Raw genomic sequence first — 56,288 nt, 5'->3', positions numbered from 1 at the left:
CCAGCTCCAAGGACCTGGACATCGGCGAGTTCTTCGAAGGCGGCATCGACCTGACCTCGGCGGGCATCTCCGGGTGCTTCAACCGTTACCTGGCCGATACCCGTTCCTCGACGTCGCTCGGCGCGACCATCTTCGACTTTACACTGGGCAACTTCTCGAACTGCAGCATCGCCGCGTCGAAGACTTGCTCTGCCGCTACGGTGAATAGCGACTTCACCACCTTTACCAGCGGGTTCACAGTGACCATCGCCAACGACAGTGCTTCCGGCACGGTCTATGACGCCAGCTTCAAAGAGACCTACAACTTTGGGCAGACCGGCGAGACTTGCAAGATCAGCAGTGTCACTGGCACGGGTACGGCAGTGGTGGATACGTCTGTCGTCAATACCCAGCTCGAATCGGGTAACCTGGTCAAAGTGGCCAGTTCTCTGGGCCCGAACGACAGCGTGATTGTCGGGGTTTCGTGCACGGGTGCGCTGAACAGCTTCCAGGATTCGATCCATGCCGTGGCCGGTTCGTCGGCAGGCTTGAGCGATATCCAGAAAGATGCCGTCGTGAGCAGCGCCAGCGCCACCGCCTGCCAAGCCACAGTCCAGGCCGACCTGCAAATCACCAAGGTTTGCAAAGGCATGCAACTGGTTGCCGGCACCAACTCGCTGATAGCACTGAAGGCTAACGTTGAGGTAACCGTTACCAACCCGAGCACCTCCAATGAACTGGTCACCATCTCCACGCCGACGGATACCAAGGTCAGCAGCTTTACCCAGGTCGACTGCTCGACACTGGCCGCGCTGCAGACCCCAGACCTGGTGCTGTCGCCGAACGAGACGGCCTGCTTCACCGGTAGCTACAACCCGACCAACACCGATCTGGCGAACCCGCCGTCCACTGCCGCCTTCTCCGATGGAGCAAGCGTCACCGGTACGGGCAGCATCAAAGGGACGTTCACCGCCGGCCCGGCAACCGCCACCTGCTACCTCTGCGACGCAGATGTTGACGGCATCCCGGATGTCATCGACTGCCTGACCGACTCGCAGTGTGGCAAGACACCACAGTAAGCGCCTCCTCCTGAGAACCAGGAAAAACGAGGGCGATGAGTCGCAAGACTCATCGCCCTTTTTCATACCTACGACAAATCGACCTGCCGTGCCGCAAAGAGGCGGCAGCCCGAATCTTCTATCTTACTTAGTACGACCCTTGCCTTTGGTCGTGGTCGTGGTGGTCGACGAGGTGCCGATGACGTAGCTGGCCGAGCCGCTACCGCTGTAGGCCGTCGCCGCCGTGTTGGTTGCTGTCCCGGCAATGCTGTAGGTGCCCGCGACCGCCGAGGAGGACGAGGTGACGGTATAAGTGGTCGAAGACACACTGCCCGGGCCGATGTTCAGACTGGCGGCGGCCCAGGTGCCACTCCAGCCGCTGGGCACGGTCCCCTGCAGGTTGAAGGTGGAGGCGCTACAACCGCTGCTGTCGTTGTTGGTGACCGCCACGGTGTAGGTCACCGCCGTCCCCGCGAGGACGGAGGAACTCTGAGCGGGGGATATCGTCACCGAGGGATTGGCTCGAGTACATGCCGTTTTGGCAAACGTCACATCGACGCCGATGCCGGTGCCATTGGCCCAAGTGGGGGTAATTGTCACCCCGGCAGAGGCATCCGTATAGCTTTGTCCCACCACCAATGCAGGATCCGCCAGATCGGCTCCAGTAGGGGAGGAAAGGCTGCCGGGAGTCATGTCGAGGGCGAAACTGCTCGAGGCATCGCCATCCGTTCCGGTACGCACCAGAACACCACCGAAAATATTGGCCGGCTGGTAAATGCTGTTGGTGCTGAAGTAATAATCGACCCCGATCGGCTGGCGGTATTCCAGGTAATACCAGGTCTTGGCACCGCTAGTGGGATCGGTGCTCTTGAGAATCTTCAGCCCCTTGGGGTTGCCCCCACCCGCACTCTCCATAGGCTCGATCACGTAACTGCCGCTGCTTTGCACCGTGGCAATAGGTGGCGACACGTTGTAGTTCAGCCAGCCCAGTCTTTCTTTTTGGAAGGCGTTGAAGTGCCCGGTTTGCCATCCCATGAGATCGACATGGTCGCCATACTCGATGTAGCTGCAACTGTTTCCCGTGGGGCTTACATCGCAATCGAGCCCGTGCGAGTGCCACAAGCCGAGCGCATGACCGAGTTCGTGGCCAACCACATCCAGCTTCATGAAGCCATTGATGAAGGATTGGGACGGAACAGTGCCGACCGACGACAAGCCCCCCAGGAACAACTACTGGTATTGGGAAAGACATAGACCAAGTGAGCGTAGCCGGAAAGGTCGACCCCGGCGGCGCTGGCCGCCGTTTTGGCCGCTGCCGCGATGTTGTCGGTGTTGCAGGCATCCGTGCTGTTGATCGGCAGCGTGTACCAGCCGTATACGTTGCCGGCAAACCAGGTCTGCTGGTAGGAGTTTTCCAGATAGAAGTTGTTGACCGTGCCACTGGCGGTACCGAAGACAAAGCTGTTCCAGTCGGCGAGCGTCCAAGGCTTATTGGTGGGCTGGTCCTGGAAATTGACCAGAAGTACCGCGGTCTTTTGTTCGCCCAGCGCGTTCAAACCGGATGCGGGGGCAGCGAGCACCTGGTAGCTGGTCGTGCCCGTCGACTCCAGCATAATGGTGTTGCCGCTCTGTGTGCCCGTGACCCGAACCTTGCTGCCCGGGGCATTTCGAGGATGGCCCTTCTTGAACTGAATCTCGTAGCGTACGCCCGCATCTGTTTTCAGGAAGTAGCGGTTATGGCTCTTCTTGTTCTTGAGATCATCTGAGTGCAGAACCTCCAGGGTACCCTGGAGTTGGACTGACTGCGCGGAGGAGGAGGCCTGAGGGCTGTTTTTCAAGCCAGCCGTAGATTGGGCAAAGCTGGGGGAGGCAAAAAAAGCAGCGTCAGCCAGCAACACATCAGGATGTAGTGCAGGCCGACGCGCTGGCCGGATAATCCCCCTGAATGGCGAAGCATGAGATTCCTTTCTTCATTAAAGGAAACCCCACCGCAACCTGACCGGTCATTTCGCCAAGGCTATCAGGATAAAAAAATGCCCCTATCGCAATAACAATAAACCCTTTTTTGTTTTGCCATTTTTATTATCGTGATAACCATTTATTGTTTTTGGTACCCAATAACCTTCCACGACAAGGCGCTCTTTTTTTCGGCGCCGTCAGCGGTGAATGTTTCCTATGTTTGCTTAACATTGGCAGGCTCACTATACACCGTCAGCCACAAATGGCAATCGACTATCATGGAGCCGGCAAAAACAAGACATTTGAATGGAACAAACCACAAAAAGAACAAAAAATCATATTTTTATCACGTAAGCTCGTCACTCCCACAAAAACCAGTGATCCAATTGCTGTATTTACATATCAATTAATATGTTATTAACATAACAATTTAGTAAAAAAACACTCCTGGTAAAAACCATTGAGCATTAAATAAAAATACCCCTTGGCGAACCAAGGGGTTTTCACGTGAAAAATCTGAGCAGGATTATTGCTTGGCGACGTTCTCACCCAGCAATTGCTCAATCCTTCCGGCAGGAACAGCACCGGCGACACGGGTGCCGTTTTCAAAAATCATCGTCGGTGTACCGGTAATGCGACGGGAGCGGCCGAATTCGGCCAGTTTAGCGACGGGATTTTCACACTCCCCTTTTCCTTCAGGGACAGTCCCATCCTGCATGGCGCCCAGCCAGGCTTTGGCCCGATCCGGCGCGCACCATATCTTCATGGATTTGGTGGTGGAGCCCGGGTGCAGCTGTTCCAGCGGGTAGAGGAAAACGTAGAGCGTCACGTCGTCGACCTTGCGCAGCTCGGTCTCGAGTTGTTTGCAGAATGGGCAATCCGGGTCTTCGAAGACAGCCAGCTTGCGTGTCCCGTTGCCTTTCACGATCTTGATGGCTTGATCGAAAGGCAGTTTGTCGAAGGGCATTTCGGTGAGTTTCTTCAGCCGCTCTGCGGTCAGGTTCTGGCGGGTCTTGGCGTTGACCAGGCTGCCCTGGATGACGTAATTGACCCCTTCATCGGCATAGAGCACCTGCCCGCCCATAAATATCTCGTACAACCCCGAGAGCGGTTCTTTCGTTACCGACTCGGCCTTGGCTCCGGGAAAGCGCTGCTCGAATAAAGACCTGACCGATTTCTCATCGGCCCAGGCTCCATTTGCTATCCCTACCATCGCAATGACCGCGCTCAGCAATAAGTGCTTCTTCATGACCCTCTTCCCTTTTTTTCCCAAAAATACGGAACAAGTAAAACTAGATATAGTTCAAGGGGGGAAATGATGTCCAGAATTCATCGTACAAATAACCCGGCGCATCGAAAAACCCGGGGCACAAACGGGTGAGGGTTGCCGAGCGACATTGCTTTTGGCATAACGGGCGATCCAGCTGCCGTCTTTTCGCCGGTCACCACGCTCGCAATTTTCTATCACCTGCGAACAAAAAACCTCCCATCAGCAGCGTGGCTATTCACCTATATGGATGTTTATTTCCGATAGTTGCCAACATTATATTTTAAACATGACGTTGAATCTTTCGAAACCACCTCCTAATATTTACTGTGTGTCTTTCTCTTACGCTGGAGGCAAGCCTATCGGTATGTACCGCTGCACCCGCCAATAAGCCTATGCCCCATCGGTCCATTGCGCAGGACAACTTGTTCAGTGCCGAATGAGGGAATAACCCGATAAGAAGTAACATCAATAAAACATCCTGGCGATATTGTCGCTGGTCATAGGGGAATCAAGCGTGCGATTCCTTGGCAGGAACCGCCTTTGAGCAATCAGAGGAGGTAGAAAAATGGACTCCAATTGTTTCGGGAGACGCCGGAAAGCTCCCAGAACGCACTCATCCGCCACGGCGATGACGCCGGGTGGCGACAAACGACCTTTTCTAACGTTTTTCAGACTGCTACTCACTACCTTGCTTCTGGTGCTCGGTGCGAGCCCTGCGTTCGCGGCTGATCCGAGCCATGTCAATTTCACACTGGAAGGCTGCCGCAACGACGGCTCCATCACCTTCCCACCTGGAGGCCCCTTTGTTTGCCCTGATGCGGCCTATACCACGGGCAACCTTGGCAAGGGCTGGAATGAGCTGGACCTGGTTCCGCACCGCGTGACAGCGGCTGCTGGCAATTCGGCACCATCAAACCAGAGCTATACCATTGCCGTAGTGGCCGACAACCTGAGCGGAACCGCCTTGGGCTATGACGTCATTTCAGTCCCCGTGCTGAATACCGCGTTGTCTAGCGCCTCGTGTACCGCCCCCACCGTCGGTCCTCAAACGCAAATGTCCCCGGGACTGGGTGGACTTACCGCGTCGATCTATCGCCTGCTCACCATCAATCAGGCCCAGAACACGACCTGCGTGTATGACTATCATGAGCGCCTGGCACTGGGTTCCCATTTGTTCCCGGGATCGTCGCTTCACTCGAACCTCGCACTCCAGACCGGAGCATCCACTGTTGATTGCTCTGGGCTTGGTTGCCGCGATGTTTCCATCCCGGTGAAGGAAATCCTGCCGCAGAAGCTGGACAAGAACATGAGTGCGGCACAGGGTGGCGACCAGGCGTGGAGCCTGAAAAAAGAAGCCAACCCGGCGGAAGTCTCGTTCGGCGATGTTTGCGTGAAAGATGCGCCGCTTGAAAAACCGGTCACGATTACCGTGACCTGGACAAAAGTCAGCATCATTCCGGGAACGATCTCGGTGACGGCCAACATTACGGCCACCAACCCCGCATCGCGCACCATTACCGTGGCAGTAAGCGACACGATCTACCAGGGTACGACACAGTCGGTAGCACTGGACACCGCCAACCTCGGATCGTTTGACGTGCCCGCGAACTCCTCGCATGTGTTCACCCACACAGTCACGCTGCCATCCTCGGACGGCAATATCGGTGACTTCCTCAACGATGTAGCCACGGCCACGTATACCGACAAGGATACGGGTATTACCGTACCGGGAAACACCAGTGCGACGGCCAAGGCACAGATCACAGCAGGGACCATCAACAACTCGACGGTCAGCATTACCGATACCGAGTCCATTACGGGCACCGGTCTGACGTTCTCGGTAGCGACACCATCGGTTGGCAGCTTCACGGGTGGATATATTGCCGGCACTCACACGGTCGGTCCGGTAGGGTGGAGTTCGGGTGCCCAGACGGATAGCGGTTCGGTGAGCTTCAACAAGACGATCTACCTGGCAAGCCTGCAGGTCACCAGTGGCGTATTGAGTGACTCGGCCACTCTGACGGGTGACAATAATGTCACCTTGGCGACCGCCGGTCCGCTCAATGTCAATATTTCCTCGTCGGCTTCTGTTGCGCTGACAATTGACAAGGTGATCGATAACTCCAATCCAACGTTCCTGTTTGCGGGTGACAAACTTGACATTCTGTTCCATGTCTCGCGAGCCAATGACAGCACGTATGGAGAAGACGTAACCATCTCGTTCACTGGAGGAGGTGCCACCGAACTGACGTCGACCCTGACAGGTCTGGTGCCGGATAACTACACGGTGGTGGAACAATCGGCGACGTTCACGCCGGCTGGCTCCAATACCGGCCAAGTCATCGGCCTATCGGATCCATCGGGTACAACGAAGACCCAGGACCTCACATTGCCCAACTGCTCGGGTACAGTTAAGTACAATGATCAGCTACTGGCTGGCCCGGCATCCGCACAGGTTCAGAAAATAACCGATCCGCTATTGCAGTCTGGCGATCCGGATTTCACCTGGACCTTCACCCTGCAAGGGCCGGGACTTCCGCCAGCCGGAATCCAAGCTACGGCCAATGCCGGCGCGGGCTATGTGGACATTGGTGGTGCCCTGCAAGAAGGCACGTTCACCATGACGGAAACGCTGAAGAGCGGTTGGCAGTTGGATAGTGCGACACCGAATGACGGTGCCACCACCACCATCTGCAGCTTCGCGGTGAATTACCCAGCTGACGCAGGCAAGCTGTTCCAGTGCTCGTTCCACAACACCAAGCTTGGCAAAGCAACCGTTGTCAAGACGCAGAGTGGCGCGGCGCTGACAGGCACGGAGTCGTTTGACTTCCAGTTGAGACAGGGAGCCAGCACGACGCAAGCCGGGACTACGCTGGAAACGGCCACCGCCAATGCCGCCAATAATGGCACGTTCACCTTCAGCACCCTGCTGGTTCCGGGTACGCACTACCAGCTTTGCGAAGCGGTACTGCCGGGATGGCAGACCTCGCTGAGCAGCGCCTATACGGTGTTCAACCCGGATGGTGATAACAGCGTGCTGTGCACCGACTTTACGGTAGCGGCAGGTGAAACCAAGTCGTTCGCGGTAGACAACACGCCGCCTCCGGGAGGTAACGCTCGGACCATCGGCTTCTGGAAAAACTGGACAGCCTCCTCTTGCAAGCAAAGCAACGGGAAACAAGCTCCGGTACTTGACCAGACCCTGGCCTTGGCAACGCCTCCGGGCGAACAGGTTGGTACCCTGTACCTGGATGGTTCCAGCACTGATGTTTGCTATGCAGTCTTGCTGCTCAACAAGTCCGACATCTTGACGGGCAAGAAGATGGCAAGCAATCCGCTGTACGGTTTGGCAGCCCAGCTTCTGGCCGCTGAACTGAACGTCACGGCAGGTGCGGCGATTTGCCCGGCAGTGAGCTCTGCCATTACTCAGGCGAACGCCCTGCTAGTGAAGTACGGCTTTAATGGCACCGGCTCGTACAGCAACCTGACCAAGGCGGATGCAACCACCGCCAACAATCTGGCCTCCAAGCTGGACGCTTACAACAACAACCTGCCAAGTGCTTGCCAATAAGGGATGGCAGCTTTGGCACCTTACGAAAGCCCGGCTTCGGCCGGGCTTTTTCACGACTAGCCGTTTTCTTGCCCCCATCACCCGACATCACATCCGGCTTGCCGAGCATGAGCGGCACGCTGGGGACAGCGACCGAAAGAAAAAAGCCCGGCTTGCGCCGGGCCTTCTAATCAACCTTGCTATGCCCATGATCGGCTTGGCAGGTTGCCCCCTTGTTCGTCTAGCGGCTGATCTGGATCGATACCATGGCAGAGGCGGTGCTGCTGCTGTCGCTGATGGTATAGCTGAAACTGTCGCTGCCCTTGTATTTGCCGTTGGGCGAGTACGTCACGGTGCCGTCGGCATTGATGACTGCTTTCCCATGTGCGGCAGCACCGACGGCGGTGACCGTCAGTTTCTTGCCGGCCGGATCTGAATCATTGGCCAGCACGGGAATATTCACCGGCAAGGCTACTTTGGTTGTCGCACTGTCATTCACCGCCACCGGCGGCTGGGTGGTAGTAGTCGAGCTTGTCGCGAGTGCGTAGGTTGCTGAAGCCGATGCCTTATAGCTGGTGGCGGAGCCATTGGTGGCCGTCGAGCTCACCCCGTAGTAACCGGTCGTGGCGGTCGAGGGCGACGTCACCACGACCGAGGTGCTGCCGCTGCCCCCGGGAGCCAAGCTCAATACCGAGCTAGTGGAACTTGCCGACCAGCCGGACGGAACCACCGAGCTCAAGTTGAACTGAGAGCTGGGGCAAGCACTTGAGTCCGTATTGGTGACGCTCAAGGTATACGTTACCGCCGTGCCCGGAGTTACCGTGGGACTTTGCCCGGGAGACAGGCTGACAGTCGGGTTGGCGTGGGTACAGGTCGGCGTCGATACCGTTTGGCCTGCCAGGCTCACACTCACACTGGCGCCAGTGGAACTCACCGACTGGACGGTGACGGTGATGCCGGCCGTGCTGTCGGTAAAGCTTTGGCCCGCCGTCAAGGCCGGGTCAATCCAGTCGTTGGTCGAACTGTTCGGCGTCATGTCGAGCAGGTAACTGCTGTTGCCATCGCCATCGGCCCCCGTATGGACCAGCACACCGCTGACCACATTGGGATAGCTGGAGAGATAGGTATCTTGCCCCAGCGCCTGCCTGAGTTCGACGTAATACCATGTCTTGTATCCCGTAGTCGGATCGGTGCTCTTCAGAATCTTCAGCGCCTTGGCGCCGGTGGTACTGGTTTCATATGGTTCAATCGCATAGGTGCCGGAGCTGCTCACCGTCGTGATTGTCGGCGAGGTGCCGTAGTTCAACCAGCCAAGCCGTTCCTTCTGAAAGGCATTGTAGTGGGCGGTCCCGGCCGGAGCCCCCATCACATCGAAAGGGTCTCCATATTCACTGCTAGTGCAACTGCTGCCGATACTGGTCGCGCCACACTCCATAGAGTGGGAATGATACAGGCCAAGATTGTGGCCCATTTCGTGGGTTACCGCCGTTGTGGCCAAACGGCCATTCAACCACGCATCGGAAGGAGAGCCACCGACCGTCCCCATGCCGCTCCAGCCGCAGGTACTGTTGTAGGGGAAGATGTAAACGAAGCGGGTGTACGGGGAGAGATCGATCCCCGCATTGGCCGCAGCGGTATTAGCCGCAGTGGCAATATTGTAGTAACTGCAGGTTTGCGTCATCGGGAGGGTGAGCCACCCGTACACGCTCCCCGTCAGCCAGGTCTGTTGGCTGGAGTTTTCTTTGAAATAGTTGTTGGCCGAGCCGAATACCGTGCTGTTGACCTGGGTCGTGGTAAATGGCTGAGTGGTATTGTCAGTGAAATTGACCAGCAGCACTGCCGTGTTCTGTGCACCAACCGCGTTGGGCGCGGGCATCGCAAGGACCTGATAGGAACTGGTGCTGGAATCAAGCGCCAGTACGTTACCACTTTGCATCCCTCTCACCTTGATTCTGGTGCCGGTCAGATGGGACGGGGCATGCTTCTTGAATTTCAGCTCAAAACGCTTGCCGTCGTTGGTGCGCAGGTAACGTTTGAAGGAGCTGGTTTTGTCGAGGTTATCCCAGTGGATCACTTCGAGCACACCTTCGCGTTCGACGGCCGAACCGGTTGTTGCAGCAACCTGATTTTGAGAGGTGGTGTTGGTTGATTGGGCAAGGCTTGGGCCAGAAGCCAGCAGCGCCAGGCCCAACAGCAGTCCCGGCATGACGCGGGTAAACAAGCCCCTTTGGCCGCAGTTCGCGGCGGCAGTTCCAAACATGAGGTTCCTTTCTCATTGTCTGGGAAACTCACCTGCCAACCCGACCCGAATGCGAACAAGACGAACCCGCCCTTTCCTGTACAGGAACGTGACCCCCTTTGGCCCCCCTGAGGAAATGACTGAGCAGCGATCGCTTCTTGCTGCGGCCACACCTTATTTATTGCCTTGGCTCCTGTTTTTATAAAGAGAGCCTGGTGTGCGCCAAAACGCTATCAGTCAAGTCATTGCGAATGCCCTGGAACCGGACATCGCCAGTGATTTTTCCCTGATTTCTAATAGATCAGGCCCTCACTATACACACCAAAACCGGGTTGCCGAGGCCGTTTCCCGGCCTCGCCGCCAGATAAAACAGACTCACTATGCCTTTGTTTTAATTAAGAATATGTCATTAACAAAATAAGATAAAACACGGCCAGTTACGGCAAAACTATGGGGTATTTACAACGCTCGCCAAATGGTTCGAAACCGGAGGGAAGATGATGATGAGCTAGGCCGATGAACAGCTGGCGCGAGGGCGGCGGTGCGCGGCGATACGGTCTGGAAGCCTTGAATTCACTGCCCGGCGGGCGCCTGGGTCTGATCGTCCGACGCGTCCTCGCTGTCCTGCGCGTCGGATGTCGACGGGGTATTTTGGCTGCCGTTGGCACTACCCGGCTGCACCAGCTGATAGCTGAATTGCCAGCGGGAATAGCGCTGCGCGCCCTTGAAGGCGGCATCCGGCGCCGTGAAGTTGTCCACCTTGATCGGAGTGCCGCGCGCCGGGCTATAGACCCCGGCGATGCCTTCGTCCGGCGCCTTGAGCAGCCCCCATTCCTGCTTGCCGGTCACCGGGTCGAAGTAAATCTTGCGCAGATAGCGCTGGGTGGTGGGATAGCGCTTGTCCAGCAGCAGGTCGTCGAGGGTGCGCGGGTAGCGCTTCACCCCGCCGGGAGAGCGCTCGTAATACTGGCGGATGGCGTCGCGGAACTGGTGGCCGACGAACAGCAACTGCTGCTCTTTCTGGCGCCGGATCACGGTGGACCAGACCTCGCCGGTGGCGGCCAGCAAGGCCCCCATGATGGCGACCAGCATCAGTACGCCCAGGTAGGTGAAACCCGCCCGGTGCCGGCCTGCCGTCCCCCTCCCCTGGCCCGGGAACCGTTCTTCGGCCAACCTTGCGCCATGCTGTTGCGCCTCGCCATGACTACCACTCGCTATACGCCGTGCCGTCCTGCCCCTTGCCGGGGGCACCGCTCTTCACGTCGTACACCGCGCCCTTGGACGGATCGTCCGGGGGCACCACGACCCAGGTCGTCTGGCTGTCGGTGAACGGGTCTTTGGGCAGGTTGCGCAGGTATTTGCTGGACACCAGCTCGTCGAGGGTATCGGGGTACTTGGCGCGGTCGCCGTAGTACTTGTCGATGGCTTCGCGCAGGGTGGTCAGGTCGCTGTGCAGCACCGCTTCCTTGGAGCGCTCCAGGCTGCTCAGGTAGCGCGGCACGGCAATGGTCAGCAGCAGGGCGATGATGCTCATCACCACCATCAATTCGATCAGAGTGAAGCCGCGTCGATAACGCCGGCGCCCACCGCATCGCTTGTCCTGTTTCATCCCATGCACCCAGCTTGTCGATGGCGTGGCGTCAGCCAGGGCTGGCGCCGCACCGCAGAGTTTGTCGTCCACCCGGTCGCTCCCCGCGCACCGGCCCGACGCCCTTGCCCGAGCGGCGGCAACGCCGAGGGGTCGCGTCACCATTGCCGGTAGGGAATGCCGTTCAGCCCGCGCGCCTCCGTCTTCGAGTAGACATCGTAGACATCGTCGCCCTCTTCCGGCGCGTCGGCGGGGCTGGCGTAACTGCGCTTGCCCCAGGTATCGGCGGCGGCGACCAGGGCATCGTCGCGGGCCATCGGGTCGCGCGGAATGCGGCGCAGGAAGTAGAACATTTTCTTCTTGTCGGGGTCCTTGGGGTCGGGCACCCCCTCCACCAGGATCTCCAGCGTCTTCGGGTAGCCGGACTCGTCGGCCGCCTTGGGGATACGCCCCTCGTCCACCGCCTTCTTGTAGGCGTCGATGGCCTCCCGAATCTGGGTCAGGGCCAGACGCAGTTCCTGCTCTTTCTCGCGCTGTACCGCGAGTTCGGCCATCGGCACGGCGACGCTGGCCAGCAGGGCGACGATGGCGACCGTCACCATCATCTCGATCAGCGTGAACCCGCCGCTGCCGAGACGAGTGCGGCGCGATGGCTGGATCGGTGTCACCTCATCGCCCTCCTCCGCCCGCCACGCTTACTTGGCCGGTGCGGCCGGGGCCGCTGGCTGGCTGGGCGGCGCCGATTGATACGGCACGATGCCGGGTATCGGCACCATGGCCGGCGCGCTCGGCGCGCTCGGCGCCGTCGGAGCCGGAGCGGCCGGCGCAGCCGGGGCTTCAGCCGGTACGCCCGGAACCACGGGAGATGGTGCGCTCGTGGGTGCTCCCCCCCACTACCGCCCCCATGCCGCCGATGCTGCTTTCGGTACCGGCGCGGAATTCCGAAATCTGCCGGTCGGGCAGGTCCAGGTTATGCACGATATGCGGGGTGATCAGCAGCACGATTTCGGACTTGGAACGGGTGTCGTTGTTGCTGGAGAACAGGCGCCCCACGATGGGGAGATCGCCCAGCCCCGGAATCTTGGTGATGGAGCGGCGGTCCTCGTCCTGGATCAGCCCGGCCAGCACCTGGGTTTCGCCATCGCGCAGGCGCAGCGTGGTATCGGCGGCGCGCGAGCCGATCTGATAGGCGGTGCTGGTGCCAAAGTCCACCTGCTTGACGATGCTGCTGACTTCCAGCCCGACGTCGATGGTCACGTCGTCGTCCAGGCCGATGCTCGGTTTCACCTCCAGTTTGACCCCGACATCGAGATAGGACACCGACTGCGCGATACCGGCGTTGACCACGGCGGTACTGGTGAACACCGGCACCTTGTCGCCGATGTGGATCTTGGCCTTTTCATGGTTCTTGACGCGGATGCGCGGGTTGGCCAGCACGTTGGCGTCGGTATCCTGGGCCTGCAAGTGGAGCACCAGGGCCGGGTTGGCGATGAACGTGGTCAGGCCGAGCGGATTGTTGCGCAGGTTGATCACCCCGCTGGCCACCGTCGCCGCCACCCCCGGCGTGACGATCGGCGTGACGGCACCGGTCGTCGGGTTGGTCACGGTGCCGGTCTGCGTGCTGGTGCCGCCGTTCAACAGGCCATACCCCACCTGGCTCGGCCAATCGATCCCCAGGCTCTGCAGACGCGCCCGGTTGACCTCGACCACCTCGACATCCAGGATCGCCTCCGGCTCGGCCAGGTCCTGCGAGGCGATCAGCCGTTCGGCCACCTTGACCGCCTCCGGCGTGTCGCGCATCACCACCAGGTTGCGCTTGTCGTCGACGAACACGTCGCGCGTCTTGAGCAGGGCGCGAATCAGGTTGGCGGTGTCCTTGGCCTCGGCGTTGGCGAGATAGAAATTCTTGATCACCAGCTCCTGGTAATCCTTCTGCTTCGCCGGATTGTTGGGGTACACCATGATGGTGTTGTCGTTGAGGACGCGCCGGTCGAGCTGATTGGTCACCAAGAGCAGCTGGATGGCGTCCTCGATGGTGCTGTTGCGCACGAAGATGGTGGCCTTGAGATCGGGCCGCACGTCCTTGTCGAACACGAAGTTGATGCCGGAGGTGCGCGAAATCACCTCGAACACCGCCTTCAGCGCCGCATCGCGGAACTCCAGCGTGATCGGCCGCGACAGCGCCGACTTGAGCTGCGGGCTGGCCAGCGTGTCGCGCGGCTTCGCCTCGTTGAGCTTGCGCTGCAGAATCCTGGCCTCGCGGTGGCGCGGATTGTCGGCCAGCACCTGCCCCACCAGCGCCATGGCCTGATCCACCGCCCCCTTCTGCTGCAGGGCCCGGGCGTCGTCCAGCAGCTTGCTGTGGCGACGGTCCATGGCCGAGGCTGTCCAGCCCGGAGTTGGCGCGCTGGTTATATGGGTCGATCTTGAGGATGCGGCGATAGCCGGCCTCGGCCTCGTCGAAGTTGCCGTTCAGCTGCGCCGTCACCGCCTGCGCCAGCCACTGGTTGACGGTACGCTCGCGCTGGCTGAACAGGTAGGCCTTGTATTCGGCATTGGTGGGGGATTCCTTGACCGCCTGCTCCAGCTGGGCGAAACCTTCTTCCACCTTGCCTTCGGCCAACATCCGCTTGCCTTCGACGAAGGACTTGTTGCTGGCGCACCCGGCCAGGACAGACAGGGCGACCAGCATGAGAAAGAGTAAGCGTTTCAATTTGCTCCCCCTATTTCCAGGGATTGCTGCATGCTCAGCGGCAGGAAAGTGAACGTCATCGTCGGTGGCGCGATGTTGTCCACCCGGTAAACCCCGTCGACGACGTCCCCCGTTTTCAGTGCCAGGTTACGATCCCCCTGCGTCACGAACACCGTGACCTGATTGCCGTCGATCACCTTGCCCAGATAGCTGAACGGCAAGGGCGGTGGCGCGGGCGGCGCCGGCTTGGGCGGCGGCGGCGGCACGAACCAGGTCTGGCGGGCAAAGATATTCTTCACCTCCTTGTCCTCGCCCTCCGCGCCCGCGCTGCGCTGCAGCGTGTCGATGCTCATGGCCAGCAGCACCGGCGCCTGATCCTGCGGCTTGGCGCCGGCATGGCTGCGCGGCTCGACCCCGACCACCGCGCGGGAGCCCTCGTCGCCGCCATCCGGCCACACGGCCAGCAGCAGGGTGAGCGCCAGCGCCCCGCCCAGCAATGCCCAGCGTTGTCGTTGCGACAGCATGCTCATGCCCCCCGTAGCAGCACCACCAGGCGGACCGTGGCGTCCAGCTGCTCCTGGCCGATGTTCTCGCGCCTCAGGCGCAGGTCGGCCAGCACCGCCGCCGGATTGTCCTCTAGCACCTGGGCCAGGAACGCCCGCAAGCGGGTATACGAACCGCTCACCGGCAGGCTGATCTCGTAGCGCCACAAGCGGCCGCTCTTGTCCGGGGAGATCTTGTACTCGCCCTTGGGCAACACCAGCGACTGCGCCTCGGCGGCGGCATAGATCTTCTCCAGCCAGACCGGCGCGCTCTCGCGCGGCGGGAACGACTGGTAGAAACGGGCCAGGCGCAGCTCCGGGCCGAGCTCGGGCTTGCGCGCCGCCTGGCGCAACCGGGCGATGTCGCGCTCCTGCTCCTGGCCTTGCTGCAGCAAGGCGGCCTCGCGCTGCTGCAGCGGCAGCGTCACGGTGAGGTGAAACAGCCCCGCCCCCAGCACGGTGACCAGCAATAGCGCACCCGGCCAGCCCAGCTGCCGCAAGGTGTAACGCAGGCGTGGCAGCAGGGTGTTCATGGCTCGGGCTTCCACGCCGCCAGCACCGAGAAGCGGAACGGCTTCTCGTTATCCTGCTGATTGATGTGATGCTCCAGCAGCACCACGCTGCCCAGCCCCGGCTGCTGTTCCAGCCGTTCGATGTAGCTCAGCATCGCCTCGCGCTTCTTCACCTCGGCGGTGATGCGCACGCTGTGCTTGAGCGGATCGGGCTCGACCGCCAGCAGCGCCACGTCGTCGGTCTTGCTCTGCTCCAGCGCGGAAAACAACGCCGGCCAGGGCTGGTTCAGGCTCTGCCAGACCGCGTTGGCCTGGTTGATCGCCTGATCGAGGCCCTTGTCGCGCGGGCGCTCGCGCGCCGGCTGCAGCCGCTGCAGGGTGTGCCGGTTGTCGGCCACCCGCTGTGCCCGGCGCTCCACCTCGTGCGAGACGGAGAGGTAATACCAGGCGCTCAGCAGCAGCACCAACAGCGCCGCCAGCACCATCAGCAGGGCCTTGCCGGCGAGCTTTTCATGCTTGCGCACATAGTCCAGCTCGATCGTGTGCATGTTCACTCTCCCATCAGCGCCATGGCGTACTCGGCGCCGGCCTCCGGCGGCAGTCCGGGCAGGGGTTCCAGTGGCAGCAAGCGGATGGTCGTCCCGTCCGTCTGCGGCCACGCCGCCTCGGGCACCTCGGCCGCGAAGGCGAAGATGTCGTGTGGTGCCCCCCCGTCTCGAGGCGCAGCAACATGCGCTGCAGCAACTCGGGAAGCACGGTGGCGGCGTCGGTGGGCGGCAGGGGCTCGAACACCAGCCCGCCCCACTGGCCATCGTGGAAACAGGCCAGCCCGATGCGCCCCGGCTCGGTCAGCAGGAAGCAGCCGCTGTCGCTGACCATGCGGCGGCGCCAGTGATTGAAGGCGGCCATCAGGTAGGGCTGTACCGAGTCCAGCTTCACCCCGCTCTCCTGCGCCACCTGATGCAGGGCCAGCAGCAGCTCCGGGTCGATGGCGCTGGCGATCAGCGGCGTGCCGAAGCCGCCGCCGCTCCAGCGGCACTCCCAGCGCTCCGCCTCGTCGCCGTAGACCTGGCGGAAACAATGGTGCACCATCGCCCGCCACTCTTCGTCCGAGCTCAGCTGGTCGTTCCAGGGAATCAGCAGATAACGCACAAAGTGGTTGGAGATCACCAGCGTCGCCGTCGCCTTCTGCCACTCCGGCGCCTTCAGCGCCTCGCGCAACACCGCGACCGCCGCTTGCCAGCCCGACGCGGCCTCCGCCTCCGGACAAGGCACGATGCACTTGTCGAGCAGGTGCGGACGCAGTCCATGGGAAAACCGCATCAGGATCACCCGGTCCGGACACAGCGCCATCTTGACCCGGTCATTCAACGAAAGTAACACGGTTGATTTCCTGTAAAGTGGTTTCCCCGCGCTTCACCAGCTCGACCGCGGCCTGACGCAGAAAGCGCGTGCCGTTGCGGCGCGCCACCTCCTTGATGTGCCGTATCGGCTCGCGTGCCACGATCAGCTCGCGGATCTCGTCGGTCAGGCGCAGCATCTCGCCGATCGCCTTGCGGCCCTTGTAGCCGGAGCCGCGGCAGTGGCCGCAACCGCGGCCGCGGCGGAACTCGATCGTCGCCGCCAGCTCGGGCGACAGGCCGGAAGCCGCCACCAGCTGGGCGTCGGGTTGATCCGCCTGGGAACAGTACGGGCAGTTCAGCCGCACCAGGCGCTGGGCGAAGATGCAGTTCAGCGCCGAAACGAAGCTGTAGGGATCGACCCCCATATGAACGAAGCGCCCGATCACGTCGAACACGTTGTTGGCGTGCACCGTGGTGAACACCAGGTGGCCGGTCAGCGCCGCCTGCACCGCGATCTGCGCGGTCTCGGTATCGCGGATTTCGCCCACCAGGATCTTGTCCGGATCGTGCCGCAGGATGGAACGCAGGCCACGGGCAAATGTCAGCCCCTTCTTCTCGTTGACCTGGATCTGCAGCACCCCGGACAGCTGGTACTCGACCGGGTCCTCGATGGTGACGATCTTGTCGTGCCCGGTGTTGATTTCGGTCACCGCCGCGTACAGCGTGGTGGTCTTGCCGCTCCCGGTCGGTCCGGTCACCAGCACCATGCCGTAGGGGTCCTGGATGTAGCGGCGGACTTCCTCGATGGACGCGGCGTCGAAGCCCAGGTTGTCGAGCCGCAGCCCTTGCAGCTGGGTGGTCAGAGCGCGCCGGTCCAGGATGCGCAGCACGGCGTCCTCGCCGAAGATGCTGGGCATGATCGAGACGCGGAAATCCACTTCGCGTCCCTGGATGGCGATCTTGAAGCGGCCGTCTTGCGGCACGCGCCGCTCGGCGATATCGAGATCGGACATCACCTTGACGCGCGACACCACCTGCTCGGCCAGATCGATGCCGTTCAGGCTGCCGACGGCGTCCAGCACGCCGTCGATGCGGTACTTCATCACCAGCCCCGCGCCGTCGCTCTCGAGGTGGATATCGCTGGCCCCCACCTTCAGGGCGTCGTAGATGATGGAGTGCACCAGCTTGACCACCTGGCTGGTGTCTTCACTGATCGACTTGTAGGAAATGTCCTCCACCAGGGAGGTCGCGGCGGCCTGGTCGGCTCCGCCGGCCAGCAACACGTCCACCGCCCGCCACGACGCCTCCTGGCGCGTCAGGAAGGCGCTCAGGTCGGTCCGATGCACCAGACACCAGCGCGCCGGACGAGCGACGACGTGGTCGGCCCAGGCCTGCAGATCGGCGTTGAGCGGGTCGGCGAACAGCACCAGCAGATCGCCCTCGCCGTCGCGACACGCCAGGCACTCGTGACGCACCGCCTCGGCGTAGGGAATGACGTCGAACGCCGGCTGCAGGGCATCGAGATCGGCCATGGTCAGGGCCGGATAACGGAAGGTCTCGGCCAGACTCAGCACGAAGTGTTCATGGGTCAGGCCGGAGTGCTCTTCCAGCACGTCCAGCGCGGAACGCTCGCGACGGCGCGCCTCCTCGCGGGCCTGCTGCAGCTGTTCGGGCGTGAAGCGGGCCGGCGCCTCCGGCATGGGGGACAGATCGCTGCTCATTGGATACTCCCGGCCAGCTCGAATATCGGCAGGTACATCAGGATGACGACTCCGCCGATCACCAGCCCGATAAAGGCCATCAGCGCCGGCTCGAACAGGCGCGTGAAGCGTTCCACCGCCTGCGCCATTTCCTCTTCGTAGAAACTGGCGATGCGCTCCATCATGCCGCCCATCTGACCGGTGCGTTCGCCCACCCGCAGCATGCGCAGCGCCACCGAGGTGGTCAGGCCGTTGCTGCTCATGGCGAGGGAAATCGAGCGTCCCTCGCGGATGTCGCGGGCGGCCTGCAGCAACTGTTCGCGCAGCGAGGCCTGCAGCAGACCGGACACCATCCCCAGCGCCTGCACCACCGGCGTCCCGCCGGTCAGCAGCATGCCCAACATGCGGTAGAAGCGGGCCAACTGGTAAATCCGCATGCGCTGGCCGACGGCGGGAATCTTCCACAGCGTCGTGCCGATCCAGCGCTTCACCCCCGCCAGCGAGAACAGGTACACGCTCCCCCCCAGCACGGCGAGCAGCGCCAGCAACAGGGTGATGGCATGGGCTTCGATCAGTTGCCCCCAAGCCAGCAGCAAGCGGGAGAACAGCGGCAGTTCGGTACCCATCGCCTCGTAGACGTGAGCGAAGCGCGGCACTACATAGGACAGCAGGAATACCAGCACCAGGCAGCCGACGGTGATCAGCAAGCCGGGGTAGATGGACGCGTTGATCATTTTCTTGCGCACCAGGTCGGCCTGCGTCTGGTACGCCACGTAACGACCCAGCGCGTCTTCCAGATCGCCGGTCTTTTCACTGGCTCGTACCGTGGCCAGATAGAGCGGCGGAAAGATGTCGGGGAACTGCTGCAACGCCACCGACAAGGTCTGGCCTTCGTACAGGCGCTGGATCAGACGCTCCAGCACCCGGCGCGATTCCGGCCGCGGCTCCTTCTCGTTGAGCGCTTCGATCGCCTCGACCAGCGCCAGCCCGGCCTCCAGCAGCGACAGCAGTTCCTGGGTAAACAGCAATAGCTGGAAGCGGCTATGTTTCAGCGTCGGCAGGGCGAGAGACGACGACTTCTGCTTGATCGCCAGCACCGTGTAGCCCTGGCTCTTGACCTGGTTGACGGCCTCGCCGTCGTTGAGGGCTTCCAGCGCCAGTAAGGTCACCTCGCCACTGTTCTTGACCGCTTTTATCTCGAAGCGCATGAGCTGTCGTCCTACCAGTTGCCGATGTCAGCATCCTCGCCGCTGCCACCGGCTTGCCCATCCTTGCCGTAGCTGAACAGATCGTATTCACCGTGCTCACCCGGCTTGCGGTACTGATAGGCAGTGCCCCACGGATCCAGCGGAACCCCTTCTTCAAGTACGGCCCCTCCCATTTGGGCTCGTCGCTGGGCCGGGTATAGAGCGCATTCAGGCCCTGTTCAGAAGAGGGATAATGGCCCGTGTCGAGGCGGTATTGGTCCAGGGCCTTCTCCAGCGCATCGATCTGCGCACGCGCCGTCTTGACCTCCGCCTTGCCCACCTGGGCGAAGTAACGCGGGGCGACATAGCCCGCCAGCAGGCCGATGATCACCATCACCACCAGCAGCTCCAGCAAGGTAAAGCCTCGCTCCAGGCGGTGTTTCATAACACAGGACACCCGCTCTGCCTCCACGCCCTCGCTCCTTCCAGCCGTCTTGGAGCCTGGGGCATCTTTCAGCGCCCCTCGCTGCTGACACTCCAAGTTTTCACAATTTATTACTACACTAACGACAGAAACCACATTGATCTCGTTATAGGTGCCCCCCTCACTTTTTTCTATAGATGAATTGTGATTTAAATCATTTTTAAAGAAATGACGTTGGATAGCCCTTACTCATTTGACAGAAAGTGCCGTGCCCCTGCCGCCACCCGATTCAGCCGTGCGCCGCCTCCGCCAGGGGCGACAATAACCGGCCCGGGAACGCAACCGGGGACGAATGCCGGCCAGGAAGGCGACACGAGGGCAAAAAAAACGGACCCCGTGGGGTCCGTTTAAGCGGCTGACAAAGTACCTTGTTCAGATTCTGCCGGACCCGGCAAAGCCGGGCCGCTCCTGATCAGTTATTCAATCCGCCGCCTTCCTGTTACACGACAAACCCTTTCCGTTTCGCAGAAGGGGTTTGTCGAAAATACAAGAACGGACCCCGTGGGGTCCGTTCTTCGGCCAACCTCGCAACAGTCTTACAGACCGAACGGGTGACGCATCACGATGGTCTCTTCGCGGTCCGGGCCGGTGGAGATGATGTCGACCGGCGCCTCGCAGATTTCGGCGATGCGGGTCAGGTAGGCGCGCGCGTTTTCCGGCAGGTCTTCCCACTTCTTCACACCGAAGGTGGAGTCGCTCCAGCCCGGCATGGTTTCGTAGATCGGCTCGCACTTGGCCACGGCTTCCGAGCCGAACGGCAGGATGTCCACTTCCTTGCCGTCGATCTTGTAACCGACGCACAGCAGGATCTCTTCCAGGCCGTCCATCACGTCGAGCTTGGTCACGCACAGGCCGGACACGCCGTTGATCTGGATCGAGCGCTTCAGCGCGGCGGCGTCGAACCAGCCGCAACGACGCGGACGGCCGGTCACCGAGCCGAACTCGTTACCGCGCTTGGCAAGGAAGGCGCCGATGTCGTTTTCCTGCTCGGTCGGGAACGGGCCGGAACCGACACGGGTGGTGTAGCCCTTGACGATGCCCAGCACGTAGTTGAGCATCTGCGGCGCCACGCCGGCACCCGGAGCGGCCGCACCGGCCACACAGTTGGACGAGGTCACGAACGGGTAGGTGCCATGGTCGATGTCGAGCAGCGTGCCCTGGGCGCCCTCGAACAGCAGCGGCACGTCGGCCTTGTTCAGCTCGTACAGCGTGCGCGACACGTCGGCCACCATCGGCTTGATGCGCTCGGCCAGCTGCATGGTGGTTTCCAGCGTGGACGTGAAGTCCACCGGCTCGGACTTGAAGTACTGGGTCAGCTGGAAGTTGTAGTAGTCGAGGTTTTCCTTCAGCTTGGCGGCGAAGAGCTCGGCATCGAACAGGTCGATCACGCGCAGCGCGCGGCGCGCCACCTTGTCTTCGTAGGCCGGGCCGATGCCGCGACCGGTGGTGCCGATCTTGCCGGCGCCCTTGGCCGCTTCACGCGCCTGGTCCAGTGCCACGTGGTACGGCATGATCAGCGTGCAGTTCTCGGCGATCTTCAGGCGCGAAGCCACGTCGATGCCGGCGCTTTCCAGCTCGTCGATCTCCTTCAGCAGCGCCTCCGGCGACAGCACCACGCCGTTGCCGATGAAGCAGTCCACGCCTTCGCGCAGGATGCCGGACGGGATCAGGCGCAGCACGGTCTTCTTGCCACCCACCACCAGGGTGTGGCCGGCGTTGTGACCACCTTGGAAACGCACCACGCCACGGGCGTGATCGGTCAACCAGTCAACGATCTTGCCCTTGCCTTCGTCACCCCACTGGGTACCGATCACGACAACGTTCTTGGACATTGGAAAGAACCTCTTCTCTGTCAAACACTAAAACTCAGTTAAACGGAACCACCTGCCAGCCATCGGCGGCCAAGACCAGCTCGCGGTCGCAATCCAGCGCCACGGCCGATTCCCCCAGGTAATCGATGATGACCCGCTCGCCGCCGGCACGCAGCGCGGCCACGGCGTCACGCGCGGCGGCCAGGTCGCGCGCCTGCACGCGGATGCCCTGCGCGGCGTCGCGCTCGGGCAGGATGCGCACCAGATCGCGCAGGTCGAGACTGAAGCCGGTCGCCGGGCGAGCCCGGCCGAACTTGCGGCCGACGTTGTCGTAACGTCCACCGCGCGCCAGCGCCTCGGACCAGCCGGGGGCGTAGGCGGCAAACATCAGGCCGGTGTGGTAGAAATCGCCACGCAACTCGGCCAGATCGAAGCTCAGCTCCACCTGCCCGTCCAGCGCGTTGGCGATCGCGGTGAGCTGCATCAGCCCCAGCTCCACTTCCGGCAGCGACGGCAGCCGGGTGCGGGCCTTGTCGAGCACCTGGCGCGGGCCATACAGCTCCGGCAAGGCGAGGAAGGCGCTCTTGTACGGCTCGGCGACCTCGGCCACCAATTCGCGCACCGTGGCGATGTCCTTGGACTGCAAGGCACCGAACAGCTCGCGCGTGTCTTCGGCCGCGAGGCCTGCCGCCGCGGCCGGGCCGCGGAAGATGGCGATGTGACCGACGTCCAGGCGCAGCTTGTCGACCCCGACCTGACGCAGCGTGGCCAGCATCAGCTCGATGATCTCGAGGTCGGCCTCGATGCCGGCGTAGCCGTACAGCTCGGCCCCGACCTGCAAGGGCTCGCGCGAACTCATCAGGCCGCTCGGGCGGGCGTGCACCACGCTGCCGGCATAGCACAGCCGGGTGACGCCGGTGCGGTTGGACAGCAGATGGGCATCGATACGCGCCACCTGCGGGGTAATGTCGGCGCGCAGGCCGAGCTGGCGGCCGGACAGATGATCGTCCAGCTTGAAGGTCTTGATATCCAGCGCGCTGTCGCCTTCCGACACCAGGGCATCGGCGTATTCGATCAGCGGTGGCAACACCAGCTCGTAGCCGGCCGTGCGGAACAGCTCCAGCATGGCAGCCTTGGCCGATTCGACCTGGCGCGCGGTGGCGGGCAGGATATCTGCAATATGTTCGGGGAGCAGCCAGTTACGCATAAGTACTCAGTACAGAATAAAAGGCGGGGGTGGTTGCCCCGCCTTGCCGTCAGCAAACCGGCCGAAAACATCTCGGCCGGTCACGATTATCGTCAGATTGTTATTTGGCCTTGCCGGCCACCTGCGGGCTCTTCAGATAACGGAAGAACTCGCTGGACGGATCCAGCACCAGCACGTCGCTCTTGTTCTTGAACGACTCCTTGTAGGCATCCATGCTGCGCCAGAAGGCGTAGAACTCGGGGTTCTTGCCGTAGGCTTCGGCGTAGATCGCCGCCGCCTTGGCATCACCCTCGCCCTTGGCCTGCTGCGCCTTGTTATAGGCTTCCGCCAGGGTCACCTCCCGCTTGCGGTCGGCTTCGGCGCGGATGCGCTCGGCATCGGCGGCACCCTCGCTGCGCAGCTGACTGGCCACGGTGCGGCGCTCGGACTGCATGCGGTCGTAGACCGAACTGCTGATTTTATCCGGAAAATCGACGCGCTTTAAGCGCACATCGAGAATTTCTACGCCGATTTTACGCGCATCCGCGTCTGCACGCTTGCGAACAACCTCCATGACTTGGTCACGCTGCCCGGAAATGACGTCCGCAACGGTCTTCTGGCCGAATTCGGCGCGCAGGCCGTCGTTGATGGTCTGTCGCAGACGCGCCACGGCCGCCGCCTCGTTGCCGCCGACGCTCTTGTAGAACTGCTCGACGTTGATCACGCGCCACTTCACGAAACTGTCGACCAGCACGTTCTTCTTCTCGCGCGTATTGAACAGTTCCGGCGTCTCGGCGTCGATGGTCTGCACCCGACGGTCGAAATAGCGCACATCCTGCATCAGCGGCACCTTGAAGTGGATTCCCGGCTGCGTAACGATCTTCACCACTTCGCCAAACTGGAACAGCAGGGCGAACTGGCGCTGGTCAACGGTAAACAGCGACAGGCTGGCCAGCAACAGCAGGCCGCCGATCGCCACGACTACAGATACCATTTTTTCCATCGCTTAGCGCTCCGCTCCGAACATGTCACGTCCCCGGGTCACATCCCGTCCTTCCCGCGGCGGAGTGGCCGCAGCAGGCGGTGCGCTCGGTTCGGCACGGGAAGGCGCCGGCGCCGCGGGGGCCGGGCTGGCCGGAGCGGCCGCGGCACCGTTGCCCGGTCCGGTCGACTGGATCAGCTTGTCGAGCGGCAGGTAAAGCAGGTTGCTGCCCCCCTTCTGGTCCACCAGCACCTTGCTGCTGCTGGTCATGATCTGCTGCATCATGTCGAAGTAGAGCCGGTCGCGCATGACCTTGGGCGCCTTGTTGTACTCGGACAACACCTGCTTGAAGCGGGCGGCATCGCCCTCGGCGCGCGCCACGACGCGCTGCTTGTAGGCTTCGGCCTCCTCGGTCAGGCGAGCGGCCAGGCCCTCGGCCTTGGGCACCACGTCGTTGGCGTAGGCCAGCCCCTCGTTGCGCAGCTTGTCCTTGTCCTGGCCCGCCTTGACCGCGTCCTCGAACGCCGCTTGCACCTCTCCCGGCGGCTGCACGTCGTTGATGTTCACCTTGGCGATGTGCACGCCCAGGGCGTAGCGGTCGACCACGCTCTGGATCAGTCGCTGCGTTTCCGCCGCGATCTGGGCGCGCCCCTCGTTGAGCACGAAGTCGACCTTGTTGCGGCCGACAATCTCGCGGATCGCGGTCTCGGCGGCCTGCTTGACGATGTCCTTGGCGTCGCGATCGCCGGTGGCATTGTTGAACAGGAACGCCCTGGCGTCGCGCACGTCGTACTGTACCGAGAGCTGCACATCGATGATGTTCTGGTCCTCGGTCAGCATCAGCGACTCTTCCGGCACCCGGTTCTTGGCGCTGCTGCGGTAGCCCACCTCGATGCTGCGCACCTCGGTCAGATTGACGATCTCCACCTTCTCGAACGGGTACGGCAGGTGCCACTGCAGCCCCGCTTCAGTGGTGTGGTGATAACGCCCCAGACGCAGCACCACGCCCTCTTCGCGCGCATCCACCACGTAAAAGCCGCTGGCCAGCCACAGCGCCACCACCACGCCCAATGCGGCGCCGACGCCACCCTTGAACGCGGCGCGCGGCTCCGGTGCCTTGCCGGACGGCTTGGCCCCCAGCAGGCGGGCCAGTTTCTGGTTGAGTTTACGGAACAGTTCGTCAAGGTCCGGCGGTCCGTCGTTCGGACGCCGTCCCCACTTGGGATCATGCTGCGACATTATTGTTTCTATCTTCGCTAGGGTGAGGGGGGCAAGCAGCTGCACCCGTTCAGCAAGAGCCTCGCGCAGGAGTTCCAGGCCGTCCCCGGTCAGCGCCGAAACCCGCACCGCCTGCGGCAGGTTGTCGGCGTCGCGCTCGATGAGCGGCTCCAGTCCACGCAGATCGCTCTTGTTCCAGACGATCAGCTGTGGAATCTCGTCGGCGCCGATTTCCTCCAGCACGCGGTTGACCTCTTCGATCTGCATGTCGCGCATCGGGTTGGCCGAATCGACCACGTGCAGCAACAGATCGGCCTGCACGGTTTCTTCCAGCGTGGCGCGGAACGCTGCCACCAGCGTATGCGGCAGATCGCGGATGAAGCCCACCGTGTCGGACACCACGATCGAGGCCTGCTCGTTCAGGTACAGCTTGCGGCTGGTGGTGTCCAGCGTTGCAAACAGCTGGTCGGCGGCGTAGCTCTTGGCCTTGGTCAGCGCGTTGAACAGCGTCGACTTGCCGGCGTTGGTGTAGCCCACGATCGACACCGAGGCGATGCCGTTGCGAAGGCGCCCGCGGCGCTGCGTCTTGCGCTGCTTCTGCACCTGCTCCAGCCGCGTTTTCAGCAGCTTCACGCGGTTGCCGAGCAAGCGGCGGTCGGTTTCCAGCTGGGTTTCACCCGGACCGCGCAGGCCGATACCGCCCTTCTGCCGCTCCAGGTGGGTCCAGCCGCGCACCAGTCGTGTCGCCAGATGCGACAATTGCGCCAGTTCGACCTGCAGTTTGCCCTCATGGCTGCGCGCGCGCTGGGCGAAGATGTCCAGAATCAGACTGGAGCGGTCGATCACCCGGCATTGCAGCACGCGCTCGATGTTGCGCTCCTGACCGGGCGAGAGCTGATGGTTGAAGATCACCACGTTGGCCGAAGTCGCGCGCACCAGCGCCGCGATTTCCTCGACCTTGCCCTTGCCTGCAAAGAGGGCCGCATCGGGACGCTGGCGCTTGCCATGGATCAGACCCATGACTTCGACGCCAGCACTCTTGACGAGATCGACGCACTCATCAACGTTTTCCTGGAAATCGGGGTCACCGAAATCCAGGCACACGATGATGGCCTGATCACCTAAATCGGGACGGTCAAACACCTGAGATAACCGGACTCACAAAAAGAAAGGCTGGAAGGCCCCCGTTCATGGGGAACCCGGCCAACCTTTCGGGGTTTGCGTAAGCAATCAAGCGTCTTGCTGCTCGGACTTCTGAGTAGCAGGCTGCTCGTGCGGAATGGATACCGGGCGGGCCGGCACGACGGTGGAGATGGCATGCTTGTAAACCATCTGGGTTACCGTGTTTTTCAAGAGGACCACATACTGGTCAAAAGACTCGACCTGGCCTTGCAGTTTGATACCGTTAACCAGATAAATGGACACCGGCACATGTTCCTTGCGCAGGGTGTTCAGGAACGGGTCTTGTAACATTTGCCCTTTAGAGCTCATTCGTTTTCTCCGAATCGATGATTGTTGTATTGAAAATCTTGTATCAGCCCGACCACTAGAACCAGCTATCTTTCTAGCAGAAAAGCGGCGGGCGTACTACGAACCAGTTTCAACAGACAGGCGAGCCGCGGCGGTGTGAACACCGCCGCAGCCCGGAAACTATTCGGCACCTCTCAGGCCGGAGACTCCCGGCCACACTGCGGCCAACACGGCGACAATCCGGTCCAAAACGGCCAGCGACGCGCCTCAAGGCTTGTTGCGCAGCTTGCCCTTCTTGCCCAGCGTCACCAGCTTGCCGGGCTTGCCGCCCTTGCTTTCCTTCTCGCTGTCGAACGGGTTTTCCGCCGACTTGAACTGCACCCGCAACGGTGTTCCTTGCAATTTGAACACTTTGCGGAAGGTATGTTCCAGGTAACGGGTGTAACTATCCGGCACCTTGGTCAACGCGTTGCCATGGATCACGATAATCGGCGGATTCATGCCGCCTTGGTGAGCATAACGCATTTTCGGCCGCACCTGCCCGACCCGCGGTGGCGCCTGGCGCTCAACCGCCACCTCCAGCACCCGAGTCAGCTTGGGCGTTGCCAGCTTGACCATGGCGGCGCGGTAGGCTTCGTCGATCGACTTGAATAGGTCGGCGATGCCGCGCCCCTCGATGGCCGAGATGAAATGGAACTTGGCAAAGTCGAGGAAACCCAGCTTGCGCGCGATCTCGCGCTTGACCAGTTCCTTCTGCTCGGTATCGATGTTGTCCCACTTGTTGACCGCCACCACCAGCGCCCGCCCCGCCTCCAGCGCAAAGCCGGCGATGGTGGCATCCTGCTCCGAGATATCGAGCTGGGCATCCAGCACTAGAACGGCCACATTGGCATCCTCGATGGCCTTCATGGTCTTGATCACCGAAAACTTCTCGATGGTCTCGTTGACCTTGCCACGGCGGCGCACCCCGGCCGTATCGATGATGGTATAGGTGTGGTCGTCGCGCTCGAAATCAATGTAGATGCTGTCGCGTGTGGTTCCAGCCTGGTCGAACGCGATCACCCGCTCTTCGCCCAAGATGGCGTTCACCAGCGTCGACTTGCCGACGTTGGGGCGGCCGATCACGGCGAACTTGGGATGGCGCACCTCCTTCTCGTCGGTGGCGGCCGGGAACGGCTCGAGCACCATCTCCATCAGCTCGCGCACGCCGTCGCCGTGTGCAGCCGAGATCGCCAAGGGCTCGCCCAGCGCCAGCTCGTGGAACTCGGCCCCGGCGATCGACTGGCTGATGCCCTCGGCCTTGTTGACCACCAGGAATACCGGGCGATCGTTCTGGCGCAGGCGATTGGCAATGATCTTGTCCTGCGGCGTGATGCCGGTGCGGCCGTCGACCAGAAACACGATGGCATCGGCCTCGTCGACCGCCTGCAGGGTCTGGCGGGCCATTTCGAACAGGATGCCTTCGTCCACGACCGGCTCGAAGCCACCGGTGTCGACCACCAGGTAAGGCTTGTCGCCGACGCGGCCATGGCCGTAATGACGATCGCGGGTCAGACCCGGCTGATCCGCCACCAAGGCATCCCGGCTGCGGGTCAGGCGGTTGAAGAGGGTCGATTTGCCGACGTTGGGTCGGCCGACCAGGGCTACAGTTGGTTTCATCAAGAGACTGCTTTATTCCAGTGACAGCATGGCCAAGCGACCGTTACGGCCTAATACCAGCGCCGTATCGCCCAGCGATACCGGTTGTCCGGTCAGACGTTCGGTCCCGACCTTGGTGCGACCCACGATGCGGCCGCTGTCAGCGGCGACCAGATGGGCATACCCTTCGCCATCCGTCACCAGCACGTAGCGGCCCAGCATGGCCGGACCCGACACGTTGCGATACTTCAGATCATCCAGCTTCCAGATGTTGCGGCCGGTACTGCGGTCGAACGCCCACAGACTGCCATCATCGCCGGTGACATACACATTGCGCGCATCGACCGCCAGCCCGTGGCTGGACGACACGTCACGCGCCCACAGCAGGTTGCCGCCGCGCGCCTCGAAGCAGGCCACCCGCCCCTGGAACGCCACGGCGCACACCTGGCCGGCGTCGAACACCGGGCGCGACACCACGTCGGTGACGCGTTCCAGTTCGGTGGCCCCGCGCGGACTGGCCACGCTGGCCTCCCACAACACGTTGCCGTTCTTCGGGCTCAATACCACCAGACGGCCACCGGCCTGGCCGGCCAGGATGGCCTCGTCCCCGGCACGCTGCAGCGAGCCATTGTTTTCCACCGTCAGCTGCGGCAAGACACGGGACACCGACCACAGCTGCTTGCCGTCGGCCAAAGCGAAGCCGGTTACCCGGCCGTCGTTGGTGCGCACCGTGACCACCTCGCTGCCGGCCTGCGGCGCTTCCAGTGCCAGGCTGGTCAGCGTCTGTTCCCAGCGGACCGCGCCGCTGGAGCGATCGACCGCCAGCAAGCGGCCATCGGTGGTCGGCACCAGCACCAGCGTGTCGGTCACGCCGGGGCCGGCACTCAGCTCGCGCTTGAGAGCCAGTTCGCTGACCTTGCGCCCGCTCAGGGCGTCGAATACCTCAATGTGGCCACGGGCCTCGGCCACCACCACGTTGCCGTTCTGGTAGACCGGCAGGAAACCGCCATGAGCGACATCGCCGACCGAGTCGGACCATTTGAGCTTGAGCGGCTGCTCCACGCGCACCGCCTGCAACGGCGTCGGCTCGACACGTGTGGAGCTGGTAAACCAGCTGGCGCAGCCAGACAGCACGCTGGCGGAAATCAGGGCAGAAACCAGTACACGACAGCGCATCGCTCAGCCTCCCAGGGCATCAAGTTTGGTCTGAATATACTGGCGGTTGGGCGAATCCCCCGCCAGCTTGGCCAAGGCCGAGCGGTACTGGTCACGCGCGGCTTTGCTGTCGCCCTTGGCGGCGTAAACATCGCCTTTCAGGTCGAGAAACAGGGCATCGTAGGCACTGACATGCTCCTGGCTCAGCTCGGCAATGGCGGCGTCGTAGCGCTTTTCATCGAGCAGCACCGCCGCCAGACGCAGGCGAGCTACCGCCTGCAAGGCAGGCTCCTTGGCATGCTCCACGGCCCAAGTCAGCTGCGATTTGGCCAAGGCCAGATCCTGCTTGTCGAAGGCGGTCTTGGCCGCCAGCAAGGCGGCACGGCTGGCGTAGGCGGTGCGCCCGTAATCGCTCTGCAACACTGCCATCGAGCTCTTCATCTTACCCAGGTCGCCCGCCTGCGCCGCGCCCGCCACCTCGTCGTAGACGGCCGAGGCCTTCTCGGCCTGCGACTGCTGGTAGTAGGTCCAGCCCTTGGTACCCAGGTAGCCCAGCGCCGCCGCCAACACCGCCGCCGAGATCCACTTGCCCCACTGCGCCCAGAAGGCCTTCAGCTCGTCGATCTGTTCTTGTTCTTGCAAGTCGAACGCCATCGCGTTCCCCCTTATGTTTTCAAGCCTTGATTCGGGTGATGGTTTCGGCCACCGCCGCCAGCGCGACGGTTTCCTGAGCGGCCTCGAGGCGCAACGGCTTGACCACCGCCGTGGCGTTGGCCACTTCGTTTTCACCGACGATCACGGCAAACTGCGCGCCGCAGCCGTCGGCCTTTTTCATTTGCGACTTGAAACTGCCTTCGCCGCAGTGCTGAATCACCGACAAGCCGGCGGCACGCAGGCTGGCCGCCAGCTGCATGGCGTACAGCGGCGCGCCAGCACCCTGTTGCACCAGGTAGACGTCCACGCCGCGCGATGCCGGCAGGCGGTTCTTTTCCTGCAACAGCAGCATCACCCGCTCCAGGCCCATGCCGAAGCCGATGCCGGGAGCCGGCTTGCCGCCGAGTTGCTCGACCAGACCATCGTAACGACCACCGGCACACACCGTACCTTGCGCTCCCAGCTCGGTGGTCACCCATTCGAACACCGACTGGTTATAGTAGTCGAGCCCGCGCACCAAACGCGGATTCTCCACGTAGCGGATGCCGAGGCCGTCGATCATTGCTTTCCAGCCCTCGTAATGGGCACGCGACTCATCGCCCAGATAGTCGGTGAGACGCGGCGCGGCGTTGCAGATTTCCTGCAATGCCGGGTTCTTGGTATCCAGCACGCGCAGCGGGTTGCTGTAGAGGCGGCGCTTGCCGTCCTCGTCCAGCATGTCGTGATGGCGCTCGAGATAGGCAATCAGCGCCTCGCGGTGTGCCGCACGCTCGTCCTTGTTGCCCAGGGTGTTGAGCTGCAGTTCCACGCTGTCGGCCAGGCCCAGGCGCTTCCACAGGTCGGCCGTCATCAGGATGATTTCGGCGTCGATATCCGGCCCGGCAAAGCCCAGCGCCTCGATACCGATCTGGTGGAACTGACGATAGCGCCCCTTCTGCGGACGCTCGTGACGGAACATCGGGCCCATGTACCACAGACGCTGCGTGGCGTTGTACAGCAGGTTGTGCTCGACCACGGCACGCAGGGTGCCGGCGGTGCCCTCCGGGCGCAGCGTCAGGCTGTCGCCGTTCAGGCTGTCGGTGAAGGAATACATTTCCTTCTCGACGATATCGGTCACTTCGCCGATGGAACGCACGAACAGCCGGGTTTCCTCGACGATCGGCGTGCGGATGTTCTGGTAGCCGTAATCGGCCAGCCAGCCGCGCAGGATGTTCTCGAAATACTCCCACTGGTGCGAATCGGCCGGCAGCACGTCGTTCATGCCGCGAATGGCCTGGATCTTTTGCGTCATTGCTCGCTTCTTCTCAGTCTTTATTCGGTTCAGCCGACCGTCTTGATCGGTATCGTGCGCACGGCGGCCTCGCGGCGCTTGGCCCCGCCTTCGCCGTAGCGGGTGCGCACGTAATCGTCGACCAGCGCCTTGAAATCGGCGGCGATGGTATCGCCCTTCAGGGTCACGTTCTTCTCGCCGTCGACATAGACCGGCGCCACCGGCACTTCGCCGGTGCCCGGCAGGGAAATGCCGATATCGGCCAGCTTGCTCTCGCCCGGGCCGTTCACCACGCAGCCCATCACGGCCACTTTCATGTCTTCGACGCCCGGGTATTGCAGGCGCCACACCGGCATCTGCTCGCGCAGATAGCTCTGGATGCTGTCCGCCAACTCCTGGAAGAAGGTGCTGGAGGTGCGGCCGCAGCCGGGGCAGGCAGTCACCAGCGGGGTGAACGAGCGCAGCCCCATGGTCTGCAGGATTTCCTGCGCCACCACCACTTCCCGGTTGCGCGACTCGCCCGGCGCCGGGGTCAGCGAGATGCGGATGGTGTCGCCAATGCCTTCCTGCAGCAACACCGACAGCGCCGCGGTCGAGGCGACGATGCCCTTCGAGCCCATGCCGGCCTCGGTCAGGCCCAGGTGCAGCGGAAAATCGCAGCGCCGGCCAAGATCGCGGTACACCGAAATCAGGTCCTGCACATGACTGACCTTGCACGACAGGATGATCTTGTCGGCCGGCAGCCCCAGTTCCATCGCCTTACCCGCGCTCTCCAGCGCCGACACGATCAGCGCCTCGCGCATTACCGCGTCCGGTGCCAGCGGCTCGGCACGGCGGCTGTTCTCGTCCATCAACCGTACCGCCAGGGCCTGGTCCAAACTGCCCCAGTTGACGCCGATACGCACCGGCTTGTCGTACTCGATGGCGGCACGGATCATGTAGGCGAACTTGTCGTCGCCCTTGGCGCCCTTGCCGACGTTGCCGGGGTTGATGCGGTACTTCGCCAGGGCACGCGCGCAATCGGGATAGTCGCGCAGCAGACGCTCGCCGTTGAAGTGGAAGTCGCCCACCAGCGGCACGTTGCAGCCCATGTCGTCGAGGCGTTGGCGCACCTCGGCGACCGCCGCTGCTGCCTCGGGGGAGTTCACCGTGATGCGCACCAGTTCCGAGCCGGCTTCGGCCAACTCGAATACCTGCTGGGCGGTCGCAGCCGCATCGGCGGTATCGGTATTGGTCATCGACTGCACCACCACCGGCGCCTCGGAGCCGACAATAACATGCCCCACTCGTACCTGACGGGTGGGGCGTCGCGCGATCAGCACGCTATCCATGTGACAGATTACCTACTTGAGTTCTAGTCTGGCGGTGGTACCGCGAATCTTGCCGGTCATCACCACCGGTTGGCCGTTGAAGGACACATCGACCTGTGTGGCGTTGCCGACCGTGAGCTTGAACGGGGGCTGGCCGACCACTTCTTTGGCGGCACCAGCCTTGAGCGTCTCAAACACCAGTTTCTTGCCGCTGCCATCGATCACCGACACCCAGGCATCCTGCTTGGCAACCAGCTTGACCGTACCCCCCCCGCCGTGGGCGGCGCGGAGACGGGAGCGGATGCCGGCGCAGCCGCCACGGCGGGAGCCGGCTTCGCAGCTGGGACGGGAACGGGTGCGGGAGCCGTCACCGCAGCCGATGCGTCCTTGATAGGCTCGGCCTCGACCGGGGTCGAAGCCGTCGACTGTTCGGTCAGCATCGGAGCCAGGTCCTGTTTGGCTTCGTCCTTGGCCGGCTCGGACCCTGGGCGGGCAAACCAGAAGGCGCCGGCGGCCAAGACGACCACCAGAACCAGCAGGATCGCCCGCTTCCCCAGCAGTCCGGACGTTTCCTCCGGCTCGCTGACCACGGAAGCCGCCTCGACCTCCTTGGAGAGATTCGCCACTTCCTTGACGGAAGAGGGGAACCGTTCCTCCAGCCGAGCCATCAAGGGTGCGGCATCCAGGCCCAGAAACCGGGCGTAATTACGCACGAAGCCACGAACGAAGGCGGCACCAGGCAACGCCTCGAAACGGCCGGCCTCGATCGCCTCCAACTGCTTGAGCGACAGCTTGAGCCGGTCCGCCACCTCACCCAGGCTAAGACCGGCAGCCTCACGGGCCGCCTTGAGCGCTGCCCCGACGCTATCGCGGTCTGGCGGCAGGGTACTATTCTGTTCGGTTTGTGATTCCATCAAAGACCACTCAACAACTCTTGCGTTTCTTTCGAATCGGGATATCGGCTCTTGAGCCTTGCGGCATAGAGATCGGCCTTGCCCTGCTCATTGGACTTGCGGGCGATTTTCACCCCCAACAGCAACACGTCGGCCGGCATCTCGCCAACGTTGTCGGCCAGGCGATCGAAATAGAACGCGGCCAGTTTGGCGTTACCTTGACCAAAGTGCAGCGCCGCCAGTTCCTTGAGCGCGGGCGGATAATTAGGAGAAACGCGCAGGGCCGACAATAGATAGTCGTTGGCCTGGGCTTTCTGCCCCAGCAAGGCACTGCACCGCCCCAGGTTCAGGTAGGCGGTCTGCGGGGTGTCGTACAGCGGATTGGCCAGGGCCTTGGCAAAATAGCCCATGCCGTCCTGAGCACGCCCATGGTCGCACAGGAATTCGCCGTAATTGTTATTGGCTTCCGGATTGGCGGGCTCCATCGCCAAGGCCTTCTGGTAATTCTGCTCGGCGTCGCCATCCACCTTCAGCAAGGTCAGCACATAGGCCTTGGCCAGGTAAGCCGGCACGTAGCGCTGATCGGCGGCGATGGCCTGATCGGCGGACAGCAGCGCCGCCTTGTAATTACCGACCCGGGAATACTCCACGGCCAGTTGGGTGCGGATCTGAGCCAGTTCGTTGGTCGGTGCGGCAGCAAATACAGTCATGCCAAAAGCCATCAAGCATCCAGCAAGCCACATTTGCCCTTTCTTCATGCCGCACCATCCTCCTCGATTCGGATCCACTTTGTCTTGCGTCGCGTCTTGTCCTGCACCTGCCCCGCCAGCTGGCCGCAAGCGGCGTCGATATCGTCGCCGCGCGTCTTGCGCACCGTCACCACATACCCCGCCTCTTGCAGTATCTCCCGGAAGCGATGAATGGCGTTGTTGCTGGAACGCTCGTAACCCGAGTTCGGGAACGGATTAAACGGGATCAGGTTGAACTTGCACGGCACATCTTTCACCAGCTCAATCAACTGGCGAGCATGTTCAGGTCTATCGTTGACATCGTCAAGCATCACGTACTCGAACGTCACGAAGTCCCGCGGGGCCTTTTCCAGGTAGCGCTGGCAGGCTGCCATGAGTTCGCGCAGCGGGTATTTCTTGTTGATGGGCACAATCACATCGCGAATGGCATCGTTCGGTGCATGCAGACTGACGGCCAGCGCCACCGGGCAGGCTTCGCGCAGACGGTCCATCTGCGGCACCATGCCAGAGGTCGACACCGTGACGCGGCGACGGCTCAAACCGTAGCCGTGGTCGTCCAGCATGATCTGCAGCGCCGACACCACGTTATCGAAGTTGGCCAGAGGCTCGCCCATACCCATCATGACCACGTTGGAGATGACGCGTTCATTCTTCGGCGTCACTCCCATGGCCTTGTTGGCCCACCACAGCTGCCCAATGATCTCGGCGGTCGACAGGTTACGGTTGAAACCCTGGCGACCGGTGGAGCAGAAGGTGCATTCGAGGGCGCACCCCACCTGGGATGATATGCACAAGGTGCCGCGATCATCCTCGGGGATGAACACGGTTTCGACACCGTTGCCGGTGCCGACGTCGAGCAGCCACTTGCGGGTACCATCACTGGAAGCCTGTTCGACCATCAGGTCGGGCACGCGCACCTCGGCCGACTCGTGCAGCTTGCAACGCAAGCTCTTGGCAATGTCGGTCATGGCGTCGAAATCGGCCTCGCCCATCTGGTGCATCCAGCGCATCACCTGCTTGGCGCGGAACGGCTTTTCGCCCATCGCGGCAAAGTGATCGGTCAACTGGGCCAGATTGAAGTCGAGCAGGTTGGTTTTCATGCAATCCTCATTGACAGGGCAGCCGCCATGGCGGCCACCCCGGTACAGCGATACGGCTAATTAACGCGAGCAAACTTCAGAAGCGGCGAAGAAGTAGGCCACTTCGATAGCAGCGTTTTCAACGCTGTCGGAACCGTGTACGGCGTTGGCATCGATCGACTCGGCGAAATCGGCGCGGATGGTGCCGGCGTCGGCTTTCTTCGGATCGGTCGCGCCCATCAGTTCGCGGTTCTTCAGGACGGCATTCTCGCCTTCCAGCGCCTGGATCATGACCGGGCCGGAGATCATGAAGCTCACCAGGTCGTTGAAGAAAGGACGCTCTTTGTGCACAGCGTAGAAGCCTTCGGCTTCGGCGCGCGACAGTTGCTTCATTTTGGCGGCGACAACTTTCAGGCCGGCCGACTCGAAACGATCGTAGATCTTGCCGATAACGTTTTTCGCTACGGCGTCCGGTTTGATGATGGACAGAGTGCGTTCAATTGCCATAAAAAATCTCCCTAATTCCAAGACAAATGGCTAAACTAGTTTGCAGCCTAGCCATTCGGGCTACCCAATTCTGAGGAACCCGGTACTTTACCAGCCTTTTCAAGCCTTTGCTGCACAAAATTTAAGCACAATGAGCCCAGACACCCAGACACCCCCTCCGCCCAAAGGCGGCGAAGAAAAAGATATCAGTCGAAAACTGAAGAAGCGCCTGCTCATCGCCGGCGGCTTGGTAGCGCTGGCGCTAGCCGCCATCCCAGTTCTGGACCATTTCGGCAAACGCGACGAAGTCGCCATGACGGCCACCGAACCACAAGGCAGTTCGGGCAAGATCGCCAATGTCGCGTCAGCCCCTGCAACAGAGCCCCCCGCAGCGATTGAAAGCAGCGCACCGGCCGCGATGGAAGCCAGCCAGCCCACGCCGCAAGCGGCCCCGGCCAGCCCGACTCCATCGGGCCATATCGCCCCGCCCGCTCCGGACACCAGCAAGACCCCCGGTGTCGCGGCCATCCATGCGAAAGCGCCGACCATCCCGCCCCAAGCCAAGGCACCGACCATCACTCCAGCGCCAACGACCAAAACGGCTCCGGCAGCAAAAGAAGAGAGCACGGAGGAGAGCAGCGTACCCCCCAAGCCTTTAAGCCGCAGCCCCAGAACGAACCTCTCCCTGCGGCTGCGCCCGTCAGCAAGGCCAGACCGGCTGGCTCCTCGCTGGGCTACAAGGTGCAGCTCGGCTTGTTCACCAGCCTGGGCAACGCGCAGAAACTGGTCGAGACCCTCAAGGCCAACGGCATCGAAGCCCACACCGAGACGAAAGTACACGTCGGGCCATTCCGCACCCGCGCCGAAGCCGAGGAAACCATGAGCAAGCTGCGCCAACTGGGCTACAGCCCCTTGCTAGCGCCGCTGACACAATAACCCCTGCCGCCAAGAATCACCGGCAAGACACGACTCGCGGCCGACAAACACCACCCAGACACCGCCGCGACAACACGCCCAGCACGCCCCACGGCAGCGGGCTCAGGCGAGACAACCGGAAATAAAAAAAGCCTGGCATTGCCGCCAGGCTTTTTTCTATATGGTGCCGGTAAGAGGAGTCGAACCCCCGACCTTCGCATTACGAATGCGCTGCTCTACCAACTGAGCTATACCGGCAAACCAAACTTGGTAAAAAAGCCTTGACGTATGCTGCGCATCAAGGCTTTTTTGAATCTGGTCGGGGTGAGAGGATTCGAACCTCCGGCCTCTACGTCCCGAACGTAGCGCTCTACCAGGCTAAGCTACACCCCGACTTCTGAATAAAATTCAGAGGAAACACATTTTACAAAAATCATTTGATATCCGCAAGCGTTTTATCAAATTTGTGGTCGGGGTGAGAGGATTCGAACCTCCGGCCTCTACGTCCCGAACGTAGCGCTCTACCAGGCTAAGCTACACCCCGATTCCGATTTTTGCGACTCCAAGTTATTCACCGTCAGGCACCGCTTCTGCGATACAATGTTCGGCCTCAGAGGACGCGCATTATCGGGCAAATATGTGGTTTAAGCAACTATCTTTTTATCGTTTGAACGGGGATGCCATCCCCGAAGTGGCGCAACTGACTGATGCACTGGAGAAAAAACCGTTTCTTCACTGCAGCGGCCTGGACTGGTTCAGCGAGGGCTGGGTGACCGCTGCAGGCCACCAGGAGTCGCCGGTGTACAGCGCCCGCGGCTGCCAGCTGGTCGCCCTGAAGCGCGAAGACAAGGTTCTTCCGGCATCGGTAATCCGCGAGTTTGTCGATGCCAAGGTAGCGGAGATCGAGGACAAGGAACTGCGCAAGGTCGGCCGCAAGGAAAAGCTGGCCCTCAAGGAACAGGTGACCGACGACCTGCTGCCACGCGCCTTCGTGCGCAGCCACCGCCTCAACGCTTACCTGGATGGACGCCGACAATGGCTGATGGTGAATTCCGCCACCGCCAGCAAGTCGGAGGCCCTGGTCAGCAAGTTGCGCGAAGCGCTGCCGCCCTTCCCCGCCGCCTTGCCGCGTACCCAGATCGCCCCCCATACCGCGATGACGGCCTGGTTGGCCGAAGGCGAGGCACCGGCCGGTTTCGAACTGGACGCCGAATGCGAGCTGAAGGACGGCAGCGAGAACGGCGCGGTGATCCGCTGCACACGCATGGACCTGACCGCCGATGAAATCCGCCAGCACATCGCCACCGGCAAACAGGTGACGCGGGTCGGCCTGATCTGGCGCGAACGAATCCGCTTCGTGCTGACCGACACGCTGCAGCTGAAACGCCTGCAGTTCCTCGATGTTCTGCAGGAAGAAGCGAGCCAGGCCGGGGACGATCGCGACAGCCTGTTCGAGGCCACCTTCACACTGATGGTGGAAGAGCTGGGTGAACTGGTGGACGAGCTGGTCGAGGCCCTGGGTGGGCTGGAAGAAGCGCAGCAGGCCAGCTCGGCCGCGGCGCCTCCCCGGCTGCCTCCCCGAGCGCGGCAACCCGCACGGAAGCGACGGAAGCGGTGGATGTGCCGTGGGAGGAATGAGCGCGTTATAGCCCTCGACCGAAAAGAGCCGGAAATCCGGCTCTTTTTTTACTGATAGCCTCCCCTGGACAGCCCACCGGGGTATTGCCGCGCCCCTCCCATGTGACGCAGGGCACGCCGTAACGGAGACATGGGGCAATCGGCACGGCGCCGTGGGCGAGGTGAAGGAAGCGCCGACCCGCTTGTGCCTGCCCAGGGCGGGTCGGCACATTCGCTGCGGCCACGCCTTGCCGAACAGATCGCCCACAGGCGAGTTCCCCCTAAGGGTTAGCGCTACCATGGCCAGAAACAGATGGGGAACGTGGGGCTCCCCTGCCCGTTTCTGCCCATCTTGGCCTTACATGCGCGACTGCTGGTAGTTTTCCAGGCCGGTCAGCTCGATCAGCTTGAGCTGCTGTTCCAGCCAGTACGCGTGATCGTTTTCGGTTTCCTCCAGCAGCACCATCAGCTCGTTGCGCGTAACGAAATCCTGCACGCTCTCGCAGTGTGCGATCACCGACTTGAGCAAGTCGCCCACTCGGTACTCGACCTCGAGATCACTTCGCAGCATGGCCGGCACGTCCTGGCCGACCACGATGGGTACGCGCTTCGCCACGTTCGGGACACCACCGAGGAACAGGATGCGGGCAATGAGGATGCGGGCATGTCCCAGTTCGTCCTCGCGCTCATGGTCGATGCGTTGGAACAGCTGCTGCAGCCCCTGATCCTTGTACATTTCGGCGTGGATGAAGTACTGGTCGGCGGCCGACAGTTCCTCGGCCAGCAGAACGTTCAGCAACTCGATGGTTTTGGGGTGACCTTGCATGTGTAGACGTCCTCGGACAGGCAGAGCCGGGGGCGAGCCGGCGCTTGCCAAAGTGAATAAAATCAGGGCGGATTGTAGGATGACGAAAGCGTATTGTCAGCAAAACACCGCCCCATCCGGACTAGCTCGTCGGTACACTGGCCTAGATGGCGGACGGAAGGGTAAAATCTGCCGATCGTCACTCTCCCCCAGCGCCTTCCCGAGCGCCCTTCCGACAATGAGCATCAAATCCGACAAGTGGATCCGCCGCATGGCTGAGCAGGACGGCATGATCGATCCGTTCGAACCGAACCAGGTCAAGATCAGCGAAGGCCAGAAGATCATCTCCTATGGCACCTCGAGCTACGGCTACGATATCCGCTGTGCCGACGAATTCAAGGTATTCACCAACATCAACAGCACCATCGTCGACCCGAAGAATTTCGACCCGAAGTCGTTCGTCGAAGTATCGGGCGATGGCTATTGCATCATTCCGCCCAACTCGTTCGCGCTGGCGCGCACCGTGGAGTACTTCCGCATCCCGCGCAGTGTGCTGACCGTGTGTCTCGGCAAATCGACCTACGCGCGCTGCGGCATCATCGTCAACGTGACGCCGTTCGAACCGGAATGGGAAGGTTATGTCACCCTGGAATTTTCCAACACGACTCCGCTGCCGGCAAAGATTTACGCCAACGAAGGCGTTGCACAGGTGCTGTTTTTCGAGTCTGACGAGGAATGCGCAGTGTCCTACCGCGACCGTGACGGCAAGTACATGGGGCAAAGCGGGGTCACCCTGCCGAAACCGTGAATACGCCGGTTTTCAGCCCAGCCCTCCCGCCCTCCCGGCGGGATTTTTTTGTGCTTTCGGGGTGCAAAAGTGACTCGCAATTTCCGGCAGGTGAACTACGATAAACACTAGGTTCTCAATGGTTTATCGAAGGCAAACACGCAAGAATGTGTGGGCAAACCTTTCTTACTGGGGCGTTGCGGTTCCCCCTTGCCGCTCGTCCCTTTTTTTATGCCAAAACATGTATTTGGTATAAATCTAGTTCGCCGTTTCCGAGACGCACGGCCGGCCTGCCGCCGCACAAACTAGGAAGCGGGGCCATTACTGGCTACCATGCAAGGCCGTTCACCCACGACACCCGATCATGTCCGCCCCACTCTACGCCTTCAACTTCACCCTGCTGGATGGCTCTCCGGCCAAGCTTCAGGACTACGCCGGCAAGGTTATCCTGGTGGTGAATACTGCCAGCCAGTGCGGCTACACCCCACAATACGCAGGCCTGGAGGCGCTGTACCGGCGCTACCGCGATCGCGGGCTGGTGGTCATCGGTTTCCCCTGCAACCAGTTCGGCCGGCAGGAGCACTGGCAGCGATGCCGAAATCGGGGCTTTTTGCCAGAAGAACTACGGCGTGAGTTTCCCCATGGCGAGCAAGGTGGACGTCAACGGCGCCACCGCGCACCCATTATGGCATCACTTGGTGCGGGCCAAGCCGGGCCTGCTGGGCACACGCCGCATCAAGTGGAATTTCACCAAGTTCCTGATCGACCGCCAGGGCCACATCGTGGCGCGCCACTCGGCGCTGACCAAGCCGGAAGCACTGGCCAGCAAAATCGAAGCCTTGCTCTGACCGGATAGCCGCTGATCAAGGCGAGGCAGTAAGAACGACGCAAAAAAAACCGGCAAGCCTGCCGGTTTTCTTGTGGCCAGTTCACTGCTGAAATGGTCGGGTACCGCTAGAGTTCCTCGCTGGCGATCCCGACGCACGGGTCGTTGACCAGTTGTTCGGCGGCCGCGGCCAGCTTGTCGAGGTCGTCGTCCAGATGTTCCTGCAAATCGATGCAGGCTGCCCGCAGGATGGCACTGGCCAGTTCGGCGGGCTCGCAGCTGAATACCTGCGCCAGCGCCCGCAATTCGCCGCAGGTTTCGTGATCGATCGGAACCGACAGGTCCCGCGTGGCCACCACATCCAGTACGGCCTTGGCACAACGCCCCTGCTCGCGACAGTGCTCCAGACGGGTGACCAGTTCATCCAACGCCTTTGCCATCATCTTCGCTCCTAAAACTGAAAGAAAATGCTTTGCAATGCCGAACAAATGCCCGGGCCGCGCAAAGCAGGCCGCTCTGCGCTGTTGTCCTGTATTGATTCAGATCTTTTCACGTCCAATACGGCAGCCATCACGGCCGGAAGCGCCGTCCGTGAGGTACCGGTACCGATGCGGGGCGGACAAGAAAAGCTCAAGTACCGCCGCTGTTGAAAACGACGCTGGGATTATTTTCTGGCCGGCTGGCGTCCAGAATGACCTGGCACTCCTGCTGCACCTTGCCGAGCAGCGCTTCGCCGAGATGATCTTCCAGATCGACGATGGCAGCATTCAGGATGGCGCCTGCCAGACATTCCGGAGTGGTGTGCAGCACATGCGCCATCGCCTCGAGCTGCAGACTCAGGTCGGCGCGCACGGGCGCCTTCACCAGGCGAATGGCTGAACTGGAAAGGTCGCAGGACGGCTCGTTCTGGCCTGTCGACTGCGAAAAACCGGACAACAACTGCTCCATGGCGTTACCCATTTTCCCCCTCTCACACGCTTTACTAAAACGTCCCTTCTAACAATAGGACAGCAGGAGGGAAACGCCACGATGGATAGGAAAAAAACGGGCGTGCCCTCCGGGCGATAGTATATGCCAATAGAATGGATTTAGTGCTCGTGCAGTGCGCCGTCGAGATAGAACCAGCGGCCGTCATCGCGCTGGAAACGGCTGGTTTCGTGCAGGCGATGGGCTCGCCCGCCCACCTTGTAGCGGGCCACGAACTCCACAATGCCGGTCTGGTCGTTCACCCCGCCCTGCTCGGTGCGGCGGATGTCCAGTCCCAGCCATTTCACCTTGCCGGCATCGTCGGCGAGGTCGAGCCCGGCCGGACGCGTGGCCTCCTGCCAGGTCGCCAGCAGATAGGTTTCGCATCCCAGGGTGTAAGCGGTATAACGCGAGCGCATCAGCGCTTCCGCCGTCGGAGCGCCGCACTCGGGGTGCTCGATGAAGCGGCCGCAACAGTCGGCATAAGGATGGCGACTGCCGCAGGGGCACAATGTCGTGGATGGCGTTTTGGCCATGGTTCATTCCAGAAGGGATGGGAAGCAAAATGCAAGGAAGCGAGAACACGTCGACGGCGGTAGGAGCACGCAGCGCCACGGGTCGCAGCGTGGCGGTCCACTCCCGCGCCGAGCCGATCACCCCACGCTACCGGCCGGGTTCGCGGCAACGACGGACACCGAATCAATAACCCAGCGGTGGCAAGCGATAGACCTTGAGCAGGAAGTTGGTGAAGGCCGGATCGGCTGGCTTCTGGCGCAGCTTGGGCCAGGCGCGCAGCCATTCGCGCAGTTTGACTTCCATCTTGTCCTGCGCCTCGGCTGGGTTCATGCGGCCGGCATCGCGCTCCACGGCAATGTATCGGTAGGCGGCGAAGGTATTGTCATCCACCAGGTTGGGGCCGGCGACACGCAAGCGGTAGGCATTGAGCTGATCGGCGGCGGCGGTGCGGCTCAGGCGCCCGGCTTTGACTTCTTCGGCCAACCTGTTGGCCTCCTTCAGCAGCAGGTCCACCTTGGTGGGAGCGGCAACCGGCGGCCGACGGTGCGGCTGCGGGGCGCCGGACTCTGGCAGGGTCGGGAGCACGCCGCAGGCGCTCAGCACCACGGCGGCCGCAAGGGGAAGGACAAGCTTCTTCATCGTCACGTTTCATGTCTCTCAGGAGCGCGGGCGGCACCGGGCCGCCCGCACCGGCCGGGGAACTCAGGCCAGGTCTTCGAACAGCGCGGTGGACAGGTAGCGCTCGCCGAACGAGGGGATCACCACCACGATCAGCTTGCCGGCGTTTTCCGGCTGCCGCGCCAGTTGCAACGCCGCCCAGACCGCCGCACCGGAAGAGATGCCGACCAGCAGGCCTTCCTGGCTGGCCAGCGCACGGGCGGTGGTGAACGCGTCGTCGTTCTTGACGCGGACGACCTCGTCGTAGGCGGAGGTATTGAGGATGGACGGCACGAAACCGGCGCCGAGGCCCTGGATCAGATGCGGCCCCTTGGCGCCCCCGGACAGCACCGGCGAGCCCTCGGGCTCCACGGCGACGATCTTCACGCCGGGCTTGCGCGCCTTGAGCACCTCGCCGACACCGGTGATGGTGCCGCCGGTACCCACGCCGGCGACGAAGATATCGACCTGGCCGTCGGTATCGTTCCAGACTTCCTCGGCGGTGGTGTTGCGATGGATTTCCGGGTTGGCCGGGTTCTCGAACTGCTGCGGCATGAAGTAGGTGTCCGGGTCGGATTCGACCAGCTCGCGCGCCTTGGCGATGGCGCCGCCCATGCCATCCGGCCCCGGAGTCAGGATCAGCTCGGCACCGTAGGCCTTGAGCAGCATGCGCCGCTCGCGGCTCATGGTTTCCGGCATGGTGATCAGCAGTTTGTAGCCGCGCGCGGCGCACACCATGGCCAGCCCGATACCGGTGTTGCCCGAGGTCGGCTCGACGATGATGGTGTTCGGACCGATCTTGCCGGCCTTTTCGGCGGCGTCGATCATCGCCACGGCGATACGGTCCTTGACGCTGTGCGCCGGGTTGTAGAACTCCAGCTTGGCCGCCACGGTGGCGCCACAATCGGCGGTGAGGCGGTTGAGGCGGACCAGCGGAGTATTGCCGATCAGATCGGTAACAGTATTGGCGATGCGCATTGCTTATTCTCCCTTAACCCAAAAGTGGCCACACGTTATCACCTGTCATCATATAGTTGCTATCGACCGTGACCAAGACCGTTTGTTTATATCGTAGGAACGCGCAGCCCGCCGCAGCGCGCGACGGCGGCGAGAGAGTCAGACAAGACGATGGCCGGTCGGTTCACCCCGGGAGTGCCAAGGCGGCCAGCGCCTGCTCCCATTGCTGACGGATCGCCTCGCCATAGGCGACGAAGCGCACCTCGGTGATGGTATGTTCGTGGCTCTGCAGCCAGGTGGCGACTGTCTCGCAGGCGATGGACAGGGCCGCAGGCACGGGGTAGCCGTAGACGCCGCAGCTGATCGCCGGGAACGCCACGCTGTGCAAGCCGTGTTCGGCGGCCAGCTGCAGGCTGGCCCGGTAACACGAGGCGAGCAATTCGGCTTCGCCGGATACCCCGCCGTGCCAGACCGGCCCGACGGTATGGATGACGTGGCGCGCCGGCAGGCGGTAGCCCTGTGTCAGCCGCACCTGGCCGGTCGGGCAGCCGCCCAGAGTGCGGCACTCGGCCAGCAGTTCCGGTCCGGCGGCGCGGTGGATGGCCCCGTCCACGCCGCCGCCGCCGAGCAGGCTGCTGTTGGCGGCGTTGACGATGGCATCGACGTCGAGCTGCGTGATGTCCCCCTGCCAGACTTCCAGCACGGTCGGCCCCATTTGCCGTTTCATGGCCCCCTCCTTCCCGCCAGCACCAGGCGCGCCAGCTGCTCCGCCGCCTGCTCCAGTAACGGTGCGGCCTGCTGTATCGCCGCCTCCAGCGTCATCGGGCGGCTGCACAATGAGAAGCATCCGTCGAAATGCGCAGCCAGCTGTCCTTCGGCATCCGGCAGCACCGCCCCGGACAGCAGGCTGACCGGCACCCCGGCCGCCCGCGCCAGTTCGGCCACCCGGGCCGGCGCCTTGCCGGCCAGGGTCTGGCCGTCGCTGCAGCCCTCGCCGGTGAGCACCCAGTCGACCTGGGCGATGGCGTCGCTCAGGCCGGAGAGTTCCGCCAGCGCCGTGGCGCCGGAATGGCAGCGGCCGCCCAGCAGGTGCAGGGCGTACCCCAGGCCGCCCGCGGCGCCACTGCCGAGCAGCTCGGCACAAGGTTGGCCGAAGGCGTGATCGGCAGCGGCGGCAAAGCGGGCGATGGCGGCGTCAAGCCGCGCCACGGCATCGGGGGCGACGCCCTTCTGCGGGCCAAACACCGCGGTTGCACCGCGCGGCCCCAGCAGCGGATTGTCGACGTCGGACCACAGCTCCAGCTTGGTCACCTCCAGCCGTGCGTCCAGCCCGGACAAGTCGAGCGCCGCCACGCGTCCCAGCTGATCGGGGAGCGGCGCCAGGGTCTGCCCCTCGCGGTCAAGCAGGCGCACCCCCAGCCCGGCCAGGCAGCCGGCGCCGCCGTCGTTGGTGCTGGAACCGCCGAGGCCGACCGCGATATGGCGTGCCCCGGCGTCGAGGCAGGCGCGAATCAGCTCGCCGACACCGCGCGTGTCACGTTCGTGCACGCTGGCGGGGCCGACGTCGGGCAGGCCGATCACGCGCGCCACTTCGACCACCGCCACGCCGTGCGGCAGCAGCAGCCACTCCGCCTCGCACGGACGCCCCTCGGCATCATGCACGCTAGCGCGGTGCCATTCGCCCCCGAGCGTGGCGTGGAGGGCGTCGAGCGTCCCCTCGCCGCCGTCCGCCATCGGGCACAAGCGGCAGTCGGCGGACGGCTCCGCGCGCCGGATGCCGCGCGCCATGGCTTCGGCCACCTCACGGGCGGCGAGCGAACCTTTGAAGGAGTCAGGGGCGATGAGCCAGCGCATGCGCTTGTCCTCGGAAACAATCGTGAGAGAGCATCCTACCGCGGTTACGGCCTGCACCGGTTTCAGTTTAGACCCGGACATGAAAAAACCCTCCGGCCACAAGGGCACAAGGAGGGTTTTTTGCCGGCGCCGCAGCGTCTGGCTTATTCGGCCGGCTGCTCCGTGGCAGCGGCAGTTTCGGCCGGAGCCGCGACGGCGGCCACCTTGGCGGCCATCTGGCCCTCGGCGGCCTGCTTTTCTTCCGCCGTCACTTCGCCGGCCGGCTTACAGGCCAGGTCGAAACGCTTGCCACCGCGTGCCAGCGCCTTGACATAGCGCGGCTTGCGGCAATGATTGGCGACCACGCGGGCGATCAGCACGGCGTCGAACTGCGGCAAGGCGGCGATCAGGCTTTCGTGGATGCCGATGGCCAGAGGACGGAACTGGCGGAACACTTCGAACTTGCTGTACACATGCTCGGCGATCATTTCGGTCTGCTTTTTCTTGCTCAGACTCTGCACAGCGTTCTTGAGAGCAGCACCCAGTGCCGTTTCGGTATTTGGCTTCATGAACTTCAATCTAGTCGGTTGATGGCCGGCGGAACATCCTCCACCCGACCGAGGCTTGCTGATGCACGCCTCATTTTCCAAACGCTACCGCCGGCTACAGGACCGGTAACGCCCACAGAAGGCGTATCTTATGCCAGAACTCCGGCAAAAGTGAAACCCCAGCTCGTCCGGCGCCCATCTTCGTGGGCAGGAAAACATCACGTTGCAGGTGCCCACGGCGAGACAGTCTCGCCACGGCACCCCGGATACAAAAAAGCCGCAGCTGGCGCTACGGTCTCGTCTGTCACTCAGTTCAGTATGGTGCCCGGGACCGGGGTCGAACCGGTACACCTTGCGGCGAGGGATTTTAAGTCCCTTGTGTCTACCAATTTCACCACCCGGGCATGGAGGCGAGATTCTAGCCCAGAGCGCCCCCACAGGCAATCAGACTCAGGCCCGATCAGGCCCTGACGGGTGTTTGCGTCAGTCCGGGCCTCCCGGCCAAGGCCGGCGATCGCGTGCTTTCCGTCGCCCCTCACGGTTCGTGAGGCCCCATCCCGGAAGCCGGGCCGCACGTTCCACGGCCGGCGCGCCATGAACACGCACAGGGTAAAAAAGAAAAAAGCCCTGAATTATCAGGGCTTTTTATCTGGAGGCGGGGGTCGGAATCGAACCGGCGTCCACGGCTTTGCAGGCCGCTGCATAACCACTCTGCCACCCCGCCATTGACTGGCGTATCGACCCGCTAGGCGAATCGATGAAACTGGAGCGGGAAACGAGGCTCGAACTCGCGACCTCAACCTTGGCAAGGTTGCGCTCTACCAACTGAGCTATTCCCGCATGGTGCGATTACATCTGACAGACGCTGGAGCGGGAAACGAGGCTCGAACTCGCGACCTCAACCTTGGCAAGGTTGCGCTCTACCAACTGAGCTATTCCCGCGTCTGTGAAACGAATCTGTTTTATCCGGTGTTTGGAGCGGGAAACGAGGCTCGAACTCGCGACCTCAACCTTGGCAAGGTTGCGCTCTACCAACTGAGCTATTCCCGCATCGCCGGATATGCCATGAAAGAACTGGAGCGGGAAACGAGGCTCGAACTCGCGACCTCAACCTTGGCAAGGTTGCGCTCTACCAACTGAGCTATTCCCGCTTTGTCTTTCACTGTCTCGCTGCATTGCTGCGTCGAGAGACTGCGAATTATAAGGATTTATCGACCCCTGTCAACAGCTCAGAGATCGATTTTTTTACCGGCAAACTCGCGCGCCGCCATGCGCAGGTAGTAAACCATTGACCACAAAGTCAAAATCACCGCCAGCACCATGAACACGTTACCCAGCACCAGGGTACTCAATCCGGGCACGATCGGGCCGGCGTAGAGCAACAGCAGGATCGCCACCATCTGCGCGGCGGTCTTGAGCTTGCCGATATAGGCTACCGCCACGCTCTTGCGCGTACCCATCTCGGCCATCCACTCGCGCAGGGCGGAGATGGCGATCTCGCGCCCGATGATGATCATCGCCATCCAGCCGGGGGTGCGCGTCAGCTGCACCAGCAGGATCAGCGAGGCGGCGACGATGAGCTTATCGGCCACCGGATCGAGGAAGGCGCCGAAGGCCGAGGTCTGCCCCAGCTTGCGCGCCAGGTAGCCGTCGAGCCAGTCGGTCACCGCGGCCAGCGCGAAGATGACGGCGCCGGTGATGTTGCGCATGTCGGCCAACAGCAGCGAGTCGGGCAGAAAGAAGATGGCGACGAAGATCGGGATCAGGGCCACCCGGAGCCAGGTCAGAAATATCGGCAGGTTAAACGGCATCGTTCTGGTCTTGTTGTGTTCAGTGCAGGGCGTTGTAGATCTTTTCGGCCAGCGTCTGACTGATGCCTTCCACTTGGGCGAGGTCGTCGATGCTGGCCGCCATGACCCCGCGCAATCCGCCAAACCGGGTCAGCAGCCGTTGGCGACGCTTGGCTCCCACGCCGTTGATCTCTTCCAGCGAGGAGGCGGTTCGCGCCTTGCCGCGCCGGGCGCGGTGGCCGGTGATGGCAAAGCGGTGCGCCTCGTCGCGCACGGTCTGGATCAGGTGCAGCGCGGGATGGTCGTGCGGCAATTGTAGCGTCTTTTCCCGGTACGGGAGGATCAGTGTTTCCAGCCCCGGCTTGCGCTCTTCGCCCTTGGCCACGCCGACGATGGGGAGGTTGAGGCCGATGTCGGCAAACACCTCCAGCGCCACGCCGACCTGGCCCTTGCCGCCGTCGATCAGCACCACGTCGGGCAGCTTGCCTTCGCCTTCGGCCAACTTGCTGTAGCGGCGCGTCAGCACCTCGCGCATGGCGCCGTAATCGTCGCCGGCCTTGGCGGTGGTGATGTTGTAGCGGCGGTATTCGGAGGGCTGCATGTCGCCGCGGTCGTACACCACGCAGGAGGCGACGGTGGCCTCGCCCAGGGTGTGGCTGATGTCGAAGCACTCCAGCCGCTCCACTCCTTCCAGCTCCAGCACCTCGTTGAGCCGGGCCAGACGCTGGCTCTGCGTGGCGTGGCTGGCGAGTTTCTGCTGGATGGCGAGTTGGGCGTTCTTCTCGGCCATTTCCAGCCAGACGCGGCGCTCGCCGATGGGGTTGCCCACGATGGCCAGGCGGCGCTCGGCCTGCTGCTCGAGGTAGTCGCGCAGCGTGGGCGAGATCGTGCCGTTGACGATGATCACCGGCGGCAGCGGCGCCCCCAGATAATGTTGCGCCAGGAAGGCCTCGAGGTTGGCCGAAGTGTCGCTGCCCTCGCTGTTGAGCGGGAAGAAGCTCTTGTCGCCCAGGTGGCGGCCGCCGCGCACCATCACCAGGTTGACGCACACCACGCCCTGCTGTTCGGCCACCGCCACCACGTCGGCGTCATGGCTGACGTTGCTCGACACGAACTGCTTCTCCTGCACCCGCGACAGCGCCTGGATCTGGTCGCGCAGCGCGGCGGCCTGCTCGAACTCCATCGCGGCGGAGGCGGCCAGCATGCGGTCGGTCAGGCTATCGATCAGCTCGTTCTGCTTGCCCTGCAGGAAGGCGACGGCGTTGGCCACGTCGGCGCGGTACGCGGTCTCGTCGATGTGGTCGACGCACGGTCCCGAGCAGCGCTTGATCTGGTACAGCAGGCAGGGGCGCGAACGGTTGGCGAACACCGCGTCTTCGCAGGTGCGCAGGCGGAACACCTTCTGCAGGATCTGGATGCTCTCGCGCACCGCGTAGCTGTTGGGATACGGCCCGAAATACTGGTGCGGCTTCTTCGGGTCGCCGCGGAAATAGGCCAGCTGCGGGTAGGCGTGCGCCGACAACATCAGGTAGGGATAGGACTTGTCGTCGCGGAACAGGATGTTGTAACGGGGCGCCAGCGCCTTGATCAGGTTGTTTTCCAGGATCAGCGCCTCGGCCTCGGAGCGCGTCACGGTGGTCTCGATGGCGGCGATCTGGCGCACCATGAGCTGGATGCGCGGGCTCAGGTCGTTTTTCTGGAAATAGGAACTGACGCGCTTCTTGAGGTCGATGGCCTTGCCCACGTAGAGCACCTTGCCGGCCGCGTCGAGCATGCGGTAGACACCGGGCAGGTTGGGCAGGTGGGTCAGGATGGCTTTGGGGTCGAACGTCGTGCTGCTAGTCACTGAAACTCTCGTCTTGGAGCGGGGGGAAGACATCGTCCCACGGGGATTTTCTGCGGTCACCGCCGCGCCGCCAGGCTGGTTGGAGAAGCGCTGCCGTACCTAAAGTACAGCGAGCTTCTTTGGACCGGGATGGCGGACGCCGCCGCTTTATTTACCCGCGCTCACTTGCACCAGGTTGCCACGTCCTGTTCGGACTGGCGGATCATGTCGTTGCGCTGGGCATCGCTGGCCAGCGCGTTGCTGCCCGGCAGGCGGATGCGGCCGTTGAGCTGCAGGCTGGACAGGTTGCTCTTGGCGCGCAGGCAGTTTTCGGCACGGATCTTGCGGTTGAGCTCCTCGGCCTGCCGGGCCAGATCGGCCTTGTCGTTCCCCTTGTCCACGGCCTTGGCGGCGGGCGTCGACGCTTCGGCCTTGGGCGGCGGCGTCACCCTGATGTTCAGCTGGCTGGCCTTTTGTCCCGGCGGCGGCTGATCGGAATACACGGTGCGCCCGGTGGCGTCCTTCCAGGTGTAGACCTCGGCCCAGGCCGGCAAGGACAGCAGGATAAAAGTGCACAGCCACCACCGATGTTTCATGTCACCCTCCCCCTCTTAAAATACCGCGGCAATGCCGGGCATTGTACGGTCACGTCGACGGCCGCGGCAAAGCGCTGCACGCGGCTTTTGCCAAGCGCCCCCGTCTTTCGATATAATGTTTATTTGCCGCAAAGGAAACGCCAGATGCGTATCATCGAGAAAGCCTATACTTTCGACGACGTTCTCCTCGTCCCGGCCCACTCTTCGGTACTGCCGCGCGACGTTCAGCTTCACACCCAACTCTCCCGCAACATCCGCCTCAACCTGCCCATGCTGTCCGCAGCCATGGACACGGTAACGGAAGCCCGACTGGCCATCGCCATGGCCCAGGAAGGCGGCATCGGCATCATTCACAAGAATATGTCGATCGAGCGCCGGGCCCAGGAAGTATCCAAGGTGAAGCGCTACGAGAGCGGTGTCGTCAAAGACCCGATCACCATCGCCCCGGACATGCTGGTGTGCGACCTGATCAACCTGACCCGCCAGCACCGCATCTCCGGCCTGCCGGTGGTACAGGATGGCAAGGTGGTGGGCATCGTCACCAACCGCGACCTGCGCTTCGAGACCCGCCTGGAACAGCCGGTATCCTCGATCATGACCCCGCGCGAGCGTCTGGTGACGGTCAAGGAAGGCGCCAGCATCGACGAGGCGCGCGAGCTGATGCACAAGCACCGCCTGGAGCGCGTGCTGGTGATCAACGACGCGTGGGAGCTCAAGGGCCTGATCACCGTCAAGGACATCATCAAGACCAGCGAACACCCGTTCGCCTGCAAGGATAGCCAGGGTCGCCTGCGCGCCGGCGCCGCCGTCGGCGTCGGGGCCGGCACCGAAGAGCGCATCGCCGCCCTGGCCGCCGCCGGCGTCGACGTGGTGGTGGTGGATACCGCCCACGGCCACAGCCAGGGCGTGCTCGACCGCGTGCAATGGACCAAGAAGAACTTCCCGCAGATCGACGTGATCGGCGGCAACATCGCCACCGCCGACGCCGCCCTGGCCCTGCTGGACATGGGTGCCGACGCGGTGAAAGTGGGCATCGGCCCGGGCTCGATCTGCACCACGCGTATCGTGGCCGGCGTCGGCGTGCCGCAGCTGACCGCGATCCACAACGTGTCGGAAGCGCTCAAGGGCACCGGCGTGCCGATGATCGCCGACGGCGGCATCCGCTTCTCCGGCGACATCGCCAAGGCCCTGGCGGCCGGCGCCAACTGCGTGATGCTGGGCGGCATGTTCGCCGGCACCGAAGAGGCACCGGGCGAGGTCGAGCTGTATCAGGGCCGTTCGTACAAGTCCTACCGTGGCATGGGCTCGCTGGGCGCCATGACCCAGGGCTCGAGCGACCGCTACTTCCAGGACAACGAGGCCAACGTCGACAAGTTCGTGCCGGAAGGCATCGAAGGCCGCGTGCCGTACAAGGGCCCGATCGCCCAGGTGATCCACCAGCTGACCGGCGGCCTGCGTTCCTCGATGGGCTACCTCGGTTGCCGCACCATCGAAGAGATGCACGCCAAGGCCGGCTTCGTGGAGATCACCTCCGCCGGCATGCGCGAGTCGCACGTGCACGACGTGCAGATCACCAAGGAAGCGCCGAACTACAACGTCGACCGCTAAGCAACTGACGTTTCTGTACGGCAAAAAACCCGCTTCTCCGGAAGCGGGTTTTTTCATGGCTTCGGCCAACCCTGTCACCGGGGCGGTCGATGACGCTACACTACGCCCACGTCTTTGACCGATCGCCCGCGCCATGTCTCAACCTCTTCTCCCGTCCCGCTCCGAAACCGTGATCCTGCGCCAGCACCGTTACCACGTGCGCCACTGGGGAGCGGACGGCGCGCCACGCTTGTTCATGCTGCATGGCTGGATGGATTCGTCCGCCACCTTCCAGTTCCTGGTCGACGCGCTGGGCGACGGCTGGCACGTCATCGCGCCGGACTGGCGCGGCTTCGGCGACAGCGAATGGAACCGCGGCAGCTATTACTTCCCGGACTACCTCGCCGACCTCGATGCGCTGCTACAGCACTACGCGCCCGACGCCCCGGTGACGCTGATCGGCCACAGCATGGGGGCGATGATCGCCGGCCTCTACGCTGGGGTGCGCCCGGAGCGGGTCGCGCGGCTAATCTGTGTCGAGGGCTTCGGGCTGGCGGCGACGCGTCCGGAAGAGGCGCCCGGCCGCTACGCGCGCTGGCTACGCGAACAACACACCACGCCGGGCTACCAGCCGCTCGGCACGCTGGACGACGTCGCGGCGCGCCTGGTCGAGCGCAATCCGCGCCTGGACAGCGCCCGCGCCGGCTTCCTGGCGGCGGCGCTGACCCACGAGATCGACGGCGCGCTCCGCTACCGCGCCGACCCGCGCCACAAGATGGTCAACCCGGTGCTGTACCGGCTGGAAGAAGCCAAGGCCTGCTGGCGGCGCATCGCCTGCCCGGTGCTGTGGGTGATCGGCGGCGACATGTGGGACCACCCGATGGCCAAGGGCGTGTTCGCCACGCTGGACGAGCGGCGCGCCTGCTTTGCCCGGCTCAGCGAAGCCACCGTCCCCGAGGCCGGGCACATGATCCAGTGGGAGCAGCCGGAAAGGTTGGCCGAAGCCCTGCGCCCGTTCCTGACGGCGTGAGTACGCCCCGGCGCCAAGCGTTCGGCATGGCGGCATGGCAGCCGCTACCCCGCCCGGCTAACGCCCCAAGCAGCACCGCCTCGAGGCCACACAGGCAGTGAATTTGTCTGCTTTTCGGCCAAAAATCATGGCTTTTATGCTGCACTGCAGCGTCGTTACGCGGTAGAATTTATCCCATAGACCGCTCGTGGCCAGGGCACACGCCGTGGACGGTCCGATAACAAGCCAAGCCCGGCACAGTCCGGGCCTTATCGTTTCAAGATCGATCGTTTGGAGATCCCATGACCCTCATCAAGATGAGTTGCATCGCCGTGGCCGTCGCCGGCCTCGCCGCCTGCGGCCAGAAGGCCGAAACCAGCGCCGACGCCGCCAAGACCGCCCCCGCCGCCGACGAGCTGGTGGTGAAAATCGGCCACGCCGGCCCGATCACCGGCCCGGCCGCCAACTACGGCAAGGACAGCGAGAACGGCGCGCAGGTTGCCGTGGACGAACTGAACGCCGAAGGCGTCTCGCTCGGCGGCAAGAAAGTGAAGTTCGAGCTGGTGTCGGAAGACGACCAGGCCGACCCGAAAGCCGCCACCCAGGTCGCACAGCGCCTGGTGGACGCGCAAGTGGCCGGCGTCATCGGCCACGTCACCTCCGGCGCCACCATCCCGGCATCCAAGATCTACTCCGACGCCGGCATTCCGCAGATCTCGCCGTCGGCCACCTCGCCCAGCTACACCCAGCAGGGCTACAAGACCGCCTTCCGCGTGATCGCCGACGACGCCGCCCAGGGCCAGGCGCTGGGCGCCTTCGCCGTGAACGAGCTGAAGGCCAAGAAGATCGCCATCATCGACGACCGCACCGCCTACGGCCAGGGCCTGGCCGACGAGTTCGAGAAGGCCGCCAAGGCCGGCGGTGCCGAAATCGTCAAGCGCGAGTTCACCAACGACAAGTCCACCGACTTCGCCGCCATCCTGACCACCCTCAAGGCGCTGAAGCCGGAGGTGATCTTCTTCGGCGGCATGGAAGCCCAGTCCGGTCCGCTCACCAAGCAGATGAAGCGCCTTGGCCTGACCGCCAAGCTGCTCTCCGGCGACGGCACCCGCACCCCGGATTACCTGAAGCTTGCCGGCGCCGACGCCGAAGGCAACTACGCCTCCACCGCCGGCCAGCCGAACGACAAGATGCCGGGCTTCACCAGCTTCAGCGAGAAGTACAAGGCCAAGTTCAAGCAGGACGTGGCGGTGTTCTCGCCGTACAGCTACGACGCCGTACGCACCCTGGTGGCGGCGATGCAGAAGGCCGACTCGGCCGAGCCGGCCAAGTACCTGCCGGCACTGTCGAAGGTGGAATTCGCCGGCGTCACCGGCCCTGTGAAGTTCGACGCCAAGGGCGACCGCCTCAACCCGACCGTAACCATCTACCAGGTCAAGAACGGCCAGTGGGAAGTGGCCAAGGTGCTGGGTGGCGGTACTGCGCCGGCGGGCAACGCCTCCGCCGCGCAGTAAGCGTCGACGCACGTCAGATCAGAACGGCATCCGGGAAACCGGGTGCCGTTTTTGTTTGCCCGCCCCTCTTCTCCTCAGGCCCCGGCAAAGCGGATCAGCCGGCTGCGGTCGATGCCGAGCCCGATGTTCTGCCCGGCGCGCAGGCCCTCGGGAAACTGCGCCGCCTCGCGCGCCGACAGCGTCAGCGTGAAACGCGCCGCCTGCTGCGTCAGCTCGACGCGGATACCCTCGCTGAGGCTGTCCACCCGCTCCACGCGCGCCGGGGGATGCGCCGGCCCGAGCAGGAAGGCCTGCTCCGGCAGCACGCCGTCGTCCAGCACGTTGTGGTAGCCGATGAACGAGGCCACCCAGGCATTGCGCGGCGCCGCCAGCAGCTCCTGCGGCCGGCCGCACTGCACCACCTTGCCCTGCTGCAGCACCGCCACGCGGTCGGCCAGCGCGAACGCCTCGGCACGGTCGTGCGTGACCAGGATCGCCGGGATGCGCGCGGCGGCCAGCCGGCGGCGGAACTCGGCCTGCAGGCTCTGGCGCAGGTGGGCGTCGAGGCTGGAAAACGGTTCGTCCAGCAGCAGCAGGCGCGGCGACGTCACCAGCGCTCGCGCCAGCGCCACGCGCTGCTGTTCGCCGCCGGACAGCGTCCACACCCTGCGCGCTCCGTAGCCGGCGAGCCCGAGTTCGGCCAGCGCACGCTCGGCCTCGGCGTAGGCCTCGCGCCGGGGCAGGCGCCGCTCGATCAGGCCGAAGGCGACGTTGTCGCGCACGTCCAGATGCGGGAACAGCGCGAAGTCCTGGAACATCAGCGCCACCTGGCGCGCCTCCGGCGCCAGGGCGGTGAGATCGACCCCGCCGAGCCGGATCTGCCCGGCGTCGGGCCGCTCCAGCCCGGCGATCATCTTCAGCAGCGTGCTCTTGCCGCAGCCGGACGGCCCGAGCAGCGCCAGCGTTTCGCCGTCGGCGACGGTGAGCGACAGGTGGTCGGCCACCACACGTTGGCCGAAGGCCTTGCACAGGTTGACGAGCTCAAGCATGGTCGGAATCCTTGGCCGGGCGCCCGGGCCATTCGATGATGACGAAGGCGCTCACGGCAAACAGCATCAGCACGCTGGACAACACCAGCGCGGCATCGAGGTTGGCGGCACCGGGACGGCCCAGGCGCTGGTAGATCAGCGTGGTGAGCGTGGTCCACTCCGGGCGCGACAGGAACAGCGTGACGGCGAATTCGCCCAGCGCGGTGGCGGCGGCGAACGCCAGCCCGCGCCGGAACGCCGGCTGCAGCAGTGGCCACACCACGCGGACGAAGGCGCGCGGCGCGCTGGCGCCCAACGTGCGCGCCGCCTGCGGCCATTGCGGCGGCACGCCGTCCAGCGCCGCCGCCACGCTCTTGGTGACGAAGGGATAGGCCAGCAGGGCATAGGCACCGAGCAGCAGCGTCAGGCTGGCACTCCACCCCGGGTACAGCAGCAACAGGCCGAACGCCACGCACACCGGCGACAGCACGAAGGGCAGGAAGGCGGCGGCGCGCAGCCACAGCCAGCG

At 63.0% G+C, this 56,288-nt stretch carries 52 protein-coding genes, 9 tRNA genes and 3 pseudogenes (2 of these 64 only partly in view); 11 read left to right on the top strand and 53 right to left on the bottom strand.

Annotated elements, in window-relative coordinates:
- Window positions 1-1,058 carry the 3' portion of a hypothetical protein gene (locus ABKF58_RS10240; RefSeq protein WP_482584317.1) on the top strand. 823 nt of this gene lie to the left of the window's left edge, so 1,058 of the gene's 1,881 nt are visible here — the last part of the coding sequence; its start codon lies beyond the left edge, outside the window; its stop codon occupies window positions 1,056-1,058.
- A 123-nt stretch (window positions 1,059-1,181) separates the two neighbouring features.
- On the opposite strand, the gene ABKF58_RS10235 is transcribed toward ABKF58_RS10240, so the two are convergent.
- From ABKF58_RS10235 to ABKF58_RS10225, 3 genes are all read right to left on the bottom strand, one after another.
- Window positions 1,182-2,204 (bottom strand): NEW3 domain-containing protein, encoded by a 1,023-nt coding sequence (locus ABKF58_RS10235; protein WP_482584316.1) that lies wholly within the window; start codon window positions 2,202-2,204, stop codon window positions 1,182-1,184.
- The gene (locus ABKF58_RS10230) at window positions 2,201-2,935 is read right to left on the bottom strand and encodes a hypothetical protein (RefSeq protein WP_482584315.1); all 735 of its coding nucleotides are present in this window, start codon (window positions 2,933-2,935) and stop codon (window positions 2,201-2,203) included. The genes ABKF58_RS10235 and ABKF58_RS10230 overlap by 4 nt, the downstream gene beginning before the upstream one ends.
- A gap of 587 nt (window positions 2,936-3,522) precedes the next feature.
- Window positions 3,523-4,245: a DsbC family protein gene (locus ABKF58_RS10225; protein ID WP_482584314.1), complete on the bottom strand. Its 723-nt coding sequence runs from the start codon at window positions 4,243-4,245 to the stop codon at window positions 3,523-3,525.
- A 718-nt stretch (window positions 4,246-4,963) separates the two neighbouring features.
- Here ABKF58_RS10225 and ABKF58_RS10220 point away from each other — a divergent pair.
- A complete protein-coding gene (locus tag ABKF58_RS10220; RefSeq protein WP_482584358.1) occupies window positions 4,964-7,837 on the top strand; it encodes a hypothetical protein in 2,874 nt (957 codons plus the stop codon).
- A 220-nt stretch (window positions 7,838-8,057) separates the two neighbouring features.
- On the opposite strand, the gene ABKF58_RS10215 is transcribed toward ABKF58_RS10220, so the two are convergent.
- The 5 genes from ABKF58_RS10215 to ABKF58_RS10195 all read right to left on the bottom strand — a co-directional run bounded on the left by ABKF58_RS10215 (window position 8,058) and on the right by ABKF58_RS10195 (window position 14,019).
- Window positions 8,058-10,076: an Ig-like domain-containing protein gene (locus tag ABKF58_RS10215; protein ID WP_482584313.1), complete on the bottom strand. Its 2,019-nt coding sequence runs from the start codon at window positions 10,074-10,076 to the stop codon at window positions 8,058-8,060.
- Window positions 10,077-10,628: 552 nt separating this feature from the next.
- Window positions 10,629-11,147 carry a type II secretion system protein gene (locus ABKF58_RS10210; RefSeq protein WP_482584312.1) on the bottom strand — a complete coding sequence of 173 codons (519 nt, stop codon included), beginning with the start codon at window positions 11,145-11,147 and terminating at the stop codon, window positions 10,629-10,631.
- Window positions 11,148-11,259: 112 nt separating this feature from the next.
- Window positions 11,260-11,664 (bottom strand): type II secretion system protein, encoded by a 405-nt coding sequence (locus ABKF58_RS10205; RefSeq protein WP_482584311.1) that lies wholly within the window; start codon window positions 11,662-11,664, stop codon window positions 11,260-11,262.
- 137 nt (window positions 11,665-11,801) lie between these two features.
- The gene (locus ABKF58_RS10200; RefSeq protein WP_482584310.1) at window positions 11,802-12,311 is read right to left on the bottom strand and encodes a prepilin-type N-terminal cleavage/methylation domain-containing protein; all 510 of its coding nucleotides are present in this window, start codon (window positions 12,309-12,311) and stop codon (window positions 11,802-11,804) included.
- Window positions 12,312-12,480: 169 nt separating this feature from the next.
- A complete protein-coding gene (locus ABKF58_RS10195) occupies window positions 12,481-14,019 on the bottom strand; it encodes a secretin N-terminal domain-containing protein (RefSeq protein ID WP_482584309.1) in 1,539 nt (512 codons plus the stop codon).
- Between ABKF58_RS10195 and ABKF58_RS10190 the strand changes: the two genes are divergently transcribed.
- Complete coding sequence (locus tag ABKF58_RS10190) at window positions 14,018-14,347, top strand: hypothetical protein (RefSeq protein WP_482584308.1); 330 nt, start codon at window positions 14,018-14,020, stop codon at window positions 14,345-14,347. The two genes, ABKF58_RS10195 and ABKF58_RS10190, sit on opposite strands and share 2 nt — an antisense overlap.
- A 5-nt stretch (window positions 14,348-14,352) precedes the next feature.
- Here ABKF58_RS10190 and ABKF58_RS10185 read toward each other — a convergent pair whose 3' ends face one another.
- From ABKF58_RS10185 to ndk, 22 genes and pseudogenes are all read right to left on the bottom strand, one after another.
- Window positions 14,353-14,859: a hypothetical protein gene (locus ABKF58_RS10185; RefSeq protein WP_232503482.1), complete on the bottom strand. Its 507-nt coding sequence runs from the start codon at window positions 14,857-14,859 to the stop codon at window positions 14,353-14,355.
- A gap of 2 nt (window positions 14,860-14,861) precedes the next feature.
- Complete coding sequence (locus tag ABKF58_RS10180) at window positions 14,862-15,410, bottom strand: hypothetical protein (RefSeq protein ID WP_482584307.1); 549 nt, start codon at window positions 15,408-15,410, stop codon at window positions 14,862-14,864.
- Window positions 15,407-15,937: a hypothetical protein gene (locus ABKF58_RS10175; RefSeq protein WP_008955088.1), complete on the bottom strand. Its 531-nt coding sequence runs from the start codon at window positions 15,935-15,937 to the stop codon at window positions 15,407-15,409. The genes ABKF58_RS10180 and ABKF58_RS10175 overlap by 4 nt, the downstream gene beginning before the upstream one ends.
- A 13-nt stretch (window positions 15,938-15,950) precedes the next feature.
- The gene (locus tag ABKF58_RS10170; RefSeq protein ID WP_482584306.1) at window positions 15,951-16,772 is read right to left on the bottom strand and encodes a hypothetical protein; all 822 of its coding nucleotides are present in this window, start codon (window positions 16,770-16,772) and stop codon (window positions 15,951-15,953) included.
- The gene (locus ABKF58_RS10165) at window positions 16,753-18,453 is read right to left on the bottom strand and encodes a GspE/PulE family protein (RefSeq protein WP_482584305.1); all 1,701 of its coding nucleotides are present in this window, start codon (window positions 18,451-18,453) and stop codon (window positions 16,753-16,755) included. The genes ABKF58_RS10170 and ABKF58_RS10165 overlap by 20 nt, the downstream gene beginning before the upstream one ends.
- A complete protein-coding gene (locus tag ABKF58_RS10160) occupies window positions 18,450-19,640 on the bottom strand; it encodes a type II secretion system F family protein (RefSeq protein ID WP_294867498.1) in 1,191 nt (396 codons plus the stop codon). The genes ABKF58_RS10165 and ABKF58_RS10160 overlap by 4 nt, the downstream gene beginning before the upstream one ends.
- Before the next feature lie 11 nt (window positions 19,641-19,651).
- Window positions 19,652-20,064, bottom strand: a pseudogene (gene gspG, locus ABKF58_RS10155) (type II secretion system major pseudopilin GspG).
- 575 nt (window positions 20,065-20,639) lie between these two features.
- Window positions 20,640-21,935, bottom strand: a complete 1,296-nt coding sequence (locus ABKF58_RS10150) for an adenylosuccinate synthase (protein WP_482584304.1) — start codon at window positions 21,933-21,935, stop codon at window positions 20,640-20,642.
- Between the two features lie 34 nt (window positions 21,936-21,969).
- Entirely contained in the window at window positions 21,970-23,121 is a 1,152-nt protein-coding gene (locus ABKF58_RS10145; protein WP_482584303.1) for an ATP phosphoribosyltransferase regulatory subunit, read from the bottom strand.
- Window positions 23,122-23,221: 100 nt separating this feature from the next.
- Window positions 23,222-24,103, bottom strand: a complete 882-nt coding sequence (gene hflC / locus ABKF58_RS10140) for a protease modulator HflC (RefSeq protein ID WP_482584302.1) — start codon at window positions 24,101-24,103, stop codon at window positions 23,222-23,224.
- A 3-nt stretch (window positions 24,104-24,106) separates the two neighbouring features.
- A complete protein-coding gene (gene hflX / locus ABKF58_RS10135) occupies window positions 24,107-26,404 on the bottom strand; it encodes a GTPase HflX (RefSeq protein WP_482584357.1) in 2,298 nt (765 codons plus the stop codon).
- Window positions 26,405-26,530: 126 nt separating this feature from the next.
- Window positions 26,531-26,791: an RNA chaperone Hfq gene (gene hfq / locus ABKF58_RS10130; protein ID WP_008955078.1), complete on the bottom strand. Its 261-nt coding sequence runs from the start codon at window positions 26,789-26,791 to the stop codon at window positions 26,531-26,533.
- A gap of 246 nt (window positions 26,792-27,037) precedes the next feature.
- Entirely contained in the window at window positions 27,038-28,429 is a 1,392-nt protein-coding gene (gene der / locus ABKF58_RS10125) for a ribosome biogenesis GTPase Der (RefSeq protein WP_014088086.1), read from the bottom strand.
- A gap of 12 nt (window positions 28,430-28,441) precedes the next feature.
- Window positions 28,442-29,584, bottom strand: coding sequence for an outer membrane protein assembly factor BamB (gene bamB, locus ABKF58_RS10120; RefSeq protein WP_014088087.1), 1,143 nt, complete (start codon window positions 29,582-29,584; stop codon window positions 28,442-28,444).
- A gap of 3 nt (window positions 29,585-29,587) precedes the next feature.
- Window positions 29,588-30,217, bottom strand: coding sequence for a YfgM family protein (locus tag ABKF58_RS10115; protein ID WP_482584301.1), 630 nt, complete (start codon window positions 30,215-30,217; stop codon window positions 29,588-29,590).
- 19 nt (window positions 30,218-30,236) lie between these two features.
- A complete protein-coding gene (gene hisS / locus ABKF58_RS10110; protein ID WP_008955074.1) occupies window positions 30,237-31,508 on the bottom strand; it encodes a histidine--tRNA ligase in 1,272 nt (423 codons plus the stop codon).
- 29 nt (window positions 31,509-31,537) lie between these two features.
- Complete coding sequence (gene ispG / locus ABKF58_RS10105) at window positions 31,538-32,818, bottom strand: flavodoxin-dependent (E)-4-hydroxy-3-methylbut-2-enyl-diphosphate synthase (protein ID WP_482584300.1); 1,281 nt, start codon at window positions 32,816-32,818, stop codon at window positions 31,538-31,540.
- Window positions 32,819-32,830: 12 nt separating this feature from the next.
- Window positions 32,831-33,028 (bottom strand): DUF4115 domain-containing protein, encoded by a 198-nt coding sequence (locus tag ABKF58_RS10100; protein WP_482584299.1) that lies wholly within the window; start codon window positions 33,026-33,028, stop codon window positions 32,831-32,833.
- Window positions 33,019-33,711 carry a helix-turn-helix domain-containing protein gene (locus ABKF58_RS10095; protein ID WP_482584298.1) on the bottom strand — a complete coding sequence of 231 codons (693 nt, stop codon included), beginning with the start codon at window positions 33,709-33,711 and terminating at the stop codon, window positions 33,019-33,021. Before ABKF58_RS10095 ends, ABKF58_RS10100 begins: the two co-directional genes overlap by 10 nt.
- Window positions 33,711-34,400 carry a type IV pilus biogenesis/stability protein PilW gene (gene pilW, locus ABKF58_RS10090; RefSeq protein WP_482584297.1) on the bottom strand — a complete coding sequence of 230 codons (690 nt, stop codon included), beginning with the start codon at window positions 34,398-34,400 and terminating at the stop codon, window positions 33,711-33,713. Before pilW ends, ABKF58_RS10095 begins: the two co-directional genes overlap by 1 nt.
- A 44-nt stretch (window positions 34,401-34,444) precedes the next feature.
- Window positions 34,445-35,539, bottom strand: a complete 1,095-nt coding sequence (rlmN, locus tag ABKF58_RS10085) for a dual-specificity RNA methyltransferase RlmN (RefSeq protein WP_008955070.1) — start codon at window positions 35,537-35,539, stop codon at window positions 34,445-34,447.
- Between the two features lie 60 nt (window positions 35,540-35,599).
- Window positions 35,600-36,025: a nucleoside-diphosphate kinase gene (ndk, locus tag ABKF58_RS10080; protein WP_008955069.1), complete on the bottom strand. Its 426-nt coding sequence runs from the start codon at window positions 36,023-36,025 to the stop codon at window positions 35,600-35,602.
- A gap of 732 nt (window positions 36,026-36,757) precedes the next feature.
- Here ndk and ABKF58_RS10075 point away from each other — a divergent pair.
- Window positions 36,758-36,940, top strand: coding sequence for an SPOR domain-containing protein (locus ABKF58_RS10075; protein ID WP_482584296.1), 183 nt, complete (start codon window positions 36,758-36,760; stop codon window positions 36,938-36,940).
- A gap of 161 nt (window positions 36,941-37,101) precedes the next feature.
- Here the strand turns inward: ABKF58_RS10075 and ABKF58_RS10070 are convergent.
- The 3 genes from ABKF58_RS10070 to ABKF58_RS10060 form a co-directional block, all read right to left on the bottom strand.
- Window positions 37,102-37,177 (bottom strand) — tRNA-Thr (locus ABKF58_RS10070).
- Between the two features lie 58 nt (window positions 37,178-37,235).
- Window positions 37,236-37,312: transfer RNA gene (locus tag ABKF58_RS10065), tRNA-Pro, on the bottom strand.
- Between the two features lie 74 nt (window positions 37,313-37,386).
- Window positions 37,387-37,463, bottom strand: a tRNA-Pro gene (locus ABKF58_RS10060).
- A gap of 93 nt (window positions 37,464-37,556) precedes the next feature.
- Here ABKF58_RS10060 and ABKF58_RS10055 point away from each other — a divergent pair.
- A pseudogene (locus ABKF58_RS10055) lies at window positions 37,557-38,453 on the top strand (recombination-associated protein RdgC); the annotation flags it as partial.
- Between the two features lie 441 nt (window positions 38,454-38,894).
- Here ABKF58_RS10055 and bfr read toward each other — a convergent pair.
- Entirely contained in the window at window positions 38,895-39,362 is a 468-nt protein-coding gene (gene bfr, locus ABKF58_RS10050) for a bacterioferritin (RefSeq protein ID WP_482584295.1), read from the bottom strand.
- Window positions 39,363-39,579: 217 nt separating this feature from the next.
- Here bfr and dcd point away from each other — a divergent pair, with 217 nt between their 5' ends.
- The 3 genes and pseudogenes from dcd (at window position 39,580) to ABKF58_RS10035 (ending at window position 40,976) form a co-directional block, all read left to right on the top strand.
- A complete protein-coding gene (dcd, locus tag ABKF58_RS10045; protein ID WP_014088096.1) occupies window positions 39,580-40,149 on the top strand; it encodes a dCTP deaminase in 570 nt (189 codons plus the stop codon).
- A gap of 343 nt (window positions 40,150-40,492) precedes the next feature.
- A pseudogene (locus ABKF58_RS10040) lies at window positions 40,493-40,690 on the top strand (glutathione peroxidase); the annotation flags it as partial.
- 67 nt (window positions 40,691-40,757) lie between these two features.
- Entirely contained in the window at window positions 40,758-40,976 is a 219-nt protein-coding gene (locus tag ABKF58_RS10035) for a hypothetical protein (protein ID WP_482584294.1), read from the top strand.
- A gap of 106 nt (window positions 40,977-41,082) precedes the next feature.
- On the opposite strand, the gene ABKF58_RS10030 is transcribed toward ABKF58_RS10035, so the two are convergent.
- The 17 genes from ABKF58_RS10030 to ABKF58_RS09950 all read right to left on the bottom strand — a co-directional run bounded on the left by ABKF58_RS10030 (window position 41,083) and on the right by ABKF58_RS09950 (window position 50,642).
- Entirely contained in the window at window positions 41,083-41,397 is a 315-nt protein-coding gene (locus tag ABKF58_RS10030; protein WP_008955062.1) for a hypothetical protein, read from the bottom strand.
- A 187-nt stretch (window positions 41,398-41,584) separates the two neighbouring features.
- Window positions 41,585-41,902, bottom strand: coding sequence for a hypothetical protein (locus ABKF58_RS10025; protein ID WP_232503483.1), 318 nt, complete (start codon window positions 41,900-41,902; stop codon window positions 41,585-41,587).
- A 140-nt stretch (window positions 41,903-42,042) separates the two neighbouring features.
- Window positions 42,043-42,456 carry a YchJ family protein gene (locus tag ABKF58_RS10020; RefSeq protein ID WP_008955060.1) on the bottom strand — a complete coding sequence of 138 codons (414 nt, stop codon included), beginning with the start codon at window positions 42,454-42,456 and terminating at the stop codon, window positions 42,043-42,045.
- 163 nt (window positions 42,457-42,619) lie between these two features.
- Complete coding sequence (locus tag ABKF58_RS10015; protein WP_008955059.1) at window positions 42,620-43,075, bottom strand: hypothetical protein; 456 nt, start codon at window positions 43,073-43,075, stop codon at window positions 42,620-42,622.
- Window positions 43,076-43,138: 63 nt separating this feature from the next.
- Window positions 43,139-44,071, bottom strand: coding sequence for a cysteine synthase A (gene cysK, locus ABKF58_RS10010; RefSeq protein ID WP_014088099.1), 933 nt, complete (start codon window positions 44,069-44,071; stop codon window positions 43,139-43,141).
- Between the two features lie 163 nt (window positions 44,072-44,234).
- Complete coding sequence (locus tag ABKF58_RS10005; RefSeq protein WP_482584293.1) at window positions 44,235-44,777, bottom strand: O-acetyl-ADP-ribose deacetylase; 543 nt, start codon at window positions 44,775-44,777, stop codon at window positions 44,235-44,237.
- Entirely contained in the window at window positions 44,774-45,904 is a 1,131-nt protein-coding gene (locus ABKF58_RS10000) for a glycerate kinase family protein (RefSeq protein WP_482584292.1), read from the bottom strand. The genes ABKF58_RS10005 and ABKF58_RS10000 overlap by 4 nt, the downstream gene beginning before the upstream one ends.
- A 143-nt stretch (window positions 45,905-46,047) precedes the next feature.
- On the bottom strand, window positions 46,048-46,452 hold the full coding sequence (locus ABKF58_RS09995) for a ProQ/FINO family protein (RefSeq protein WP_008955055.1): 405 nt from the start codon (window positions 46,450-46,452) through the stop codon (window positions 46,048-46,050).
- Window positions 46,453-46,750: 298 nt separating this feature from the next.
- Window positions 46,751-46,835 (bottom strand) — tRNA-Leu (locus ABKF58_RS09990).
- A 246-nt stretch (window positions 46,836-47,081) separates the two neighbouring features.
- Window positions 47,082-47,155, bottom strand: a tRNA-Cys gene (locus ABKF58_RS09985).
- 40 nt (window positions 47,156-47,195) lie between these two features.
- Window positions 47,196-47,271: transfer RNA gene (locus ABKF58_RS09980), tRNA-Gly, on the bottom strand.
- 26 nt (window positions 47,272-47,297) lie between these two features.
- Window positions 47,298-47,373, bottom strand: a tRNA-Gly gene (locus tag ABKF58_RS09975).
- Between the two features lie 32 nt (window positions 47,374-47,405).
- Window positions 47,406-47,481: transfer RNA gene (locus ABKF58_RS09970), tRNA-Gly, on the bottom strand.
- 25 nt (window positions 47,482-47,506) lie between these two features.
- A tRNA-Gly gene (locus ABKF58_RS09965) sits at window positions 47,507-47,582 on the bottom strand.
- Window positions 47,583-47,660: 78 nt separating this feature from the next.
- The gene (pgsA, locus tag ABKF58_RS09960; protein ID WP_008955054.1) at window positions 47,661-48,242 is read right to left on the bottom strand and encodes a CDP-diacylglycerol--glycerol-3-phosphate 3-phosphatidyltransferase; all 582 of its coding nucleotides are present in this window, start codon (window positions 48,240-48,242) and stop codon (window positions 47,661-47,663) included.
- 19 nt (window positions 48,243-48,261) lie between these two features.
- Window positions 48,262-50,067, bottom strand: a complete 1,806-nt coding sequence (uvrC, locus tag ABKF58_RS09955; RefSeq protein WP_482584291.1) for an excinuclease ABC subunit UvrC — start codon at window positions 50,065-50,067, stop codon at window positions 48,262-48,264.
- A 161-nt stretch (window positions 50,068-50,228) separates the two neighbouring features.
- On the bottom strand, window positions 50,229-50,642 hold the full coding sequence (locus ABKF58_RS09950; protein WP_482584290.1) for a DUF4124 domain-containing protein: 414 nt from the start codon (window positions 50,640-50,642) through the stop codon (window positions 50,229-50,231).
- Window positions 50,643-50,786: 144 nt separating this feature from the next.
- On the opposite strand from ABKF58_RS09950, the gene guaB reads away from it, so the two are divergent.
- The 3 genes from guaB (at window position 50,787) to ABKF58_RS09935 (ending at window position 54,752) form a co-directional block, all read left to right on the top strand.
- The gene (gene guaB, locus ABKF58_RS09945; RefSeq protein WP_482584289.1) at window positions 50,787-52,250 is read left to right on the top strand and encodes an IMP dehydrogenase; all 1,464 of its coding nucleotides are present in this window, start codon (window positions 50,787-50,789) and stop codon (window positions 52,248-52,250) included.
- Between the two features lie 133 nt (window positions 52,251-52,383).
- Window positions 52,384-53,259 (top strand): alpha/beta fold hydrolase, encoded by an 876-nt coding sequence (locus ABKF58_RS09940; RefSeq protein WP_482584288.1) that lies wholly within the window; start codon window positions 52,384-52,386, stop codon window positions 53,257-53,259.
- A gap of 281 nt (window positions 53,260-53,540) precedes the next feature.
- Window positions 53,541-54,752 carry a branched-chain amino acid ABC transporter substrate-binding protein gene (locus ABKF58_RS09935; protein ID WP_294865521.1) on the top strand — a complete coding sequence of 404 codons (1,212 nt, stop codon included), beginning with the start codon at window positions 53,541-53,543 and terminating at the stop codon, window positions 54,750-54,752.
- Window positions 54,753-54,826: 74 nt separating this feature from the next.
- Here ABKF58_RS09935 and ABKF58_RS09930 read toward each other — a convergent pair whose 3' ends face one another.
- Entirely contained in the window at window positions 54,827-55,780 is a 954-nt protein-coding gene (locus ABKF58_RS09930) for an ABC transporter ATP-binding protein (protein WP_482584287.1), read from the bottom strand.
- Window positions 55,773-56,288, bottom strand: the 3' portion of a protein-coding gene (locus ABKF58_RS09925) for an ABC transporter permease (protein ID WP_482584286.1). It continues 1,029 nt past the right edge of the window; only the last 516 of its 1,545 coding nucleotides appear in the window; its start codon lies off the right edge, out of view; it ends in the stop codon at window positions 55,773-55,775. The genes ABKF58_RS09930 and ABKF58_RS09925 overlap by 8 nt, the downstream gene beginning before the upstream one ends.

This window comes from Pseudogulbenkiania sp. AW2-16, from assembly GCF_056824575.1.
This window is presented reverse-complemented; position numbering and strand designations above follow the sequence as displayed.

Bases quoted from the DNA above. Each gene is read 5' to 3' on its own strand.
- ABKF58_RS10180 (WP_482584307.1), bottom strand. From the start codon at position 15,410: ATGAACACCCTGCTGCCACGCCTGCGTTACACCTTGCGGCAGCTGGGC.
- ABKF58_RS09995 (WP_008955055.1), bottom strand. From the start codon at position 46,452: ATGAAGCCAAATACCGAAACGGCACTGGGTGCTGCTCTCAAGAACGCT.
- guaB (WP_482584289.1), top strand. From the start codon at position 50,787: ATGCGTATCATCGAGAAAGCCTATACTTTCGACGACGTTCTCCTCGTC.
- ABKF58_RS10235 (WP_482584316.1), bottom strand. From the start codon at position 2,204: ATGAAGCTGGATGTGGTTGGCCACGAACTCGGTCATGCGCTCGGCTTG.
- cysK (WP_014088099.1), bottom strand. From the start codon at position 44,071: ATGCGCATCGCCAATACTGTTACCGATCTGATCGGCAATACTCCGCTG.
- ABKF58_RS10115 (WP_482584301.1), bottom strand. From the start codon at position 30,217: ATGGCGTTCGACTTGCAAGAACAAGAACAGATCGACGAGCTGAAGGCC.
- ABKF58_RS10025 (WP_232503483.1), bottom strand. From the start codon at position 41,902: ATGGAGCAGTTGTTGTCCGGTTTTTCGCAGTCGACAGGCCAGAACGAG.
- pgsA (WP_008955054.1), bottom strand. From the start codon at position 48,242: ATGCCGTTTAACCTGCCGATATTTCTGACCTGGCTCCGGGTGGCCCTG.
- der (WP_014088086.1), bottom strand. From the start codon at position 28,429: ATGAAACCAACTGTAGCCCTGGTCGGCCGACCCAACGTCGGCAAATCG.
- ABKF58_RS10210 (WP_482584312.1), bottom strand. From the start codon at position 11,147: ATGCTGGTCGCCATCATGGGGGCCTTGCTGGCCGCCACCGGCGAGGTC.
- ABKF58_RS10160 (WP_294867498.1), bottom strand. From the start codon at position 19,640: ATGCGCTTCGAGATAAAAGCGGTCAAGAACAGTGGCGAGGTGACCTTA.
- bamB (WP_014088087.1), bottom strand. From the start codon at position 29,584: ATGCGCTGTCGTGTACTGGTTTCTGCCCTGATTTCCGCCAGCGTGCTG.
- hfq (WP_008955078.1), bottom strand. From the start codon at position 26,791: ATGAGCTCTAAAGGGCAAATGTTACAAGACCCGTTCCTGAACACCCTG.
- ABKF58_RS10165 (WP_482584305.1), bottom strand. From the start codon at position 18,453: ATGAGCAGCGATCTGTCCCCCATGCCGGAGGCGCCGGCCCGCTTCACG.
- ABKF58_RS10145 (WP_482584303.1), bottom strand. From the start codon at position 23,121: ATGCGTAACTGGCTGCTCCCCGAACATATTGCAGATATCCTGCCCGCC.
- ABKF58_RS10095 (WP_482584298.1), bottom strand. From the start codon at position 33,711: ATGGAATCACAAACCGAACAGAATAGTACCCTGCCGCCAGACCGCGAT.
- pilW (WP_482584297.1), bottom strand. From the start codon at position 34,400: ATGACTGTATTTGCTGCCGCACCGACCAACGAACTGGCTCAGATCCGC.
- rlmN (WP_008955070.1), bottom strand. From the start codon at position 35,539: ATGAAAACCAACCTGCTCGACTTCAATCTGGCCCAGTTGACCGATCAC.
- ABKF58_RS10175 (WP_008955088.1), bottom strand. From the start codon at position 15,937: ATGCACACGATCGAGCTGGACTATGTGCGCAAGCATGAAAAGCTCGCC.
- ABKF58_RS10030 (WP_008955062.1), bottom strand. From the start codon at position 41,397: ATGATGGCAAAGGCGTTGGATGAACTGGTCACCCGTCTGGAGCACTGT.
- hflC (WP_482584302.1), bottom strand. From the start codon at position 24,103: ATGGAAAAAATGGTATCTGTAGTCGTGGCGATCGGCGGCCTGCTGTTG.
- ABKF58_RS10205 (WP_482584311.1), bottom strand. From the start codon at position 11,664: ATGAAACAGGACAAGCGATGCGGTGGGCGCCGGCGTTATCGACGCGGC.
- ABKF58_RS10150 (WP_482584304.1), bottom strand. From the start codon at position 21,935: ATGTCCAAGAACGTTGTCGTGATCGGTACCCAGTGGGGTGACGAAGGC.
- ABKF58_RS10015 (WP_008955059.1), bottom strand. From the start codon at position 43,075: ATGAAGAAGCTTGTCCTTCCCCTTGCGGCCGCCGTGGTGCTGAGCGCC.
- ABKF58_RS09930 (WP_482584287.1), bottom strand. From the start codon at position 55,780: ATGCTTGAGCTCGTCAACCTGTGCAAGGCCTTCGGCCAACGTGTGGTG.
- ABKF58_RS10225 (WP_482584314.1), bottom strand. From the start codon at position 4,245: ATGAAGAAGCACTTATTGCTGAGCGCGGTCATTGCGATGGTAGGGATA.
- ABKF58_RS09950 (WP_482584290.1), bottom strand. From the start codon at position 50,642: ATGAAACATCGGTGGTGGCTGTGCACTTTTATCCTGCTGTCCTTGCCG.
- ABKF58_RS10215 (WP_482584313.1), bottom strand. From the start codon at position 10,076: ATGTTTGGAACTGCCGCCGCGAACTGCGGCCAAAGGGGCTTGTTTACC.
- ndk (WP_008955069.1), bottom strand. From the start codon at position 36,025: ATGGCAATTGAACGCACTCTGTCCATCATCAAACCGGACGCCGTAGCG.
- ABKF58_RS10185 (WP_232503482.1), bottom strand. From the start codon at position 14,859: ATGCTGTCGCAACGACAACGCTGGGCATTGCTGGGCGGGGCGCTGGCG.
- dcd (WP_014088096.1), top strand. From the start codon at position 39,580: ATGAGCATCAAATCCGACAAGTGGATCCGCCGCATGGCTGAGCAGGAC.
- ABKF58_RS09935 (WP_294865521.1), top strand. From the start codon at position 53,541: ATGACCCTCATCAAGATGAGTTGCATCGCCGTGGCCGTCGCCGGCCTC.
- ABKF58_RS10000 (WP_482584292.1), bottom strand. From the start codon at position 45,904: ATGCGCTGGCTCATCGCCCCTGACTCCTTCAAAGGTTCGCTCGCCGCC.
- hisS (WP_008955074.1), bottom strand. From the start codon at position 31,508: ATGACGCAAAAGATCCAGGCCATTCGCGGCATGAACGACGTGCTGCCG.
- ABKF58_RS10195 (WP_482584309.1), bottom strand. From the start codon at position 14,019: ATGGACCGTCGCCACAGCAAGCTGCTGGACGACGCCCGGGCCCTGCAG.
- ABKF58_RS10190 (WP_482584308.1), top strand. From the start codon at position 14,018: ATGGCCGAGGCTGTCCAGCCCGGAGTTGGCGCGCTGGTTATATGGGTC.
- ispG (WP_482584300.1), bottom strand. From the start codon at position 32,818: ATGGATAGCGTGCTGATCGCGCGACGCCCCACCCGTCAGGTACGAGTG.
- bfr (WP_482584295.1), bottom strand. From the start codon at position 39,362: ATGCAAGGTCACCCCAAAACCATCGAGTTGCTGAACGTTCTGCTGGCC.
- ABKF58_RS10020 (WP_008955060.1), bottom strand. From the start codon at position 42,456: ATGGCCAAAACGCCATCCACGACATTGTGCCCCTGCGGCAGTCGCCAT.
- ABKF58_RS10005 (WP_482584293.1), bottom strand. From the start codon at position 44,777: ATGAAACGGCAAATGGGGCCGACCGTGCTGGAAGTCTGGCAGGGGGAC.
- ABKF58_RS09940 (WP_482584288.1), top strand. From the start codon at position 52,384: ATGTCTCAACCTCTTCTCCCGTCCCGCTCCGAAACCGTGATCCTGCGC.